Origin of the sequence: Pseudocalidococcus azoricus BACA0444, from assembly GCF_031729055.1 — a bacterium.
GTDB lineage: Bacteria > Cyanobacteriota > Cyanobacteriia > Thermosynechococcales > Thermosynechococcaceae > Pseudocalidococcus > Pseudocalidococcus azoricus.
Genome location: NZ_JAVMIP010000023.1, coordinates 1 through 49,438 on the forward strand (window position 1 = coordinate 1; position 49,438 = coordinate 49,438).

Genomic DNA, 49,438 nt, shown 5'->3' on the forward strand with positions numbered 1-49,438 from the left:
AAATTATTTTACCCACTGTTGCTACTGTGCCAACTAGTCATGAAAAATGCTGTAATAGACCTAGCGACAACCATCATTGCGTATAAATTTACTCATCTGACTCGGCAGGAGGTGGAAGAGATGCTTGGATTTACAGCTAGTGAGTTGAAAAACAGTCGTTTCTATCAAGAGGTAAAAGCAGAGGGACTGCAAGAAGGACGACAAGAAGGGCGGCAACAAGGGCGACAAGAAGGGCGGCAACAAGGAGAGCAACTTTTGGTTTTGCGGCTATTATCTCAACGTTTTGGCGCACTTCCCCCAGGCCTAGAGGCTGAGATTAAATCCTTATCCTTGGATCGCTTAGAGGAATTAGCTCTGGGGATTTTCGAGTTTAACACGGTGAAAGATGTTGAGGCCTGGTTACACCGTCACTGAGTTTTGAGGCTGATTATTGACTCTAACAGCTTGAGTTTTTGATCAGGCTAAAATAACTAATCCTGTAACTTAATCCCGATGACTTGAGTATGTTGTCCCCTGGCCTGGGTTACACCTATCGTGCGTTGGGAGGCCTCAATCATCGGGCGGCGCAAACTGACGACAATAAATTGGGCCGTTAAGCTCTGCTGTTTAATCATGTTTGAGAGGCGTTCGACATTGGCTCCATCTAGAAACATATCTACTTCATCAAAGGCATAAAAGGGCGAGGGGCGATAGCGTTGCAGGGCAAAGATAAAACTGAGGGCGGTTAAGGATTTTTCTCCTCCAGACATAGATGCCAGCCTTTGGACGGGTTTCCCTTTGGGATGGGCAACTAAATTCAGGCCACCAGCAAACGGGTCTTGGGCGTTTTCTAACTGTAGATAACCATCTCCATCCGAGAGCGTGGCGAAAATGGCCTGGAAGTTAGTATTAACGGCATCAAATGCTTCTTGGAAAGCCTGGTGGCGGAGGGTGGTAAAGTTTTCAATTCGTAGGAGGACTTCGGTGCGTTCAGAATCTAAAACGGCTAATTTTTGACTCAGTTCATCCAGCCGGGTCTGGGTATGTTCGTATTCCTCAATCGCCCGCATATTGACTGGCTCCATCGCCCGTAAGCGTTTTTCCAGGTTTAAAATTTGCTCTTGCAGTTGGGGCAGGGTTAAATCGGCCGGGATTTCAGGTAGTTCCGGGGGCAAGTTAGGCGGAGTTTGTTCGGTGAGAGTCTTGAGTTCAGCAGCTTTTTGGGCCTGGGTTTCGCTGAGATTTTGTAGTTGCCATTGAGTGGTTTGTTGTTGCGTCTGGGCCTGGCGGAGTTGATATTCCTGTTGATCTCGCTGTTGTTTAATTTCCCCCATCTGGGTTTCCAGGCCCCGAATCTGTTGTTCTAAATCACTCACTTGAGCCAAACCTCGACTAATTTCAGTTTCAAACTGGGTCGCTTGGTGCAGGGCCTGGGTTTGTTGTTGTTGGAGGGTGGCAATGCGGGCTTGATGCTGTTGAATTTGGGTTTCTTGGCGTTGATAGTGATAAATTAAATCCTGCTTTTGCCGCTCCAGGCCCCGTAAGGTTGCATCTAGAGTTTGCCAGGCCCGTTCTTTTTGTTGGACTTGGTCTTGCAGAGTTTGCCATTCATTGTGGGTTTGGGATTCTTCCAGCTTTGCTAAAGTTTCTCGGAGTTGGGTTAAACGACCTTCTTGTTGCGGTAAATCGGTCGTAAGTTGTTGATATTTGGCTAAGGTGGCGGTAAGTTCGGTTTGATTTTGACTCAGTTGAGTTTGAATCTGCTGTTGTTGCCGGGTCAGGGCCTGGGCGGAGGTTTTCAGTTGATTTTGTTGTTGATCTAAATCTCGCAGTTGTTCCCGTTTTTCCGTTAGGTCTTGGGTTGCTTGTTGTAATTTTACCTGTTGACTACTGAGATCTGTTTCAAGGCGACTGAGAAGGCGATCTATTTCGGCTAGACGATGCCGTAACTCCCGGACTTCATTGGATTCCTGGGCCTCACTCTTGCCAAAATGCAAGCTGGACTGTTGCCGACTGCCCCCGGACATGGCCCCACTGGTTTCTAAGAGTTCGCCATCCAAGGTGACAATTCGATGTTGGCCAATATATCTACGGGCGGAACTTAAATCCTCAAACACCAAGGTCTGACCAAACACATAGGCGAAAATTGGTAAGAGGCGGCGTTCAAACTCAATTAGATTCAAAGCATAATCCACCAGGCCAGGTAAGTTCAAATTGGGTAGATTCCGTGGGGATTGCATTTTAGTCAGGGGTAAAAAAGTCGCCCGCCCGCCCCGTTCCCGTTTGAGAATTTCAATCCCCGCCGCGGCCACCGCATCATCTTCAACGACAATTTGCCCTAACCGTCCCCCGGCCGCAATTTCTAAAGCCAGTTGATAGGCCGTTTCCACCCGACCCAGTTGTGCTACCGTCCCAATAACTCCGGGGAGTTGTGCTTGCAGAATTAAGCGGGTGGCCTGGGTACCTTGGGTTTCTTGGATCGCCAGTTGTTGGGCTTCGAGTTTGTCCAGTTGTCGTTGCTTTTCCCGTTGTTCCCGTTGCAGTCGCTCCCGAGTTTGTTGATTCAGTTGCAGTTGTTCTTGAGTTTGGGCAATCTGTTGGGCCAGGCGTTGAATTTCTGTTTGTTCCGGGGCAAGTAGGGTTTCGGCGGTGGCCATTTCATCTTGGACAATCGCCAACTCTGATTCAATTTCTGCTAAGGCCTGGGTTTGTTCGGAAATTTGCCGTTCCAGTTGGCTCTGGCGTTCTTGGAGGCGGGATTGTTCGAGGCGTTGGGGTTCTAGGATTGTTGCCAGTTGATTAATTTCGGTGCGAAGTTGGGTGTGCTCTTGCATCCAGGCCTGGGCGGCGGCATTCAAATCTTTGGCTTGGTTCCGACTGGCTTCTAATTCTTGCAAGGCAATTTGACAAGCTTTCTGTTGGGGTTGAATTTGTTCGGCTTCTAACTGTTTTTGCTGTTTTTTCAGCGTTTCTAATTGCGTTTGTTCCGTTTGTAAGTTAATTTGTAAATTGCGTAATTCCTCGGCCTGATGGAGTTGGGTTTGCTTGAGTTCCGTTTGCTGCCGTGACAGTTGCCGTTGTTCTGCTTGTTTTTGGGCCAGTTGGGTTTGGAGTTTAATTAATTCATCTTCCCCGAGAGCTTTAACTTGGCGATTTAGGGTTTCTAGGTTTTTTGTATCCGTATTAATTTGAGTTGTTAATTGGGTTAATTGGCTTTGTAACTGGGCCTGGGATTTTTCCCCCACTTGAATTTGGGTTTGCAATTGTTTGATTTGTTGTTGAACCGTCTGCCAGGCCAGGACCCGACTCCATTCCTGCTTGGTTTCTAACTCCTGGCGGAGGACTTTATATTTTTCTGCTTGCACCCGATCCCGTTGTAATCTATCCCGCTGTTGAATTAACTCCTGCTCCACAATCCGAAACCGTTCTTCCCGTTCTTTAACGGTGTCTAACTTCTCGCGGGCCTGGTTAATTTTCCGGTCAAAATCGGCCACTCCCGCCAACTCATCAATGATTTCTCGCCGCTGCTTACTATTCATCGAAATAATACCCGTCACATCCCCTTGGAGCACCACGTTATAGCCCTGAGGATAAATCCGTAATTGTTGGAGTTGGTTGTGGAGTTCGTTCAGGGTACAGGCCTGGTCATTGAGTAAATAGGTCGAGGTATAGGTTCCCTGTTTTGTAACGCGTAATTTTCGGGTGACTTGCCATTCCAGAATTTGCGGGGATTCAGTGGGTTCTGTGGGTTGTACCGGACTATCTGCGGTCGAGAGCGTGGCCTGGGGGATTTCGTGGGGTTCGAGGGCAAAGGTAACAACAACTCGGGTTTCTACAACACTATGGCCGCGCCGGGTTTGACTGTGATTCACCAGATCCGGCAACCGTTCAGCCCGCATTCCCTTAGATCCAGACAGGCCGAGGGCAAACAACAGGGCATCTAATAAATTTGACTTTCCCGAACCATTGGGGCCAGAAACCACCGTAAAACCAGGCAGTAAAGGGATTGCCGTTGTCCCCCCAAAGGATTTGAAATTAGTCAGTTCCAGTTGCTTGACGTACACGGCTATCTATGGGTTCTCAACTCAGATTATGGATACTCTAGCATTGACATCCCCAGCCTTAGACCGCGACCACAAAATCCACTGTCATAGGGGAGAAAAACCTCAATTCAATATCTCAACCCAAGTGCCCCTAAAGGTATATCACCACAGCTCACTTGCCCATCACTGACCGTTGGGGATTACCCCCAGGCCTGGAGCTGCACCCCTGTTGATTGGGTATGGAAGCCCCTAAATCACCGTATTGTCAGGGATTACCGCATTTTTAAGAACTACTACGATTCCACTGCGAATATAAAACCCCACTTCTTCTCGATTGGACTCTTCAACCCGGTCTTTATTGATAATTTTCACATTCCGGCCAATACAGGCGTTTTTATCCACAATGGCTCGCCGGATAATACTATTGGCCCCAATCCCAATTGGCACTTTATTTTGGTCATAGCTGACGTTTCGCTCTGATAGGGGTTGATAAAAGTCCGATCCCATAATCAAGGCATGGTCAATCACACAACCGGACTCCACCCGCGAGCGTACCCCTAAAACCGAGTGATGCACCTGACATTCTTTGAGGATGCAGCCCTCACTGATGATGGATTCAGTAATGTTGCAGGAGAGGAGTTTCGAGGGGGGTAAATAACGAGGCCGAGTGTAGATCGGGGCGTTTTCGTCATAGAAACTAAACGGGGGCTGGGGCTGGCGAGTCAGGGCCAAATTAGCATCATAGAAGGATTCAATGGTTCCAATATCTTCCCAGTAACCATCAAAGAGATAGGTTTGCACATTCCGATGCCGGGCCGCTGCTGGAATAATTTCTTTGCCAAAGTCTGTAGCATCGGGCATTTCTTTGAGGACATCAACTAAGACCTGCCGATTAAAGACATAGATCCCCATGGAGGCCATATAGGGCTTGCGTTGGGCCACATCCGGGCTTAAGCCAAACCGGGTCGTATCCACCGCCATGGACTTTAGGACATCCCCCTTGGGTTTTTCGGTAAAATCAACCACCTGCCCAGATTCCTTAACCTTAATTAAGCCAAACCCTTGGGCCGCCTGCTCATCCACAGGTAAAACGGAAAGAGTAATATCCGCATTGGTATCAATATGGCGTTGGACAAACTGACGATAATCCATCCGATACAGATGATCCCCTGAGAGAATCAAATATTGATCCACATCCCAATCTGAGAGGAGCCACAGGTATTGGCGGACAGCATCTGCTGTGCCTTGGAACCAATTCGGATTTTCCGGAGTTTGTTGGGCCGCTAAAACTTCAACAAAACCACCCGTAAGACTGGGAAACGTATAGGTGCGGGCGATATGGCGATTTAAGGAGGCGGAATTAAACTGAGTTAGGACATAGATGCTCGTCAATTCAGAATTGATGCAATTACTGACTGGAATATCAATGAGGCGATATTTGCCGGCTAAGGGCACTGCTGGTTTGGCCCGCCGTTTTGTCAGGGGGTATAAGCGTGTCCCTGCGCCACCACCGAGAATAATCGCCAAGACTCTCTTCATTGCAGTCTCCCGTGATTTGTGTCGAGCCGATTAATGGTTTTGATTAATTCAGCCCACGTCCAGTTTAAGCTGGCCTAGGCCCCGCGCTCTAGTCTATTCACAACCCCATCCCGGATCATCTTGCTCCTGCCTCACCCGAAGTGGTTGACTTGATGGGTTTGATGGATATTGGCTCGAGTATGGATAATTTCAGGCTTCAGATTCAATAGCTGTTCTCATAGTTTTAAGCCGTAAGGGATATGCTCTGCCAATGATTTTATAAATTACTTTAGCTATGGGCGAGGCTTCCATCCAACTAAAGCCGATAAGCGTCGATAAATAAAGATTCTCATTAAGACTGACCGATAAGCTACCTCCAAAGTTAACCACAAATGCCATTGGCTTCGATAAGAGAGGATTGGATATTTACAGATACCACCGGGGTTAAATCCCCTGTCAAAGGTGTTTCATCTGCCAGCCTCAGAACTGGTATGGACAGTCAGATGTCAGCTTTTATTTATAGTATTACGCAGACTGTTCTGAGAGAGTAGAAATGCCAAAAACACTGCTCATAAAGCATTTTCTGACTTATACCCATCTCACCCTAAATGAGTAACGCTATAGTTGTCAGTGTTTGAAGCTTCATTCAGACATGGGACGATCACCAGTGAAAGTATTTTTTAAGTGAATAACTCAGGCCGGCCAGCTTGGGTCTTTTTGAGGCACAGTCAAACCAGAGGATGTTGATCACACCACTACCGACCAATGTCACCAGGCCAACAATGAACCTTATCTGTTTGATGATTGGCTATGAGTCTCGGCGATTCAGGGGATTTAAGATTTCTCCCAGGCCCTCGCCAAGTAAGGATAAACCCATCACTAACAGGGTCACGGCCAGGCCTGGAAATAAGGTTGTCCACCAAATGCCGACCGATAATCCATCCAAAGCCTGGCGTAAATCTTGCCCCCATTCTGGCACTTGCGGCGGTAAACCTAGTCCGAGAAATCCCAGGCCTGCCAGAGTTAAAATCGCATCGGCGGCATTGAGGGTAAACAACACCGGAATACTGGGCAACACATTCAGAAATAAATAACGACTCAGGATGCGGCTGGTGGTGGCTCCCATGGCCTGGGCGGCTTCAATAAAAACTTCAGTTTTGAGGCTAATAGTTTGGTTCCGCACGACCCGATAATACTGCGGAATATAGGCGACACTTAAGGCTACGGCTGCATTGACGACTCCTTTACCGACCACAAAGGCCACTGTCACGGCTAATAACAGGCCAGGGAGGGTATAAATCGTATCCATGACAAACAACAATGCCGTATCGAGTCGTCCGCCCAAATAGCCACCCACCAGGCCCAAAGGAACCCCAATTAGCAAACTAAACAGGGTGGCCACAACCACAACTTGCAAGGCAACTTGAGTGCCAAACAGCGTTCGAGAAAAAACATCATACCCCTGGCGATTTGTCCCCCACCAATGCTCACTCGAAGGTGGTTGATGGACGGGGAAATCTAAAAATTCTTGGGGGTTCGCCATCCATCCCCAGGCCTGGAACAGGGGCGCAAACAGAGCAATGAGGATATATAAAACCGTAATGACCAGGCCCAGCCGCAATAAAACCTGACTTAAATTCCAAGATTGATGTAATTTCAAAACCTAGGCCTTTTGCGCGTCGGATGTAACTGATAAATGCTTAACAAATAGTACACGATGCTCCCCTTCCCCGTCATAGTCCACATGATAAGGCACGCCATCTTCCTGAGTTTCACTGGGTTCAGTCACAAATCCCATGCGCAAATGGTAGGCAATTGAGCTTTTATTAACTGGGGCAGTAACACACTTGACGCGAAGACGACCATAGGCTTGAGCCGTCTCAAAAAACTGTCTATACAAAGCACTGCCAATACCCTTTTTTCTATAGTCTGGATGAATCCCGACGAAATGAATGTACGCCTCTTCTGAATAAGACTGTGATAAAAATCCAATGAGAAAACCGATGATTTCAGAGTCTAATTCAGCGATAAAACTTGTTTCACAAAAGTGAGTCAAAAAAAGCCTGGGCAGCATATCAGTCATGGGCCGCCCTCCCCACCATAAATCAAGGACACCAATGATCAAGCTATAGTCATTGGGGCTAGCCTGACGAATTCTGATGGAGTTCCCTTTCATTAATAAGACGTTTCAGTACTGTTTGATTGTTAGGTTTTCTCATTGGCAGTCACAGTGATCACTACATTTCCTTTCTTATGTCCTTGTTCAACATATCTATGAGCCGCAGCAGTCTGTTCCAATGGATAAGTTCGATCAATGACTGATTTGAGTTTTCCGGTTTCAATTAACTCCTTGAGAAAGATCAGGTTTTCTTGAGACTCGATAGCCATCCCCCCCACTACTTTTTTGCTGCTGGTGAGTGAAGTCCAGAGTCCGCGCAGAAGAGAGATGGGATCAAAATGCACCGCCCTGAGATAAATTCCGTTGGGTTTAAGGGAACTGAGAGAGCCAGAAAATGGACTTTTCCCCACCGTATCAAAGACAATATCGTAGGTATTTTTGCTTTGAGTAAAGTCTTCTTTCGTATAGTCAATCACTTGATCCGCACCTAGGGATTTAACTAATTCTAGATTTGCGGTACTACAGACTCCGGTCACGTTTGCCCCAAAGGCTTTCCCAAGCTGCACGGCCGCTGTCCCCAAAGCTCCCGAAGCCCCATAGATCAAAATCTTTTGCCCACTCTGGATATTTCCCTTATCTCTCAAGAAAATCAAGGAAGCGGTGGCTCCAAACGGAATTGAGGCGGCTTCGGCATCGGTCATGTTGTTCGGTTTGAGCGCAATCGCATCTGTTTCATTCATACAGAGATATTCAGCATTTGCCCCAAAAGTTGTTCCAGCACCCGCAAAAACCCGATCACCCTTTTTAAATTGCGTCACCTTTTGTCCAATCGCGGCAATCTCCCCAGCCAGATCTGACCCCAAGATCACAGTATTTTTGGGTTTTCTCAAGCCATAGAAAAAACGAACAGGGAACGGATCAGCCTTGCGGATGCGCACGTCAGCAGATGTTACGGTTGTGGCAGATATTTTGATCAAGACTTGATTTTCCCCAGGCCGAGGCGTTTCTATTTCCTTGAGCTGCATGACATCTGGTGTTCCGTATTCTGTGCAGACAATTGCTTTCATCAATCCTCCTTAAGGATCGCCTGAGTGTTGGTTGTTTTTTAAATCTAGTGAATTATAAGAATCCAACATGGCTTTAACCACCTGAGCTGCCTTTGTATCTAAGCAATTCCAATCCACTTCTCCATGATCGTCAAATAAACTCCGATCCACCGCAACTTCCCCCAGTTGAAAATCTTGAATGGTTAAGCGATCTAAAACTGGGGTATAGGATTCAAAACAAATTTGATAACACAGTTCCCACAGATTAATCGCAATCGGGCGCGTATCCGGAGTTGCCTCTTTGGGCGTGAGATAAAGCCAATAGAGAATTTGCGGTTCAGTCTCGGTATTCTCTGAATTGTCTGGGAGATTATCCGGCCACACTTCCACGGTTTCATAGCTGCTTTTCCAGGCCGACTCGGTTAATTGTTGCCGCAGTTGATCCACCAAACGAATCAGGGCCGGTTGCACCAGTTGGGCTGCTAAATACCAGGGATGGTCGGTAATAGAGTCCGCCGCCGTCATAAATGCCATCCAAAGCTAGTCCTAACAGATTACACCAGGCCTGGGGATGATTGAGCTTTAATAAAGTAAAGCGACCTAATGACTTTTAATAGAGTTTTCTGCATCCTGATTGGTCATTCTCTGGTGAAAAGCTCAAACAATAATGAACAAACTCATTCTTCTGGATGTCTGGCCAATGGGGCGGGCTGTTTAGTTGCAGTGCTAATTTTCCCGTTTTCATTTATGCCTGCTGCCTGGTTAGCCTTTGCTATGGGGCCAATGGGTTGTGCCTTGCCCAATAATTGCTCCCAAGGAGAAAAATTTCTTAAAGGGGTTGTTTCACTCGTTATTTTTGTTGGGGGCGGTTTTGGTGTGCCACTGGCAACTGGAGCTTTAGCTAATCGGGGCATAAGAACTATCCAAATGAATAATGCCGTGAATCGTGCAAAGCCCAGTGAAGACAACATATCCAAAAATCAATAACTTATGCCTGATAGGAAAATTGCCATGAGCATGATTCAAGTCCAAATTCCTGACTTATTACAGAAATGGTTGTCTGCGCTGGCCAAGCAAGATGGGATTACGATTGATCAGTTTATTGTTACGGCAATTGCGGGGAAATTATCGGCGTTGATGACCGAAAATTATCTTAAGGAACGGGCTAAACGCGGGAATCGAGAAAAGTACGGGGCAGTATTGGCCAAAGTCCCAGATGCTCAACCCACAGCCCAGGATAGATCACCAACATCTTAAGGTTTGGGTTTCCAGGTTTCCCCATAAAACGGAATGACAGTTTGCCAATCGGGGCGCTCTCCCGCAACATATCGGGCCTGGGCAAGGGCAGCAATTCCTTGGGTAACGGCAAGACTATTCGGTAGAGGAACCCGCTTGGGCTTCAGGGGAGATTGGCTGAGTAATTCCTCCCAGGCCCCGGTCGTGATTAACATATCTTCTTGCACGGTTTTGATCTCTGAACGGTTGGGATCAACCTGAAAAATTGCGCCATAAACATGATCCCGTTGGGCCGGAAAATCAATGGCTAAGGTTAATGGTTCGGTCAAGCTTTGTCCAATACTCCAGGCCCCGGCCGCTAGGGTAGAAATCCCGAATAAAGGTAACTGCAACTGTTGGGCTAAGGTTCTCGCCGTGACAACTCCTAAGCGCGTCCCCGTAAAACTACCCGGCCCCCGACAAACTGCGATAAAGTCTAGCTCCCCCCAGGCCTGGTTAGGAAAAAACTCTGCTAAACAGGAATGCAAATACACAGCCATCTCCCGGCCCAAGTCCCAACTTTGCCACTGCGGCCCCCCTTGAGTGCCAATCAGTCCCAAACCCAACTCCGGCCCGGCCGTAGATAAAATTAAGCCCTGTCCAGTTTTATTCATCAAAATTGTCAGCTTAAAACGCCGCTTTCCCAGGCCCTGCGATTCTAACTTCCATCTTCTCAGAGCTTAACAACTCCCGGATCGGCCGAGGGACAAGCTGCCTCAGATCAATATCACTTTACCTATTTATAGCTAGACAACAAGAACTCAGAAGATGGTTTCCAGTCAAAGCTTCACAGACTTCTAGAGACTGAGGATAATCTGTGTCATGCCATAGACCACAATTCAAGATTTAATAGATTTCTGGCCATCAACCGGGGAAACAACAGTTGTATGATTGGGAAAAATCACCTTAGTGAATCTTGCGGAGACTGACATGGCTACTAAAACGACCAAAACCGCTAAACCGACCTATACATTTCGCGCCAGTTGGGCAGTGTTGTTATTGATTATTAACTTTGTTGTGGCTGGCTACTATTTTGGGGTGATCAAATAATTCTCCTGACTCCCAAGATGTCTCCAGGCCAAGCAGCAGTTTTTACCCCCAAATCCATTGCTACGACACATGAAGAATAGGGGATTGGCCGGCCTGGGGATATCTAGGGCCACAGGTCTAGGGAAGGCAGTCTGATCAAAAAGTAAATCCTTGAGCACCGATCAGAGCCAGCTAATCACCTGTTTGTCAGGTATCAGTCATTATTAATCAGGTGAATTTACAGCAGGGATTTGGCCGGGTCACTTGCCCACATATAGGTTCTCTTAGCTGGGGCCTGGAAAGAGGGCTTCATCTCCAGTCGGTCTCGTCTGTTCTTGGCCGTACATTTGCTCAAACCTGTTAGCCCCCCCTCAACTATCCCCCAAGGAAGACCCTCTGCATCCCCTTAGCGGCAACGAGATTTAGCCCCCCAGGAATAGACAAAGGTTTCTATACTGGCCATGTGCATAGGATGATTTTGGATTTTGAAGCTAGCTAAACCCCATTACTCTCTCTAAACGTCTTCTGGAGGCCGTTCCATGCCCGATCCCCAGTACCCGCCCCTCCCCTCGCCCCCGCCCCGAATGCCCGCCCCACCCCCTCCTGCCCGGCCGCCAATGCCAGCAATGCCCAATCAAACCTTACCCTTACCCGCCCCACCCCCACGGATGCCCGCTGCTGCCACTCCCCAGGCCAGAGTCCAAGGCCCAGGCGCAATCCCAGCCAATGCGGCCCGGCGGATCAATGGCCCCACGATGGAGCAACTGGTGCGGGAAGCCTATGAAAATGGCTATTCAGATGTGCATTTGGGGGTCGGCGAGTCACCACGGTTTCGGGAGCGGGGCCGGATGATCACCACCAATCACCCCGTTACGGATAAGGAGATATTTAACTACTGGCTGAACGAGATTCTCACCCCGCCGCAAATTGAGCAGTTTTGGAGTCGCCTGGAATACGATGGGGCTTACCAATATGAAGGCATGGCTCGGGTGCGGATTAATGTTTTCATTGCCCTGAAAGGCCCGGCGATGGTTTTACGACTGATTCCTCTGAAAATTTTGACCATGGAACAGTTGGGGTTGCCGACGGTTTTCCAAGATCTCTGCCACTATCACAAGGGCTTGATTTTAGTCACGGGGCCGACGGGGTCTGGGAAATCCACAACGTTGGCAGCCATGGTGGACTACATCAACTCGGAAATGCCGAAGCATATTATCTCCATTGAAGACCCGATTGAGTTTGTCCACCAAAGTAAACGCTCTTTGATTCGTCAGCGGGAAGTGGGGATTCATACCCTGGAGTTTGACAATGCCCTCAAGGCCTCGTTACGGGAAGACCCCGATATTATCCTGATTGGGGAAATGCGGGATCGGGAAACGGTGAATACGGCCCTCAAGGCTGCCCAAACGGGTCACTTGGTTTTTGGCACATTGCACACCAACAGCGCCGTGAAAACCATTGAACGGATTCTTAACCTTTACAAACCTGAAGAACAGGGGCCAATGCGGATGCAGGTTGCCGAATCTTTGGTGGGGGTGATTGCTCAAGGCCTGGTGCGAACGACCGATGGAAAGCGGGCGGCGATCCATGAAATTATGATCAACACCGATGCCATCAAGGACTATATTCTGCGGGGAGACGTAGAAGAAATTGAGGCGATTATTCCCCAGTGCGCCTATGACGGGATGTGTACCTTTAATATGTGTCTTTACGATCTCTATGAAGCGGGTCGAATTGATGAGGAAACAGCCCTAGAAAATTCCCCGAAACCCAACGAAATGTCCCAAATTCTGCGGGGTCGAATCTGATCGATGGGGGGGGGGCACCAACAAACACAATCCTGGTTATTCAAGGGCGTTGCGCTATTCACCCCAGCCTTTGATCTGGTCTATGGCCTGGATGTGAGTAAGCAGGGGCGTTGGCATCACCATCTCTGCTCAGTGCTCCAAGGGCGACTAGATTTACCGGAGCCACCCCTGTTTCTCTGTCCAGCCTATACAGCTACGGTTGATTTCTGGGTGGATTTACCGACTCAACAATTATCCGTCGTTGCTGAGGCGCATCCCCTGGTTTGGTCCCAGCGATTCCTCTTGGATGTGTTGTTTGAGCATCCAGCGATGATCCAACTGCCATGGCAGCAGTTAACCAGTTCTAGCCTCAGTCATGATCTGCGTTCGATTGAGAGCTATCGGCCCCGCTTTCCACAGCTTTGGCAGCATCATAATTTAGTCCATGGCCTGGAGTCCCCTACCCCTACGGTGAGTTCACCACCAATCTTGGTTGAGAATCCCGTCAGTTATACGTTGCGTCTCTATGTATCTGGCCATTCTCTCGCTACGGCCCAAACCCTGAAAACACTCCACGGCCTCTTGCCCCAGTGTCTGGCGGCTCCCTACACCTTAAAAATTGTCGATGTGACTCGCCAACCTGAGCTAGCAGAACGGGATCAAGTCACCGCAACCCCAACCCTAGTTCGTGTCTCGCCGCCCCCTTTACGCCGCTTAGTTGGCAAGTTAGATGACTTAGCGACATTGCAATGGTTACTTGAGGATCCGCCCCCGCTCTATTAACAGTTATAGGGTTACGCAGACTGTGCTGAGAGTGTAGAACTCTTAAAAAGATTACCCATAACCCATTTTCTGACTTGTCCCCGTCTCACCTTAAAAGAGCAGTCAAAAGTTTAGCCCTAAACCCCACTAGGGGAAGCAGATTTACTGACCTGGGGAGTATATAGGTTAGGAAAACGTTTTTGGAAGCGATCAATTTTCGGGATTTCCACGGCAACAACATAGAAGTTGGTCGGATGGTGGGCGACAAAGTCTTGATGATAGTCTTCGGCTGGATAGAAGTCCTTTAAGGGCTGGACATCGGTGACAACAGGTTGATAGAACACCTTGGCTTGATTCAGTTGCTCAATGTAGGCCTGGGCAATTTTTTGCTGTTCTGCATTGGTAAAGAAAACTGCCGAGCGGTACTGGGTCCCAACATCAAAACCCTGTTGATTGAGTTGAGTTGGATCATGGGCAACCGTGAAAAATATCTTCAGTAATTCTCCATAGGAGACTTGGGAGGGGTCATAGGTGATTTGGATGGATTCAGCGTGTCCTGTTCCCCCACGGCTGACCTGTTGATAAGTGGCAGTTTCAGCACTCCCACCGGCGTAACCCGAAATAACATTGGAAACCCCCTTAACGTGCTCAAATAAAGCTTCCATCCCCCAAAAACAACCCCCGGCAAACACGGCTGTCTGCTGACTGGGCATCGCCGTAGGGGAAAGCATAGAGGCATCAATGACGGGATCGGGGACTGTGGAGCGGATGTCAGCTAGTTTAGGAGGGGAAAGGCGGACAATGACAAATCCGACTAAGACCACAGCCGTCACGGTTAAAGTCGCAATGAGTCCACGGTAGATGGGGGTCGGGAGGGAGCGAAGTTTGAGAGTTAACATAAAATTCGGCCAGGCCTAGCACTAGCAACATCATAACGATTCATCAATGGTCGAGGAGAAGCGAGGGCCTCAAAGCTCCTTTGGCTTGAGAGGAAATTTAGCACCTTGTAATTGGGCCCCATCTAAGTTGGCGCGGGAGATGTCGGCTCCAGTTAAATTGGCCTGGGTAAAGTTGACATCAATTAAGTTTGCGCCCGAGAGATTAGCTTGGTTGAGATTGGCCCCAGTAAAGTTGGCATTGACACCATTGACTAAAACCATGCGGGCATTTTGGAGTTGGGCTGCGGTTAAGTTGGCATTCACAAGGGTGGCTAAATAGAGGTTGGCTCGCTGAAGATTGGCATTTTCGAGATTGGCTGCAAAAAAGTTAACCCCTGCCAAATAGGCATTTTCGAGATTAGCCTGGCTCAGGTTAGCCCGAAATAAATTAACCCCCATCAGATTGGCCCCTTTCAGATTGGCCTGGGAAAGATCAGCACGATCCAAATTGCTATGGCGCAGGTCAGCCCCACTGAGATCACAACGGGGACATTGACGGGTGGCCAAGAGTTGGCGGACATGGGCCGGATTCTCCCCCCAGGCCGGACTGAGGCTCCCGATCAACCAAAATCCCAGGCCCAAAAAGCTTGTCCTAAGCACCCTCGGCTCCTAAAAATGGGACATCCACCACTTGCCCGATGGCAGACCCAGCCTCAACCCGTAACCCCACTCCCCCGGCTTTAGTTTTGATGTAGCCCAGGCCAAAGGCGTTTGACTGTTGATCAAGGGGCTGATCTAAAGAGGTACAACTGGTTAAAACCCCCACCTTGGTTCCTTCTAGCTGCAATGGGGTTCCCGGTTCCACATAATCCGTCAAGGCCAGGCCCCACAATTGTTGCTTTACCCCTTGGTAGGTATTCAGGCGGGCAATGGTTTCCTGGCCAATGTAGCAGCCCTTATCAAAGGAAATGATGGAGTCTAAACGAGCCTCCAAGGGATTATAGTCCTCCGTCAATTCCGCATCCACCGCCGGCCGGCCCTGTAAAATCCGCAGATGTTCCCAATCTGTTTCGGAGAGTTCCATTAATTCAGGTTGGGCCAGCTTGATTTCTGCCATGACAGGGAGACGATATTCAATGGGTAGCGTTAGGGTCAGGCCTGGGAGAGCTAAACCAGAGCCAAAACTAATCTCAACCGGACAGTCAGCAATATAGTATTGATGATGATCTCCTAGCTGTTGTAAGTCAGATAAATCCAGGCCTAGGTTCTTAAAAATTTGCTCACAGGTTGGGCCGAGGAATCGCCAGCAGGAAGTTGTTTGGGTTACGTCTTGGAGTTCAACCTGATCCCCAAAGAAAATATACTTGTCTAGCCATTTTTGTAAAGGTTCCCGCCGTTGGGGTGAAACCAAGAGCAAAATATCATCATGCCGTACCCAGGCCGTGACCAAATCTAATGTTCGGGCCGTTGAGGTCAAAATGACGGTATCACATCCCTGGCCTGGTTTGAGTAGATTCAGGTTATTGGAACTTTGATTATGGAGAAAACGCAACCGATCTGCACCGCGCAGCAAAATTCGCCCCCAATGGGAACAGTCATAGCAAGCTGGTGCTGGGGAATCGGTATTCATCAATCATTAATTACAGTAGGATTGTTGATCTCAGTCAATTACATATTGTAGGCGATGGCAGTCTTAATTAAGAACGGAATATAGGCAGTATGGCTCAATTTCAGGAAAATCAAATTTTTAGTGCTCCAAGCAGAGCTTAACGGGAAGCTTGCGGAACGATTGAAGTCAAGTCAATGGGATAAATCAGAGGATAATTAGTTACTTTATAGGATTAGCTTAGCTCCCTATGCTCCCGAACAAAACTCGATGGCAATTTGAATCGTTTATCAGTCACTTTATCCTTCATTTTTCACGGCTTAACCTGTAGGGTGTATTCCAATGCAATGAACGCTTGTGATCGAGTTTCCAGTTGATTCACTGTCGGCCCTGAAATCGGTTTCTCTGCTCCTAACCGGCGATTTAATTTTCGCAAATTTAATTGATATTGTCCAACTAACCAAAGGCCTTCACAATCCGTGCTAGGGCAGTTTCAACATTTTCCCGACTATTAAAGGCCGAAATGCGGAAATAGCCTTCACCCGCCGCCCCAAAACCAGAGCCCGGTGTCCCAACCACATGGCAGGTCGTTAACAATTTATCAAAAAACTCCCAACTCGATAGATCATTCGGGGTTTTTAGCCAGACATAGGGCGCATTTTCACCGCCATAGACCGCAAATCCTGCCAGGCTAAGTTTTTCTCGAATCAGACTGGCATTTTCCATATAGAAATTCACCAGGCCCCGTGTCTGTTCCTGTCCTTCTGGGGAATAAACCGCCTCGGCCCCCCGCTGGATGATGTAGGACACCCCATTAAATTTTGTCGCCTGCCGCCGTGACCAGAGACTCCAGAGTTGAATCTTTTCCCCAGTGGAGGCTTTAACTTCTAGGGTTTTGGGGACAACGCTAAGGGCGCAACGGGTGCCGGTAAAGCCTGCATTTTTAGAAAATGAGCGAAACTCAATGGCACAGGTGCGGGCCCCCGGAATTTCATAGATCGAGTGGGGAATGGTTGGGTCGGTGATAAATGCCTCGTAAGCCGCATCAAAAAAGATAATCGATCCATGGGAGTTCGCATAATCAACCCAGGCCTGGAGATGTTCTTTGGTGGCCACGGCCCCAGTGGGATTATTGGGAAAACAGAGATAGATTAAATCCACCTTTTGACTGGGAATTGTGGCGGTAAAGTCGTTCGCGGCGGTAATCGGTAAATAGACTAGGCCCCCATACTCCCCTTTTTCATTGGCGGCTCCCGTATGCCCGGCCATGACATTGGTATCCACATAGACGGGATAAACCGGATCTGTGACCGCAATGGTGTTGGTGTTGCCAAAAATATCGAGAATATTGCCCGTATCACATTTAGAACCATCAGAAATAAAAATCTCACTGGCATCAATATCACAGCCGCGGGCCTGGAAATCATGGGTGGCAATTTTTTCTCTTAGCCAGCCATATCCCTGTTCTGGGCCATAACCGCGAAAACTCTCCCGCTGTCCCATTTTCTCTGTAGCTTTGATGATCGCATCTCGACAGGCTTGGGGTAAGGGTTCAGTCACATCGCCAATTCCCAAACGGATGATCGGTGCATCGGGATTGGCCTGGCTAAAGGTATTGACACGGCGAGCAATTTCTGGGAACAAATAGCCAGCTTTAAGTTTGAGATAATTTTCGTTGATGGCAACCATTGAGCCTTGTTACTCTGGAAAAATTGATGTGTTTAATCAGTTTAACCTGTCATCCAGGCCTGGGGAAAACAAATCTTGGCCATTTGTTCCCGGCTAAGTTTTGTTTTCGATGTTGGTTAAAATCCAAAAAATGACTAGCAGAGTCTCAGAAAACGTCCACGAGTTATTGTCATCTTTGTCATAAGTAATGGGCAAGAAAATTGGCCAAATTGGCGAACAGGTCTTATCCCAGTGGCTAATAGCCCAGGCCTGGCAAATCCTGGCTCAAAATTGGCATTGTTCCTGGGGGGAATTGGATCTCATTGCTCAAACACCAGCGGGAGTAGTCGCATTTATTGAAGTCAAAACACGCCAGAGCCAAAGCCTTGATCAGGGTGGACTCATGGCCATTACGCCTGCCAAGCAACGTAAAATTATTCATACCGCCCAACTATTTTTAGAACAGTATCCCGACTATGCTGCCTTACCCTGTCGTTTTGATGTGGCATTAGTTCAATATCAATCCATAACAAACACTCAAAATTTTCATCTGCCATTACCCACGCCCGGCCTGGAATTCCTCGGACAACGAGGGCCCTATCGCTTTTTTCTCTTAGATTACTTAACGGATGCCTTCACCCCTTAAAATGGATGCACCCTTTCTTGTGGCTCGGATATGAATGGTCAACCCCATGCCGAATTATTAGATTTAGATCAAGTTCAAGGGATACTGAATCGTTCGCGGGCCTCTATTTATCGCTACATTAATACCGATAGCCAGTTGTTAAATTGCCCGTTTGATCCCCAACGGCTTAACCCAGAAATCCGCCGCAGTCGTCGCCAACCCTTATTATTCCATCCCAATGAAGTCGCTCGTTTTGCTAAAGACGTTCTCAAGTACAAAACCGTCAATGTGGAATTTAAGGCTGTGCCTCCAGATCAGACTCAGGAACTCTTGACGGCAATCTTGGCAGAACTCCAAGCTATTCGTCAACTATTAGAAACCCAATCCCCACCTTAAAAGATTTTTAGACCCTGATTCTGTTCTAAACCTCCCAGCAAGAGTCACCAGTTGCCCCCACAGAGAGCAAATAGACACAAATAACCTACACAAAACTGATAAGCTGTTTAGATGTTTGATTGGCCAGTTAAGTTTTCAGCCCCGATATCCTCCCCCCCAGGCCTCCTAGGCAAAATATCCATCATTTCAAAATAGTTGCCCCACCAAAACCGTAAAGACCGATGTAGTCTGCTGTCTTTTTGACGAATTTCCCGCTTTTGACTAGGGTAGGGGGGTGTGATGTGGGGATGGTGTGGCGGAGTCCCTTGCGGATGTCTAATTCTTCTCAACCGGGTGAAAATAATTCCCCGAACCTCAGGCGGCGATCCAGACTTGTGGCCTGGCGGCGGCCAATTTTTGTGGGCCTAGGGTTAACGGTAGCCACACTGGGGGGATTGGGTTGGCGGGCCTGGATTTATATCAATACTGAACTCTCGCCCCAAATTGCACATCGGGTAGCATCCATTTTGCAGCGGCCGGTAGAACTCGGGGCTGTGGAGCGGGTGAGTTTAACCAGTATTCGTTTTGGCCCCTCAGCAATTCCGGCCCAAGCTGGCACAGAGGCGGAAACAAAGGGCGGCGATCGAGATAATGCCACGGTGGCAGGGATTGAAGTTGGTTTTAATATCTGGGAAGTTTTTATCAGCCGCAACCTAAACCTTGACTTGACTCTGGAACGGCCTCTCCTACAAGTGTTCCAAGAAGCCGATGGCCGTTGGATTGATACCGAAATTGCCCCCATTGAAACCCCCAAGCTCTTTCGGACTCAAACCATTACAGTCCGGGTAACAGATGCCCAGGCCATTGTGATTCCCTATCAACAAGCTCCCATTCACATCAGCCAAATTGGCGGGGCCATCCACGCTACCCAACTGGAGGCAGATCCCAAAATTAACCTGTCCCTGAACGGTAATTTAGCTAACCAAGGACAATGGCGACTCCGGGGCAACTGGGATCACGCTAATCAGCAGGGGGAGGCAAATCTCCAGGCCACAGATATTGTGCTGACGGACTTTAATTCCTTTCTGCCCCCCAGGTTTCGGATTCAACAGGGACAGTTAAGTGCCAATCTCGCCACTAGTCTTCCTCTGCCGGAAAATGCTTGGCCGAAGGTGAATGGCTGGATGCGGGTGAAGGGCTTGGCCGTCAAGGGAAAAAATCTCCCTCAAGACCTCAAAAACCTGGATGGAGATCTGCAGTTCCAAGGGCAAACCCTGACTGTTAAGAGCCTCAGTGGTAGAGTCGGGCGGATCAATTGGCAAGCTCAGGGAACAGTCAACCCCCAGGCCGGTTTGAATCTCCAGGCCCAGGTGGCCCCCTTAGATTTAGGGCAAACGGCCCAAGATTGGCAGTTCAAGTTACCAGTGGCAGTGCGTGGCCGGGTGGCGATTCCCAAAATTCAGATTAGGGGTTCTCTAAATAATCCCCAAATTCGCGGTGAACTTCGCAACCAAGGCCCAATTCAGGTTGATCAAGTCGGGATCCGACAAATCCAGGCCCCCTTTCAGGCTAATTTGCAGCAATTTCAAGTCCGTAATTTGCAGATTATCCCCCAAGCTGGCGGTGAATTACGGGGCGATGCCACGCTCCAAGCCAATGGCCAACTCCAAGCTAGTCTTCGTCTCAATCAAGTTCCCGCTGATGACCTGTTCCAGGCCTATGGTGGGCCATCCCAAATTGAACTGGGGTCAGTGTCGGCCCGATTAACGGCAACTGGAACCTTGGCGAATTTCAACTCCCTCCAGGCCAAGCTCGATTTCCAAGCTCCCGAAGCCACCTATCCCACCTATGGCACCGCCTTTATTACCCCCCAAGGTGCGGTCATGCCAATTTTGGCCACTCAACTCCTGGGCGGAGTTGTCACAGGTCGGGGCCAGATTCGAGATAATCGCTGGCAGTTAGCCCTCAATAGCCAGGGCATTCCCATCCGGCCCTTTTTCCCAGATTTTGCTGGCACTCTTCGGGGTGAGGTGGAATTGGCCGGGCAGTTGGATGCGCTCACCCCCCAAAAGACCCAAGTCATCGCTGCCCTAGAGGTTCTCGATAGTCCCTTGGGAAACCGAGCTACGGCCAACTTGGCCTGGGATGGGCAACGGATTCGGGTCAACCAGGCCACCGCCGCTGGCATCAATGCCCAAGGAATGATCAACGCGCAAATTCAACCCCAACTTAAACTCACGGGCCTGGATCTGCAAATTGCCGGACGAAACCTGGGCCTGGGCGAACTAGCCAACTTGGGCCTGGTACAGCAGCAACTTCAGGGACTCCCTCTAGCCTTTTCCTTAGCAGGCCAGGCCAACATTCAAGGACGACTCACCGGCACCTTAGAGAACCTCCAACTCCAGGCCAACCTGGGTACCCATAACCTAGCTGTAAATCAAATTAAACTGGCTCCCCAACTCTCTGGACACCTGGTCTATCAGACCCAATCGGGCCTGCGCTTTACCTTGGCGGGGGGCACGGATCGGCTTGATCTAAATCTGGCCCCCAATTTTTGGCCCAATAGCTTCCTAATTCAACGGGGCCAGGCCAGGGCTACGGGACAACGCCAAGGGCAGACTCTCAAGGTCAACCTAGCCGAATTTCCCCTCGAACTCCTGAACATTCATCTCCTCCCACACCCCCGGCCCAGCTTGATTTCGGGGCGGGTCGCCGGAAAATTTGCCCTTAATCTGCACGATTACAGCCTAGTCGGACAAGTGAATGTCGCCCGGCCTGGCCTGGCCAACTGGCGGGGGGATCAACTCACCGCGAATCTGAATTACAGCAATGGCACGGCCCGGCTTCAACAGGGGCAACTGCGGAAAGGCAATAGTCTCTACACGCTCCAGGCCCAAATCAGCCAACTTTGGCAGCAACCAGAACTGAGGGGGCAACTCAGCGTCACCAATGGAGAACTCGCCGACTTAGTCGATCTCAACAACCTCCTGGGCCTGGGCCATCTCACGCCTCCCACTTTTGCCACTGCTGTCGCTGTTCAACCTGCCCCTGTAGGCGATATCCAGGCCCCCCTCTTAGTCCAAATCCGCCGCCTGACGGAAATCCAAACCCTCCAGGCCCAAGCCGCGGCCACTCCGCCGCCCCCCCTGCCGCAACTCAGTGAACTCAAAGGCCAATTTAATGCCCAACTAAACCTGACGGCCTCGGCTGCCAAGGGGGTAAATTTGGGATTTGCTGTGGAAGGAAATGATTGGCAATGGGGGCAATATCCGATTAATCGCTTTACTACCAGTGGGCGGTTAGTGAATCAAGATATTCTCCTCGAGAACCTAGAACTCCAATCCCAGGGGGGCATCATCACCGCGCGCGGACAACTGGGGGTCAACAGCAACTCCGCCAGCTTGCGGATTCAAAACTTTCCCATCACGACCCTCCGCAGCCTCGTCGCCTTTCCCAATCTCGATCTCACAGGCAATCTCAATGCCACCGCCACCCTCGCAGGTTCCCATCGGCAGCCCCAAGTGCGCGGCCAACTCACCCTCGACCAGGCCCAACTAAATGAGACCCCGATTACCGCTGCGGCCATGACCTTCAACTACAGCCAAGGCCGGGCCAACTTCAACGGACAAGCCCAAATTGATAGCCCCGAACCAATGATTATCAGCGGCAGTATTCCCTATCGGCTGCCATTTGTCACCGCTAATCCGGGGGGGGATGAGGAGATTAATGTCACCGTCAAGGTCAAAGATGCCGGCCTGGGATTCATCAACGCGCTGACGGATCAGGTGAACTGGGGTGGCGGTCGCGGTGAAGTTAATGTACTTGTCCGGGGCACCCTGGCCCAACCCATTGTCCGGGGACAAATCAATCTCGAGGATGCCACCTTCACCAGCCCTGCCCTCAAAGGGCCCTTAACCAACGTGACCGGGGAAATTCGCTTCAATGATGACCGTCTCCGGGTTGTGGGCTTACAAGGCCTGTTCAACGCTGGGCAAATTCAACTCTCTGGTTCTCTCCCCCTCGTCAGACCCTTCGCCGGTACAGACACCGATCGAGCCAATCCCCTCACCCTAGAACTCCGCAAAATTCAAGTCCGGGCCGCTGATATTTTTGCCGGGGAAGTGAGTGGCGATTTAATTGTCACAGATACTCTGCGCAGTCCCGATATTGGTGGCGTTCTCCAGCTAAGTCAGGGGCAATTCTATTTAACGGATGCCCTAGCCAGCGGGAATGGAGCCACCAACTTACAAGCTAATTTACCGCCGGGGTTTGACCCAGTTGTTTTTAATGATCTCCAACTCCAACTCGGGGAGAATTTTCAGATCCTGCGTTCCCCAGTCCTCAACTTTATTGGCCAGGGGGAATTAACCTTAAGTGGCCCGATCAACAACCTGCAACCCCAGGGCCAAATTCAACTGGTGCAAGGACGTTTGAACTTATTTACCAGCCTCTTTCGCCTGACCCCCGGCCAACCCAACCTCGTGACCTTTAATCCAGGGGATGGCCTAGACCCCTCCTTAGATTTGAACCTGCAAACCACTGTTCAAGAAGTTTCTAATCCCGGCACTCTTAATTTTGGCCAACTTGGCGGCAACAATGTCACTACCCTTGGAAGTTTAACGCCGGTGCGGATTCGGGCCCAAATTTCCGGGCGAGCGAGTCAACTGGCCACTAACTTCCGGGGGGTTGTCCAACTCTCCAGTACCCCAGGCCGCTCGGATACGGAAATTCTCTCTCTCTTGGGGGGTGGGTTTAATCCCAATAACCAGGCCGCCAATCAACTCGCCTTGGTTAATATTGCTAGTGCAGCGGTTTTAAATAATATCCAGGCCAATATTGATGACTTTTTAAGTAACCGGACTACGTTTCGCCTCTTTCCGGCCCTTGTTCCCCCTTCTAATAACCGCGACAGTCGCAATAACTCAGCCGTTTTAGCCTTAGGGGCCGAGGTGGGCTATCAAGTCACGGATAATGTCACGATCTCGGCGGTGCAACTCCTGACTGTTCCCCAGGATCCGACTCGGCTCAATGTTGGCTATCAGCTCACGGATCGGATTCGCTTGAGCACCCAAATTGGCCTGGATGGGAACTCGGTTGGCCTGATTGAGTTTCGGACTCGCTTCTAGGGCTGAGGTGAAGGGCTAGGTAGGGGTATGGGCTGGACGGCTGGGGTCGTTGGTGGGGCCTGAGGCACCGGGGTGACGGCTGGTTCTGCGGGCGGAGGCTCTGGGGGCGTAGTGGGCGCAGGCTTGGGCTTGGGGAGGTCTGGGGCTAAGCTGGGGGTTGGACTCGGAACTGGACTGGCCAGAGGGGTGGGGGATGGCTTGGGTGTTCCTCCTCCTAGGCGTAAGAGTTCAGGAATGGTGACAAAGCTGTAGCCCTTAGCCTTGAGTTTAGTAATCATGGCCGGCAAGGCTTTAATCGTGGCCTGGCGATCCCCACCCCCATCGTGGAGCAAAATGATCCCGCCGGGTTTGGCCTGGGCCAGGACGCGCTTAATAATATCCTCGGAAGTACCTTTGGGCGCAGAATCATGGGGATCCACAGACCACATCAAGGTGGTGTAGTTTTTTTTTGTTGCATAGGCAACCAGGCCATTATTTAAGATGCCACCGGGGGGGCGAAACAGGCGGGTTTGGACTTTTGTAGTTTTAGCAATTAAAAAAGAGGTATTTTCAATCTCCTTAATCGCAATCTCTTCAGTGACAGGCTTGTAGGTGTGATTCCAAGTGTGATTCCCAACCGCGTGACCAGCCTTCACCACTTGCTTAGCGACCTCAGGATAGCGTTGGAGGTGGGCCCCAATCCAGAAAAATGTGGCTTTGACCTCATGCTGGGCCAAAATGGCTAAAACTTCCGTGGTACTCGTGCCCCAGGGGCCATCATCAAAGGTCAAGGCAATCACTTTTTGTCCCGCTGGTACCTTAACCTGAGCCACAGTTTTGCCCCGGAACTGGGTTGGTCCCAGAAAGGAGAGGGTGGCGGTGGGGGGCTGACCCGCTTGGACTAGGCCGGAGAGGGGAGGGGGGGATTGGACTGTGGAGAACATTGGCCAGCCCAGGCCCAGGCTACTGCCCAAAACTAGACAGAAACCGAGAACGCCAATGAGCCAAAACCGCAAATGTCGGGGCATAAAGACACAATCCTGGTCAATGCAAGGTGATGATTATTTTTGTGATGTTAACCCAATCATTTGTAAAACCCAATCCGCCCATCTAGCCTGAGTTGCGCAGGACTCGCCGCGACCCCCTTGATCTTGTCCCTTTACCAGCACGTTTGAAGGTTAATAACGTTAAAGATTAGCGTTTGGCATTATGGCTTAGTTGATATATCCCGCTTTGCTTCTTGTTATGCTGATCTCAGCCCCACGACCAGTCCTTATTTCTTCCGGTTCTGGCCCCTCCACGCACTTAATGATTATTTAATTGTTTTTCAACACATTAACAATTTCTTTAGGATTACAGAATGGAGACTAGCCAAGTTGATTGCAGCCAGTTTTTACACGTTGCTATTAACGTTACGGATTTAGCAAAGGCAAGTGAATTTTATGGGGGAATCTTACAACTGCCTCTTGCCCCCCGCAACCTGAATTTTCCTGGCCTCTGGTATCAAATTGGCCCAAATCAGATTCATTTAATTGTCAGTGAGACCGTAGCACAGTATCACCCAGATCATCGCTGGGGGCGGAATCCCCATTTAGCCCTGGGGGTCAAGGATTTAGAAGCCATCAAAGAGAGGTTACGGGCGGCTGGGTATGGGTTCCAGACCAGTCATTCCGGGCGGGCGGCCATTTTTGTTCAAGATGCTGATCAAAACATTATTGAACTTACGCAGATGGGGTAGGCGCAACGATGATGGATCAAACCGAGCTAGAGGTACGCATCACTGAGTTAGAGGCCCAAGTTGCGCGTCACCAAAGCCAAATTCAGGAACTCCAAAACCTCATAAATCTTCGTAAAACTGCTGCTAATCCGGCCAAACCTGCAACACCTGAGCCTGAGACAACGCTACCAATTTCCCCCCCAACACGAATCAGCACCCGGCCCCCCAAAAGCCCCTTACCTAAACCGGTCTCTAAATCGGGAGGAGACTGGCTGCAAAACTGGGAATTTTGGTTGAATCGGTTTGGAATTGGTCTGTTACTGTTGGGGATCGTTTTTCTATTCAAATATGCCCTGGATCAAGGCTGGCTGACGGAATATTTGCTAGTGGGGATTGGCTTTCTGATTGGGGCAGGACTTTTGGGACTGGGTTGGCGACTACGACCCCAGCGGCGCGCCTTGAGTCAAATTCTGGCTGGGGGTGGATTGGCCACGTTTTACATCACCAGTTTTGCGGCATTTCAGGTCCTCAAGGTGTTTTCCTATCCCGTAGCCTTTGGAATCATGTTGGCAGTGACAGTTGCAGCTTTTTGGCTCTCTCTGGGGGAACAACAGGCAGTTTTTTCCGTACTCGGAGCCACTGGGGGCCTGGCCACACCCTTTCTGCTCTACCAGGACAGTGGCAGTGTTATCGGCCTCAGCATTTATACGGTGCTAATTTTGGCGGGAAGTTTAGCTGTTTATCATCGCCAGGCCTGGAAGTCACTCTACAGTACGACCTTTTTCCTCGGTAGCCTGGTGTTTTTGATCGCCATTTTTGGGGCCTCTCGAGTCGGAGATGACGGGAATCTGGATTTGGAAAAGGCCGTTGTTCAGTTGGGAGTTTTGGCACTGACCTTGGGCTATGGCGTAGTGCCTCTCGCCGTCTCAAATTTGCCCAAACCCGGCCCCTTTCTGGAAATTATTGCCGTAATTAATCCCTTTATTGGCCTGGGGTTAACCGCTGGGCTGTGGAATTGGTCGGAGGGGATCGCTGGCTGGGTTGCCTTAGGGTTGGCAATAATCTATGGCCTGGCGGGGCGATGGGGCCGATTGGGCTTGGCCTGGCGCGGTACCCTCTGGCTGACGGCGGCTTTGTTGACCGTAACGGCAATTTTGCTTCATCTTGTTGTCCGGGAAATTGTCTTCATTCCCCTCACGGGTGAGGCAATGCTCCTCCTCTGGTTGGGGCGGAAATATCAATCATTGCCACTGACAATTCTGGGGCATATTTTCTGGGGAATTTTAGGAGCGGCTTTGTTGGGGCGATTGTTGATCTTGCCAGCCCAGGCCCCACCATTCTTCAATCAGCACGCTCTGGTGGATCAAATCATCCTGGCTGCTGCATTGGGAGTCGCTTGGCAGTTACCAAAATCTGGACGTTGGCCCTATGGGGTCGTGACCTATGGTGGACTCTTAATCTTGATTCAGCGAGAGTTATCCGGCATTGCTCCAGGCCTGGTCACGGTTTGTTGGGGACTCTGTGGGATTGGCTTACTCGTTTTGGGCCTGCGCCGAGATAGTCATCTAGCCCGAATTATTGCCCTGCTCACCCTTGGCTTAACAATCCTGAAGCTATTTTTCTTTGATTTAATTGGCGTTGAAGCCATTTGGCGGGTGCTGCTCTTTATGGGCTTTGGGGTTATGTTTTTGCTCTTAAGTTATTATTTTCGCAGTCTTTGGCGACCAATACCTCCCTCAGGGGATCAGTGAGAAGACCCATAGGACGATGATCTGGCATTGGGCTGATTGAGCGGGGATCATGGTTTAAATTCCTGGCTCACCACACCTTATCGCGTTATGCAGGCTGTTCTGAGCAATTAAAAATATCAAAAAATATATCGATCAGACATTACCAATTTTTTCCCATCTCGCCCTAAATGAGTGAATCTATAATTTATTGAATTAATATTTAATCTCCGTAGGATGGCTGGGGGGGATGCCTTCAATGGTGATCAACCCCTCTAAAACTGCCTTAACCACCGGCACTGCCACCGTTGACCCGTAAGCATCATCTCCTTTGGGATCATCCACAACCGTGAGGACAACATAGCGGGGGGCATTGAGGGGGAAAACCCCGATGAAGCTGGTGATCCGCTGGTTCGTATAAGTCCCATTGATTGCTTTTTGGGCTGTGCCTGTCTTTCCGCCAATCCGATAGCCCGGAATCTTCACCCCTTTTCCTGTGCCACTGTTCACTACTTCCCCCAACATGGCCAAAACAGATTGGGCCGTACTAGGGGCAAAAACTTGTCGAGGGGGGGGGATATTCGGCTTTTGTACCCGTTGGCGATCCTGGCGGTAAATCCCCGAAATCACATGGGGCGTGACTAAGTTTCCCCCGTTGGCAATGGCGGCGGTGAGTTGGGCTAACTTCAGAGGGGTGAGGGAAAATCCTTGGCCAAAGGCAGTGGTGGCGGGTTCAATGGGGTAGCTGACAAACTGTTCTCGAGGTTTAAGCTGGCCGGGGGTTTCAAAGGGTAAATCGGTTCCCATTTTTGCTTCCAGGCCCAGGCGTTTCAAATAATCATAGTAATCACTGGCCCGAATCCGATTCATCATGTGTACCATCGCCACATTACTGGAGTAGCCGAGGATCTGGGTAATCGCTAAAGCCCCCCGCCCACCATTGGTCGTAAAGTCATTGTTTTGAATTGGCCAGCCGCCCACCTGAATCCGCCCTTCATCGGGGAGTACGGTTGTGGGGGTAATGGCTTTAAGTTGTAAAGCAATCGCAACATTAATCGGCTTAAAGGTAGAACCCGGCTCATAGAGGTCTGCAACTGCCCAGTTCCGAAAAAAGGCGGGATTGGCCTGGTAATACTTGGTGGGATTAAAAGCCGGTTCCGAGGCTAACGCTAACAAGCTCCCATCCTGGACGGACATAACAATCACGGTTCCCCGCTGGGCATTAAACTTCCGCATTTGTTGGCGCAGGGCATTGCGGGCCACCCGTTGCAACCGTGAGTCTATGGTTAAACCTAAATGCTGCTCTTGGTTTAGGGTTTGGGGATCGTTGGGGGCTAAATCAGGGAGCCATAGGCCTGAACCGTCCATCGAAAGCAGACGTTGGCTGGGAGGTGGTTGCAAGAGCTTATTTTGACTAAATTCAATTCCCGCTTGTCCCTGATGTTCCCGATCCACATAGCCAATCACACCAGACAGTAGCTCCTGCTGTGGATAATGCCGCTCCCAAGTCCGATTGAGATCCAGGCCATCTAAACCTAGATCCCGAATTTGGCGGGCTACGGTTTCCGAAAGCTCATAGGCAACCGGAATACCACTATCATCGGATTGAAGGGTTTTGGTTAAGGCCTGAGGTTGAACGTTCAGGATTGGGGCCAGGCCATCCACAACTTCTGCTAGGGGAATTTTGAATAAAAATGGGTGAGCAAAGAGAGTAAAGGTCTGCTGATCCATCGCCACAATATTGCCGTTGCGATCTTGAATTGGCAAACGGGCATGGGTTGGGGGCGATTGAGTTCGTTGGCGTTTCCAGGCCACATTACGCAAGTTATCCCCTTCCAAGACCTGTAAATAAACTAACCGGGCCATCACCCCCAAACCAGCCAAAAATAGGGCCATGACCACTAGGGTTAACCGCCAACGGGAAGGGGTAGGGGTTGAGGACAAAGAATTAGCCATAGGTTCAATCCTAAGCCCTGGGACGATGACTCAGGCCAAGCATTGGGTTAATAGCTCACCGTCCGCTGAGACGGGGCTGAGGCCGGGAGAATCGCTTGGATTGGGGTTGGGAGATCAGCCTCGGTTGGGCGGGGGATAAATAAAACTTGTTTGGGAGACTGGGGCACAAATCCGGCCGGTTGACGTTCAATCTGTTCTGCAACTTGGTAGCGTTGGGCCTGGTGGGCAATTTGGAGTTGGCGTTCTTGTTGCTCAAGCTCAGTCAGATTTTTGTAGGCCTGTCCCCATTGATGTTGATGAAAAGCAGCCAGGCCATAGATGGGTAACAAACTGGCCAAAATTAAGACCGCAGCCCCCCCTGTCCCCCACTGCAGAACCAACAAGGACTTTAACCACAAGGGCCAGGCCGGGTTGGGAAAGGTCCGAATTTCAGTAAGGTGTTGCTGCCGCTGGATAGGTCTCGGGCTGGAAAGGGGTTTTAACTGGAATGGGCGAGATCGGGAAGGGGGTTGGGGGGGGGTAGCAAGGGCAGCAGACATAGATTCGACAAACTCCTCAATAAACTCCAGTCAAAAACTAGAGGTCAAAAACCAAATTCTTAAGTGTCATCCAGACTACCCCAGAGCAACAGCCACCTTTAGCCATAATGGCTACCAAGTTTTTCTGGCTAACTGATGTTTAGTCTATGGATGGGAACACTCCCGCAGCTTAGGGATAGGATTCAAGATCGGTCGGGGTGGGCAAAACCAGCCCTGAACCCCCGCCCCCTAAACACATTGGCCAAAGCTAAATAGTTCGGCTAAATGCCAAGATAACCACTAAATTAGTTGCGAGGCCACTCTTCATGCACAAAAGAGGCAACCTTTTTGGCTGGGACTTTTTTCTTAATCGCCAAGACCTCAGCAACAGCGAAAAGTTCCCACTGCAAACTATAGCGTTACCCATTTAGGACTCTTATTGAGGTAAGTCAGGAAATACTTGATGGGCCGTCTTTTTAAGATTTATACTCTCTCAGAACAGTCTGCGTAACTCTATACTCAAGGATGCTAAAACTAGCCCAGTGAACTTCTGGGGATGCCCATATTTATTGGCGACCACAACATCATCCAACCAGCCCTGTTTAACCCGCGCTAATCCGGCCCTCCAGAGGGAAGCGTCAATCATGACACAAAGCCAGCCCTAGAACGCGGCCCACCCTCAGCAAACCAATCCATCTCAAGGTATCGGCCTGGGGATCAGCAGCACCCTGATATTACGGCTGGGGGAAAGACAACATCTCGACCCAGAGTCTCCTAATCTAAAAAGCCCATCAGTTGGGGAGAGTCATCAATAATATTGGAGGCAATGGGCCGCACCCCCGCAGAGGTGTAGGTTTCTGAAATGTGGAGACCACTGGTGGTAATCGGGCGCATTCCCAGCCAATTCACCACTTCCAGAATTTGGAAATCATCCATAGCAATTGGACGGATACCCATAATGTTGATGGACTCAGCCACCCGCAAATTACTGGAGCCAATCGGCCGCAACCCTGAGGAGTTAATCGTATCTACCACTTGCAGCTCACTACTAAAAATTGGGCGTGTCCCAGAAGACTGCATCGTATCTACCACTTGAAGGGGGCTGCTTTGAATCGGACGTAACCCTGCCACATTGACGGTTTGCCACACCGCAAAATCAGCAGATTCGGGAGCCGCGGCTAATGTCCCAGATTCGGTTGTGGTCAGAGAAACAAGTTGTCCAGAGGCTTCTGGCTTGGCGGTCGTTGCCCGACTTGTCCGAGTTGTTTTCCGCACTGGGGTTTCGTCTTGGGGATTATCTTGGGGTGTTTCTGGGGTACTCATGGGGTTGCTCTCCAGAGGGATGCAGATCAGTAACTTAAGCGTAATAAGGTCATTATAAGGGTTGTGGTTCCCTCTCCCAGGCCCATTGATCCCGCCCAGAATCAGGTCAGCGATGAGAGTTTGTTATCAAGGGTATGGAAAAGTCTATAGAGCTTTTTCTGGGATAGTGCTTAGAAAACCTTGCAGTTAGTCACATCTCTTAACGCTTAAGTAACATTCTTTGAAGTTTGCGCTTGGGAACAAAGACAGGTTATGGCGCTGGGGTACACTAAGTTTCGGTTACTGGGCTTTGTCAGAGGTGGCCTCGATCACAAGTCTGGCCGGGGGCAATCCCAACCGTTGATAATAAACTACCGATCTTGATCGTTTAGGAGCAGTTGCATCCATGGCTCATACCGTGAAGATTTATGACACCTGCATTGGCTGTACCCAGTGTGTACGGGCCTGTCCCACCGATGTTTTGGAAATGGTTCCGTGGGATGGTTGCAAAGCAGGACAAATTGCCTCTTCCCCTCGGACAGAAGACTGTGTTGGCTGCAAACGTTGTGAAACCGCTTGTCCGACTGATTTCTTAAGTATCCGGGTTTACTTAGGTGCAGAAACCACTCGCAGTATGGGCCTGGCCTACTAGGATTTTGATTACCATTTGATTGCCAATAGATGTACATGGGGTAGAGGGTCAGCGGATGTTGTTTCTCTACCTTTTGTGCTGGCTGTTGCTAGTTTGCAATTTAAAGCCTAGGGTCGGCGCAACGAAGCTCTAGCATACCTCAGGTCACAGTAAATTATGCTGACGGGCCAAGAAATAGGCACTAATGGTTTTAGCATCGGCAATTTCCCCACCATAAATGGCAGTTTCCAAGGCCACCGGGGACATCAACACCACTTCAATGTCTTCGTCTTCATCCTGAGGGGGGGGAGTGGTTAGTTTTTCCAGGTTTTGGGCCAAGAACGCGTAAATAATTTCATCGGAATATCCGGGAGCGACATAAAACTGTCCTAGGGTTGTCCAGGCCAAGGCTCTGTACCCGGTTTCTTCCTCTAGCTCCCGTTTAATGGTCACATCCGCAGGTTCATTGGGTTCAAGGGTTCCGGCTGGAAATTCCAACAGCCGGCCTTGGGCTGCAAAGCGATACTGCCGGACAAGGACAAACTCTCCTGTATTCGTCACCGGAACGGCCACTGCTCCCCCTGGATGGGCGATATAACCCAGGTCTGCCACAACCCCATTGGGTAAACGATAGCGATTCACGGCAAAGGAAAACTTACGCGAGCGGCAGAAAAACTGGGGTTGGATGATTTCAGCGGGTTCGGGGATGGGTGGGGTCATAAACGGCTCATGTCACCAGCAAAGGGGCATTGATTTCCCAAGCTTTTCTAGGAAATAAGCCCACTATAGGGGAAAGAGAGTCTTGCAAAGGATTAAGAACGTGTTAAGAAACTCTACAATGGCTTCTAGATATTAGAGATTAAACCGTAGATTCTAAGTTAGGGGTGTAGCTGATGGTTACAGACTGAAATGAACTAATCTGTTTAGAATCTTTTGTCCCAGACCAAACACATCCCGCCAGTCGCCAAGGCTTAATTCCTTTGGTTTCTGCAAATGTGGTGTGGATCACAGCATGGCCAATTTCCGTGGGGGATACTCATAGTGGTTTGTTAGGGAAATGCGCTGAGATTTATGATTCATCCCTTTGGTAGTTGTTCCCATGTCCCTAGATACTTCCCTTGATTCAACTGCGGCCCTGATTAAAGCCTTTCAAGAAAATGGTTGCCCAAAGACACGCAATTCCCTCGTTCAACTCAACATGGGCCTGGTACGGAAAGAAGCTCACCGTTGGGTTCATTATTCCCAAGAAACCTTTGAAGACCTAGTCCAAGTTGGCACACTCGGCTTAATTCGGGCTGTAGAACGATTTGACCCCAATCATGGCTCTGCTTTTAGCACCTTTGCTATGGTTTATATTCGAGGTGAAATCCAACATTACCTCCGGGATAAAAGTGCTCATATTCGCGTCCCCCGCCGCTGGCAAACCCTCTATCGCCAAGGCAGTCGGCTGACTTCGGAATTACGGCAATACCTCGATCGGCAGCCCACTAATCAAGAAATTGCCACCGGCCTGCAGATTGGTGTGGAAGAGTGGGAACAAATTAAGTTTGCCTATGTGAACTGCTTGCCCTTGAGCTTGGATGCTCCTGTGAGTGAGGCCACCGAGGATAGTACCTCCTTGGGGGAAACCTTACCGGATCAGCATTACCGGAGTTTTCAACTGGCCCAAGAAGACCGAATCCGTCTCCAGCAATGCTTACAAAAGTTGGAAGCCCGTACCTGCGAGATTTTAGAATTTGTTTTTCTCCATGACCTCAGCCAAAAGGAAACCGCAGAATTATTGGGGATCAGTGCGGTCACGGTGTCGCGGCAAGTGAAAAAGGGCCTGGAGCATTTACGGCGGTTGATGGTTCATGAGCATGAGGCGGGTAACTAGGGGGTGCGAATTATTTTCTTCGGAACACCAGATTTTTCTGTACCGACTTTAGCTGCCCTTTTGACTTCAGAACATCAGGTGCTTGGGGTAGTGACACAACCGGATAAACGACGGGGGCGGGGCAGTGATTTAATCCCTTCACCCATCAAACAGTTGGCCTTAGACGCAAACCTCCCAATTTGGCAGCCCACCCGCATTAAGCAAGATAAAAAGGTGATTGAGGCACTCCAGGCCTGTGGGGCTGATGTCTTTGTCGTGGTGGCCTATGGTCAGATTTTGTCCCAGGAGATCCTCAATATTCCCAAGTTGGGCTGTATCAACAACCATGCCTCCTTGTTACCGTGCTATCGGGGGGCTGCACCAATTCAATGGGCGTTATATCACGGGGAGCCAGAAACCGGAATTACGACCATGCTGATGGATGCGGGGATGGATACGGGGGCAATGCTGTTAACGGTTAAAACGCCGATCAGGTTGGAGGATAATGCGGCAACGTTGGGGGCACGCCTGGCCGGCCTGGGGGCAAATTTACTTTTAGAAACCCTCGCCCAGTTCCCTCGCCTCACGCCAATTCCTCAGGATCCGACCCAGGCCACCTATGCCCCCCTGATTAAAAAGCCCGATTATGAACTGGCCTGGAGCCGATCTGCCTTAGACCTTCACAATCAAGTGCGTGGCTTTTATCCCTACTGTCAGACACAACTCCTTGGCCAAACCCTGAAGATTACTAAAACTCTCCCTTTAACTACGGATGTAATCACGGAATTACTAGAAAAACTCCAGGCCTGGGTGAATCAATCTGAATCTGATCCGCAAGGGATAGGAAATACAGTGGCAATTCTCAAGGGGCTGGGGCCGGTGGTGCAAACGGGGCAGGGACAATTACTGATCCAAGAAGTTCAGCCGGCCGGAAAAAAACGCCAATCAGGGTGGGATTTTGCCAATGGACTGCGCTTAACAGTTGGCCAGGCCTGGAGTTAACTATGACTGAGGAGTTCCAGAGTCAGGCTGATGATTTTTGGAGGTGAATTTCAACTTGCCCTGGTCACAGTCCACGACAATTTGCTCCCCAGGCCCGTAGGTTTCCGCCAAGATTTCCACGGCAATGGAGTTTTCCACTTCCCGTTGGATGGCACGCTTGAGGGGCCTGGCTCCATAGATCGGATCAAAGCCCGCATCCACCAGATGATCCAAGGCTGCATCCGTAAAAGAGAGGGTGATTTTCTGTTCAGCCAGGAGTTTATGCACCCGTTTCAGTTGAATTTGGATAATCTGTCGTAATTGTTGGCGATTCAGGGGATGGAAGAGGATCAAATCATCCACCCGATTGAGAAATTCTGGCCGGAAATGGCTTTGTAACACCTTCATCACCCGGCCCCGCATTTCTTCATAGCGAGTATCATCCCCGCCAATATCCAAAATGTGATCGCTGCCAATGTTACTGGTCATGACAATCACAGTATTGCAGAAGTCAATCGTTCTCCCTTGGGAATCTGTAATGCGGCCATCATCCAAAACTTGCAGCAGGACATTAAAAACCTCAGGATGGGCTTTTTCTACTTCATCAAACAACACCACGGAATAAGGCCGCCGCCGCACAGCCTCGGTTAACTGCCCACCAGAGTCAAACCCAACATAGCCTGGAGGCGCACCAATCATTCGGGAGACGGCGTGTTTTTCCATGTACTCGGACATATCCAACCGCACCAAGGCCCCGTCATCATCAAAGAGACAATCGGCTAAGGCGCGGGCGAGTTCCGTTTTTCCGACCCCAGTGGGCCCCATGAATAAAAACGAACCAATCGGCCGCCCCGGATCTTTCATCCCTGCTCTGGCCCGTCTAATGGCAGCAGCTACGGCGGCGACCGCTTCCTCTTGGCCAATCACCCGCTGATGGAGAACTGATTCTAAATGCAGGAGTTTTTGACGTTCTGTTTCCAAGAGCTTTTGGAGGGGGATACCTGTCCACTTGGCCACAATCGCAGCAATATCTGCATCAGTGACTTGATCTCGCAAAAAAGTACTGCTCTCGGCCTGGATGGCCTCTAACTGGGCCTCGACTTCCGCTAAATCCCGTTGTACTTGAGCCAGTTTCCCATGTTGAAGTTGGGCCACCCTATTTAAGTCATATTTGCGCTCGGCCTGTTCAATTTGGAGCTTAATTTGATCCTGTTCTTCTTTAAGGGTATTGAGTTGCTCCAGTAATTGCTTTTCCCCCTGCCATTGGGCTTCCATTGCTTCTTTTTTCGGGGTGAGTTCAGCAATTTCCGCCGTAATTTTTTGCAGCCGTTCCCGTTCTGGGGCATAGGTTCCGGTGCGACTGCGAGGTTCTTCCTGCTCCAGAGAAAGCTTTTCGATTTCTAACTGCATCAGTCGCCGTTCAATGGTTTCCAACTCCCCCGGTTTGGAAGTAATTTCCATCTTTAGCTTGGCAGCGGCTTCATCCACTAAATCAATGGCTTTATCTGGCAAAAATCGATCCGCAATATATCGATCCGAGAGCGTAGCAGCAGCAACTAAAGCTGAGTCGGTAATTTGGACATTGTGGTGAATTTCATAACGCTGCTTAATACCGCGCAAAATGGAAATCGTATTTTCAACCGTAGGCTGCCCAATATAAACCTGTTGAAATCGCCGCTCGAGGGCTGGGTCTTTTTCAATGGATTTGCGGTATTCATCCAGAGTCGAGGCTCCAATACAGCGCAACTCCCCGCGGGCTAACATGGGTTTGAGTAAATTCCCGGCATCCATGTTGGAGTTTTGATTCGCCCCCGCTCCGACTACGGTATGCAACTCATCAATAAAGAGGACAATTTGCCCATCCGAATGGGTGACTTCATGGAGCACAGCCTTGAGACGATCTTCAAAATCCCCCCGAAACTTAGCCCCGGCCACCAAACTGCCCATATCGAGGGAAATAAGTTGCCGATTTTTGAGAGATTCCGGGACATCACCGTTAATGATTCGCTGGGCTAATCCTTCGGCAATGGCGGTTTTACCCACACCCGGCTCGCCAATTAAAACCGGATTATTTTTCATCCGCCGTGAAAGAACTTGAATCACCCGCCGAATTTCTTCATCCCGGCCAATGACTGGATCCAATTTGCCTTGGCGGGCCTGTTCCGTTAAATCGCGCCCATATTTACTCAGGGCTTCGTAGCGGTTTTCTGGGTTTTGATCGGAAACTTTTTGATTCCCGCGCACAGAGGTAATGGCCTGCTCCAGTTGGTCTCGCTCAATGTTGGCCATCCGAAATAAGCTTTTGCCAATCCGCCGGTCTTCACTCAGGCCCAGGAGAATGTGCTCCACGGAAATAAAGGCATCATCCCGCGCATCCCGCTCCCGTTCCGCTAAATCCAATAGGGCATCTAAGTGACGACCTAAATAAAGCTCTGTGCCATTGGGAACCCGCGGCTGTTGTTTGGCAAAGTCCACTAATCGCTGCAAAATTGCCGTTTCATCGGCCCCGGCTTTGGTCAAAATTGTATTCGCTAACCCGGCCTGTTCAACCAGGGCAATGGCTAGATGTTCAACTTCTAAGTATTGATTGCGAAATTGCTTGGCGACATCCTGAGATTTGACAATGGCTTCCCAGGCCTTATCGGTAAACTTGGCTGGGTCAGTGGGTTGCATGGGCCGTGGTTTGGGGTTAATTAACTCATCTAGCAGGGTTGATCCTAACGCAATTGCGTCCCCCCAGGCCAAAGCAACGAGACCAAGAACCACATCTGGAGCAGTCAGGAACAAATTTTCCCAGCATTCATCTATCGGGTTGGGGTGGTAGCCATTGAGAACCGCTAGTTATCCTAAAGACTGCCGGATGGAGAAGATTCGTGAAGCAACTTTATGCCCTTGGATGTTCCCTAACTTGCTTGTGCCTTTGGGGATTGAGCAGTTGTGCCTCAGAAAGTTCTCCTCCCCCTCTAACCCAGGCCAGCAATCCACGCTCCGAAACAGTGTTGTTGAGTCCGAGAGAGGTTCCGGTTGTTGCCAATGTTGAACTTGTGACAGTCGTTGAAGGCTTGGAACATCCCTGGGGCCTGGCCTGGTTACCCAATGGTGATGCTTTAATTACCGAGCGTTCCGGGCGATTACGCTTAGTTAAACAAGGTCAATTAGTCCCTCAGCCAGTGGCCGGCCTGCCGGAAATTTTTGCCCAAGGTCAGGGGGGCCTGTTAGATGTGGCGGTGCATCCTGAATTCGCCCAGAATCGCCTAATCTATCTCACCTATGCCAGTGGTCAAAGGGAAGGGAATCAAACTCAAGTCTTACGGGCTGTTTTAGATGGTGACAAACTTGAAAACCTCCAAGTAATTTTCCAGGCCAAACCAGCCAAACCCGGCACACAACATTTCGGCTCCCGCTTACTCTGGCTAACCGATGGGACTCTACTGGTGGCGATTGGAGATGGGGGAAATCCACCCCTGAGCTTAGATGGGGAGTTAATTCGGAATCAAGCCCAGAAATTAAACAGCGATCTAGGTAAAATTCACCGCATTAACGCTGATGGTTCGATTCCCCCCGATAACCCCTTCCAAAATAATCCCCAGGCCCAGCCTAGTTTATGGAGCATTGGCCATCGCAATATTCAGGGGTTAGCCAAGGATCCGCTCTCAGGGTCAATTTGGTCAACGGAACATGGCTCCCGGGGTGGGGATGAACTCAATTTGATTCAACCTGGCAAAAACTATGGTTGGCCCCTTGTGACCTGGAGCGAAGAATATACGGGCGGCGAAATTTCACCCTTACGAACTAAACCCGGCCTGATAGATCCCAAACTCGTCTGGACTCCGGCGATTGCCCCTTCTGGATTAGTGATTTATCGGGGGACTGAAGTACCGGCCTGGGCGGGGGGCATTTTTGCTGGGGGGCTAGTTTCCCAAGATGTCCGCAAAATCGAGGTGGATCAACAGGGGCAGGTGATACGTCAAGGGCGGATTCCGATTGGGGCCAGGGTGCGGGATGTGCGACAGGGGCCGGATCAATTCCTCTATGTGTTGACGGATGAATCTCGGACAGGGCGGTTAATTCGGCTCCAACCCCGTCAACCCTAAAATCAATCCGTCTGGCCCCTGTCACCCTGGCATAATAGGGTTGATTTCATAATGACTTTCTTAATTAAAGGTAGATGGCTATGTCTAGAGTGAGAGCTTGGATGATGGTGATGATTGGCCTGGTAGCAGCCCTCTTAGTCAGTTGTGGCGGCCCGGCAACCACCGTGAAAATCCCCACCACCTACAGCGATACTCAGCTTGATTTGATCAGCAACTACTTAACCACGATTGAAGACAACTCGGTACGCCTGGGCCAACTTGAGGCTGGGATTGTGGCAGGAGATTGGCAAACAGTGCGGACAGTCATGCGTGGCCCCCTGGGACAGATGATCCTAGATATGCGGAACCTGAATCGGAATTTACTCACCAAAGACCAACCCCCAGCCATTGAAACCACGCGGGCCATTGTTACGGATCTCTTAGCTCTCGACCAAGCTGCGATTGACGAGGATATTCCTGCGGCCCAAAAAGCCTTCAAAGCAGTCAAACAGGACTATGAAGACTATCTCAAGTTGGTTCCTCAGGTCTAAGGGGTGGTGCGGGTTGGGATTATTGGGGCGGGAATTGTTGGCTCTACCATGGCCTATGAGTTAAGCCGCATCCCAGGCCTGGAGATAATTATTCTTGAGAAAAATCCACCTAATCACTGGGAGGCAACAGGGGCAGCCTTGGGGGTATTACTGGGGGGATTGAGTCAAAAGCGGGGCGGCAAACATCTCCAACTCCGCCAGGCCAGCCTTAAACGCTGGGATACACTCATTTCGGAACTAGAGGCGATCACAGGTCAACCTCTCCCCTACAATCGCCACGGGATTCTGGAGCTTTGTTTTGACTGCCAGGCCTGGACTAAGTGGCAAGGGATTCAAGGGGATCGCCAAACTCAAGGGTTTCCCCTCGCATTATGGTCAGTGGCAGAAGTCCAAGCCCATTATCCAGAGGTGGCAACAGGGGGACTGGTGGGGGGGATTTTCTCAGCCCAGGATCGGCAAATAGCCCCAATTCCGGTCACTCAAGCCCTCCGTCAGGCGGCCCAACACCAGGGAGCAAAGTTCCATTTCCAGGCCCAACTGGAGCCGATGGTGACTTCATCTGGTCAGGTCAGGCAATTGAGTTGGCAACATCAGGCAGATCAACAGAGCCAAGAGATTGATGTATTGGTCATCGCGGCCGGCCTGGGTTCCAGCTCCTTAACAGCAGAACTTGCGGCAACGATCCCGTTACAACCCGTGCTTGGCCAGGCCATTCATTATCGTTGTCCAACTCCCCTCACCCAAAATTGGCCGGTGATCCAAGGTCACGACATTCATTTAGTGCCGATTTTGCATAGTTCTCCAGCTAGCCCGGAGTTTTGGGTCGGGGCAACAGTCGAGTTCCCAGTGGACAGCTTCGCTCCCGAACAGCCCGATCCAGTGAAATTATCACAGCTGCAAGCCCAGGCCCTGGATTTGTTTCCCTTTTTGGCTCAAGCAGAAGTAGTCACTACTTGGTCAGGTATCCGGCCGCGACCCGTCAATCGTCCCGCCCCAATTATTGAACCCCTAGCTAACTATGAAAATGTTTATCTAGCAACAGGTCATTACCGCAATGGAATTTTATTAGCACCCATTACCGCTCAACTTATTGCTACTGAAATAACCCAAATTCTTCAACCGTAAGGATGATTCTCAAGCGAAATGACTATACCCTAGAGTCCATGATGGCTTGATACTTCTATGAATTAATCAATTGTTTCAAGATGCAAGAGTATTGATCGTGACAGTAATTAGTATGGACGAAGAATTTTTTACGGATACGCATACTTCTATCAAACAGATTATTTTTGCCCAGCATGGCATGACTGATAACAATAAATCAACGGGACATTTGGCCCGTCGTGTTGCCCCTCCTCAGTCATTAATAATTGCGCCAAATCTTGGTTACTTATCTACCCTGTTTGCTATTACCCCGTTGATTGATCGAGTGGAGACAAATGCAAAGGGAGTTCTGGAACGTTTTCCCCATGTTCCTGTCAGACTGATAGCAGTTTCCTTAGGTGGCATAATCTGGACTGAAGTATTATCTCGACATCCAGAATGGTGGCCTCGCTTTGAGTCAATGATATTTTTAGGGGTTCCCGTTGGTGGGGCAGACCTAGCAAAAATTTTTGATCCCTTTGGTTGGGGGATTGGTATTGCCAAAGAACTCGGTAAGAATCGGCGGCCGCTTGCAGAAAAAATAACTGCTCAGATTCCAACTCTAGCCGTAATCGGCAATACAACTGGCGGCGGGGATGGCACGATTCCGATTGAATGTGCAAAGTTAAAGTATGCTCATTTTGTTTGCTTAGAAGGTGTTAGTCATCCTAATTTAAGAACTGATCCATCAGTTGCAAACTCTATCCGAGACTTTTGGGCCAAACCACGCCAAGTCTTACCTGCTCCACCCAAAACACTAATCACTGATCTGATTGACCATTTTCGAGCCGTACCTGGAATTACAGATGCGGATGCACGGGATTTTCCCAGAGCAACCACTGTGCATACATTTTCTGATGGCACAACAATCCGGACTTGGGTTAATGTCGTGGGTGTTTATCATGTGTTTATTGCTAATTCTGCTGGGGCCTGTGAATATTCAGGATTTGTAGGTTGGGTTCACACCAATGATTTGAAGCAGGCAATCACTAGCCTCATAGAAACTAGATGATGCATTAACCTTATCTACTACCCCCCAGCAAAATTAAACAGCTACTCCTACCTTGGCCTGGCGAGAAAACTCTAATCGCTCTGTATCCCCAACTGTGACTTGAATCGTATCGCCATCGTGGTAATCGCCCCGGAGAATTCCCTTAGCAATTTGAGTTTCCAACTGTTGTTGAATAGCACGTTTCAGAGGCCTTGCGCCATACACGGGGTCATAGCCAACTTCGGCTAGGAAATCAAGAGCCTCAGGGGTTAGGTTAAGAGACATTTTCCGATCTTGGAGGCGTTTTTCTAAACGGTTGACTTGAATTTTAATAATTTCCCGTAACTGCTCTTTCTTGAGGCTGTGGAAAATAATAAATTCATCGACCCGATTGAGAAATTCTGGCCGGAAATGGGCGCGCATGGAGTCAACCACCCGTTCCCGCATTTCCCCATAGCGCGTATCATCGCCAGCAACATCCAAAATAAATTGGGAGCCGATATTACTGGTCATGATCAAGATCGTGTTTTTGAAATCCACCGTCCGCCCCTGAGCATCCGTCACTCGCCCGTCATCGAGAATTTGCAGGAAGACATTAAAGACATCCGGGTGCGCTTTTTCAATTTCATCAAACAGAACTACGGCATAGGGACGGCGGCGAATGGCTTCCGTTAACTGTCCCCCTTCGTCATAGCCGACATAACCCGGCGGTGCGCCAATCAACCGGGAAACGGCGTGTTTTTCCATGTACTCAGACATATCAATCCGCACCATCGCTTCTTCTGTATCAAACAGATAGGCCGCTAGGGCTTTGGCCAGTTCAGTTTTGCCCACACCCGTTGGCCCGAGGAAAATAAAGCTGGCAATGGGACGATTCGGATCCGACAACCCGGCCCGAGAGCGTTGGATGGCATCGGCAACGGCTGTAACGGCTTCATCTTGACCCACGACCCGTTGGTGTAGTTCCGCTTCTAAGTTCAAGAGCTTTTGCATTTCCGATTCTACGAGTTTGCTGATCGGAATTCCTGTCCATTTGGAGATAATTTCAGCAATATCGGATTCCGTCACTTCATCGCGCAAAAGAGAATTTCCACCTGTTTGCGACTGAGTCAGTTTAGATTCCGTTTCATCTAATTTTTTGTGGAGTTCAGTCAATTTACCATATTTGAGTTCCGCTGCCTTTTGCAGTTCATAATTACGCTCGGCCTGTTGGATTTCGATGTTGAGTTTATCAATTTCCTCCTTAATGGATTGGAGTTGATCAATGACTTGCTTTTCCCCTTGCCATTGGGCACTTAACCTGGCCTGGTCTTCTTTCAGATTGGCGAGTTCTTTTTCCAACCGTTCTAAACGTTCTCGGGAAGCAGCCGAAGTTTCTTTTTGCAGGGATAACCGCTCCATTTCCATTTGGAGAATTTTGCGATCAATTTCATCCAACTCTTCCGGTTTGGAGGTGATTTCCATCTTCAACTTGGCGGCGGCTTCATCCACCAAATCAATCGCTTTATCGGGCAAAAATCGATCGGAAATATAGCGCGTGGAGAGAGTCGCAGCAGCCACTAAGGCACTATCAGAAATCGTCACCCCGTGGTGGACTTCATAGCGTTCTTTCAGGCCCCGCAAAATCGAAATCGTGTCTTCAATGCTGGGTTGATCGACATAAACCTGCTGAAACCGCCGTTCCAGGGCCGCATCTTTTTCAATATATTTACGGTATTCATCCAGGGTTGTTGCGCCAATACAACGCAATTCACCGCGGGCCAACATCGGTTTGAGCAGATTGCCAGCATCCATGGAGCCCTGAGTCGCCCCGGCCCCGACAACGGTATGGATCTCATCAATAAAGAGAATAATTTGTCCGTTGGACTCCGTGACTTCTTTCAGGACAGCCTTTAATCGCTCCTCAAATTCCCCCCGATACTTAGCCCCGGCAATCAGCGCGCCTAAATCTAAGGTGATCAACTGGCGATCTCGTAAAGATTCGGGGACATCACGGGCAATAATCCGCTGGGCCAGGCCCTCGGCAATGGCAGTTTTCCCCACCCCTGGTTCCCCAATTAAGACTGGATTATTTTTTGTCCGACGGGAAAGAATTTGAATCGTGCGGCGAATTTCATCATCTCGACCAATCACAGGGTCTAATTTGCCTTGGCGGGCCAAAAGAGTGAGATCGCGACCGTATTTTTCGAGAGAGGCATATTTCCCTTCTGGGTTTTGGTCGGTGACTTTTTGACTGCCCCGAATTTGCTGGATCGTGTCTTTGAGTTTTTTCTCATCCAGGCCAGCCTCTTGGAATAAAGCCTTGCCAAACCGCGTATCTTGGGCATAAGCGAGAACTAAATGCTCAATGGAAATAAATTCATCGCCAAATTGTTTCCGCAGATTATCTGCTTGATCCAATAATTTATCTAAACTGCTGCCGAGATAGACGGAACTGGCAGGGGTACTGAGCTTGGCCTGGCGATTGATAAATTCTTCGGTGCGGTCTCGTAAACGTTGAACATTGGCTCCAGCTTTAGAAAAAATGCTACTGGCCAGGCCATCTTCTTCTAACAGGGCGGCCATTAAATGTTCGGATTCGATTTGTTGTTGCTGGGCCTGTTTGACAATGTCAGGAGTCCGGGCTAATGCTTGCCAGGCCTTTTCGGTAAATTGATTGGGATTGTTGGGCTGCATAGGGAGTTAGCTCGCAAAGGGGTGAGGAGTTGGATATGAGGTTCCAATAGTTTTTCGGTCTAATGTCATTGTAAAAAAAGCGGGGCCTGGGACTTAATACGGTCTTTACCCAATTTCAGACGGGATTCCCCAAAACTCAGGCTTCCCAGTGGTGGGTATTTCCTGGGCTATTTTGACCAAGCTCCTGCCCAATCATGATTGATCCTGACAAAAAAGGGCTAGCCAGTACAAGACCGACTAACCCCAATTAAACTGTTTTAAAAAACTAGAAAGCTAGTAATTGACTAACCTTAGTAGCTCCGAGAATAGTTATTCCGGCGATTTCCACCACCGCCACCACCAAAGGAACCACCGCGCTCTTCCCGAGGCCGAGCTTTGTTAACTTTCAGACTACGGCCCATCCACTCAGCACCGTCTAAAGCAGAAATAGCAGCATCTTCTTCGGCATCGGCATTCATTTCCACAAAACCAAAACCACGCATCCGGCCAGTTTCCCGATCGGTCGGCAGTTGTACCCGTTTGACACCACCATATTCAGCAAAGACAGAGGTTAAGTCAGATTCTGTAACATCGTAGGAAAGATTTCCAACGTAAATAGACATAATTTTCTCCAAAATTTAGGAAGTTGATTGAGAGAATTTGAAATTTCGGAGAGAAGTCTGCCCGTGCAAACGCAAAAACCAGCGGTACTGAAAACAAACACTGCAACCGAATACTTTAATCTCGATTCATAGTCTAACACTATCCTCATATTGAGCAACCACTTTCCGATAAAAATGCTTGATTTATGTACATTTATGAAGTACCAGCTTGCTGGTTGTGTATTAAGGAGAAGTGGGGTGTTAAATCAGAAGAGTCGGATCGTGCTTAATTTGCCCCATAAACTGCCCCCTCTGTGGCCATGCTAAAGCTCATAAACAAAGCAGAGCTAGGATTCCTTGGATCGCCGGGAGTCCAATGACTTTACCCTCACCAAGAGTTCTTTGCGAGATGCCCTCCCGCTGTTGTTTGCCCTGATCCTCCAGGTTCCTCCACTCTACGGTGCGAGACTCTGGCGATGTGGCGGATTTCCTGTCCCGATTATAATAAAGCCGCCCTAAAGTGCGGGGCTTGCATCCCATTTCTTTGGTCAAGGTGAGCAAAATCAAGTAGGTACAAGCAAATTCAGATACCTAAAAAATATGCCAGAAAGCCTGAAAACCCGTTAGTTCATCCCACAAGTCACTTAACTTTTGTTTATAATAGACTTAGCAACAAAAAATATCGCATTTGCGTTGAACGTTAAATTGTCCTAGGGATCGTCTAAATTAGCCATAGGTTTTGTGGAAGTGCATTGTCAAGGATTGCCTGTGTTAAGTTCTCCCTCTCCGGCCACCTCTGAACCAATCCGCTCCCTAGATGGGGCTATTGAACGCTGCCAGGCCTTAGGAATGCGCTTAAGTCGGCAACGGCGGGCAATTTTAGAACTGCTCTGGGAGTGCCAAGAACATCTCTCGGCCCGGCAAATTTATGATCGCCTCAATCGGCAGGGGAAGGATATTGGCCACACCTCGGTTTATCAAAATCTAGAAGCACTCTCTGAACAGGGGATTATTGAATGTGTGGAGCGGGCTGATGGGCGATTGTACGGCAATATTAGTGATACCCACAGCCATGTCAATTGCTTAGATACGGACAAAATCCTCGATGTCCATGTGCAACTCCCACCAGAACTCCTCGCTACTATTGAGGCCAAAACGGGGGTTAAAATCACCAGTTACCGGATTGATTTTTACGGTTACGAGTTAGCCAGTTAGATCGCAGTTGTCTCTCTCAAGGCTTGATTAATTCAACGGCATCACGATCATCGGTAGATTGGAGCCAAACTTTGACCGCTTCCTCCCGTGCTGTGGGTAAGGTTTTGCCGATAAAGTCTGGATGGATGGGTAACTCCCGATGTCCCCGATCCACCAACACCAGCAACCAAGTTAACTGGGGTCGCCCATAATCATGAACTGCATTTAAGGCAGCCCGAATCGTCCGGCCACTAAAGATCACATCATCAACCAGGATGACTAATTTACCGGATAAATCTACAGGAATTTGGGTGCGTTGGGGGGTGCGAGGGCCAATTCGATCTAAATCATCTCGGTAAAAGGTAATATCCAGTTCTCCCACGGGCAGGGTTATGCTTTCTAATTGTGCGATTTGACGGGCTAACTGGTGGGCTAAGGGAATTCCGCGAGTATGAATCCCCAAGAGCACGACATCCCCCAAGCGTCCCTTGGCTTTCTCAATAATTTGGCAGGCCAAGCGGGTTAATGTGCGGCGGAGATCATCAGCACCAAGGATTTCAATCGTTTCGGTTGCCATTGTACGCAGGCCTGGAAAAGGGGTCTTATTTGTTTGAGGTGATCTTAGACCAGTTTGGTCAGTTCTGACTCTTTCTGATACAGGGTGATCTCACCAATATCCACGGCCGCAGAAAGGCTTAAAATCCAAGCTACTGCTGAGATAATATCTGCCAAGGGAATCGGGACTTGGGCCTGGAATCTTCCGGCGGCAATATCTTCTAGAACTTCTGGGGTGGCGATGTTGCCTGGATTAATAACTGTGATGCCAATTTTCTCGGAAGCTAAAGCAATTCGTAGGGCCTGGGCCGCTCCCCTTAGGCCAAACTTGGAGGCGGTGTTAGCAACTTCAATAGTGGCACAGTGATCCAGGCCCGATAAGGCACCGATAAAGATCGCCCTAGGGTTATGGGACTGCCTAAGATTGGGGATCAGCTGCTTCGTCAACTCAATGGGGGCAATGGTATTGACCGCAATAACGTAACGGGTTTCGGCATCAGGGCTATGGATGAAATCGTATTGATTCGTAAAGGCCTGTTGCTCCCAGGTTCCCCCCATAAATAACAGTGCATCAACGGGGGTATTGCCAATCTCCGCAACAACTGATGTGATCCCTGTAGCTGTGGAGATATCCCCTTGAATCCATCGGCCAACAGTGGACTGACTTCTGGAGATGCAAACAACATCATCCCCCCGCTGGACAAAATATTCTGCCACGGCTGCACCAATGCCCCGACTGGCTCCAATCACAAGAATTTTTCGCTTTACCGAAGATGCATCCATAGAGTCTTATATCCCTGACTAAACAAGTGTGCCAAAGATGTTGATTTCCCTCAATGAGTTGATTTCAAAACTCTCGCATTTGTTTATCTAAATTTACAATTGAAGATACCAAAGTCAGACTGGGTAACGATTTGTATGATTCCGTAATTGTACGGATGTTGTTTAGATTGTAGCCACCAATACTAGAAGTTAATGAGGGGATCGTTGATCGAGATCACAAGTTTTTCTGATACTGATCACCTTTGGATCATGATTTCGCTTTCCTCTGGCCGCCCTGTTGTGAGTAATGTTTATTTAATAATCATCAAGGTATTTTAAGAAGTATTTCTGCTTGGTAACTATTTTTTCGGTCTTGGCCAATGCTAGGAAGGTTCACTACTCATGAAAAAGTTAGCCCCTGTTACGGTGTACTACATTCGGAAGCTTCTCCGGAAAGAACAAGGCAGCTTGAAATGTATCGTTGTGGATGGGGCTTGTTTGGCAGCTAATCCGGAGGCTGACCTTAATGCAGTTCTAGAAAGCTTATACCTGGATGCAGAAGAGATTGCGGAGGAAGTACTCCATCTAGAAACACTGGTAATGTCCCATCAGATGATTGGCGAAAACGGGCCTGCTGGACAGTTACAAAAAGTTGAAGCAGAAATCTTTTGGGTTTTGGGACTTAAGAAAATTGCCCTGAGTTCTGAGCAATCCGGGCCTGGGACAAGGGTGGGTATAGGTATGACGGCCTTTAGCTATTAAGAGTCTTTGGGGGATAATGCAGAGGTTGTTTGGTTATTGGTTGACTCCATGGCCGTTTCACCCCCAACTGCTGAAGAACTCTATCACCAGGCCCAGACCGCCTTTGAACGGGGGCGTTATGGGGAATCTATTCAAACCTTGACCCAGGCCATTGCCTTAGTCGAAACCAATACAGCCCTAGAAGGAGAGATTAAAACCTGGCTGGTGACGGCCTATGAAGCTGCGGGTGAGAATCAACGGGCCCGAGAACTGTGTCAGCAACTTCAGCAACATCCCCATCGGGAAACCCGTAAACAAAACCGCAGACTGATGGGAATTTTATCGGCCCCCCGCCTGATACGACATTCGGAGTGGCTAACAGAAATCCCGGATTTAACCCAAGTGAGTGAAAAACGGGAAAAAACCTATGCCCGCTATGAATCTAGCTCAAAGGTAGCCCCACCGAAACCCGTTGATTTGAGTCCCGATCCCTATCAAGATGTTCAGCCAGATTTGGGATTTGTTTGGGTCGTGTTGGCGGGATTGATGTTAGGCATTGGGGCCTGGGCCTGGTGGGGGTAATTGGAGATGAGCAAACTTTAGAAGGAAACACAGGTTTGTTGATCAACTCGGATGACGGATTCTTGTTGAAACTTGATTTTGTAGGTGGTGCGGATAGCCTCAATGGCCTGGTGATTGAGATTATTGCCTGGGTGGAAGATCATCAGAATTTGAGCTTCTTCTTGAAGAATATTGCCCGTTGCGTCTTGATACTGTCCTGCGGCTGGAATCACAGTAAAGCCACTTTTGAAGCGGGGCGTGACTTCAGTTTCTAAAAAGCCTTTGAACTCGGCTGGGGTAATCAGACTCCCATTGGGGCGTGAGAGACCAAAAAATAGCTCGGTGCGTTGCCAGGCCAGACCGGGGTGTTGTTGAGGACATCCAAAACTGTTCTGATTTGTTTCTGATCGGGTTAGGGGAGTTTCCCAGGCCTGGGTGGGAGCAATAAAACTCGAAATAATCAAATAAATGGTGGTAATGCTCAGGTGTTTGTAATTCATAACCGGATGAATGCTTAAGGATAATGTCCTTGTAAATACTCCAGCCAAAAGTCTAGTAATCGCTCAATGCAAAATAAACATAACCCTAGGTCTGACTGACTAATCACCGCTGGACGACGGCAGGCCTGGTCTTGATGATGGGCTGATTCATTACCGAAAACCCGCAGAACGTGCATATAACTGGTGATCCACTCGGCAATCCCAATATCTTTCAAATAGCCAATTTTACGATATAAGCTGACTCTCAAAAGGTCAAATTCTAACTCTTGCAGCAGATTATCTATCATTAGTTCTGTCAATCGCCGGGCCGCAATTCCTAACTCAAAAGACTTACTGTTTTCATTCAGGACAAAGCGTTTGAGATTTAGCAGGGTCTCATGGGCTGAAGGATGGTTCAGGGACAATATTTGGTTAATTTTGGCGTGAATATCTTGGCGAATCCCGATCATCAGTTTCCCTTTCGGAATCATGATATTGACCCGATTTAAGGTTTTATTCATGGCCTCATCCAATCCGTGGGCTGCTCTGGCTCCATAGGCAACAAAGAGAATCCGCTCTAAATACAGCATTTTTCATGACTAGTTGGCACAGTAGCAACAGTGGGTAAA

45 protein-coding genes are annotated in these 49,438 nt (G+C 49.4%); 21 read left to right on the plus strand and 24 right to left on the minus strand.

All coding sequences use genetic code 11. From position 1 onward, the window contains the following. A partial coding sequence (locus tag RIF25_RS15205; protein ID WP_322879372.1) for a DUF4351 domain-containing protein occupies nucleotides 1–414 on the plus strand: 414 nt, incomplete at its 5' end. A gap of 56 nt (nucleotides 415–470) precedes the next feature. On the opposite strand, the gene smc is transcribed toward RIF25_RS15205, so the two are convergent. From smc to RIF25_RS15235, 6 genes are all read right to left on the minus strand, one after another. Then, entirely contained in the window at nucleotides 471–4,043 is a 3,573-nt protein-coding gene (gene smc, locus RIF25_RS15210; protein WP_322879373.1) for a chromosome segregation protein SMC, read from the minus strand. A 228-nt stretch (nucleotides 4,044–4,271) separates the two neighbouring features. After that, nucleotides 4,272–5,561, minus strand: coding sequence for a glucose-1-phosphate adenylyltransferase (locus RIF25_RS15215; protein WP_322879374.1), 1,290 nt, complete (start codon nucleotides 5,559–5,561; stop codon nucleotides 4,272–4,274). 787 nt (nucleotides 5,562–6,348) lie between these two features. Continuing rightward, entirely contained in the window at nucleotides 6,349–7,200 is an 852-nt protein-coding gene (locus tag RIF25_RS15220) for an ABC transporter permease (RefSeq protein ID WP_322879375.1), read from the minus strand. Between the two features lie 3 nt (nucleotides 7,201–7,203). Next, a complete protein-coding gene (locus RIF25_RS15225) occupies nucleotides 7,204–7,701 on the minus strand; it encodes a GNAT family N-acetyltransferase (protein ID WP_407682454.1) in 498 nt (165 codons plus the stop codon). Nucleotides 7,702–7,745: 44 nt separating this feature from the next. Then, nucleotides 7,746–8,726 (minus strand): NAD(P)-dependent alcohol dehydrogenase, encoded by a 981-nt coding sequence (locus tag RIF25_RS15230; protein WP_322879377.1) that lies wholly within the window; start codon nucleotides 8,724–8,726, stop codon nucleotides 7,746–7,748. A gap of 9 nt (nucleotides 8,727–8,735) precedes the next feature. Continuing rightward, the gene (locus tag RIF25_RS15235) at nucleotides 8,736–9,239 is read right to left on the minus strand and encodes a hypothetical protein (RefSeq protein WP_322879378.1); all 504 of its coding nucleotides are present in this window, start codon (nucleotides 9,237–9,239) and stop codon (nucleotides 8,736–8,738) included. Nucleotides 9,240–9,308: 69 nt separating this feature from the next. On the opposite strand from RIF25_RS15235, the gene RIF25_RS15240 reads away from it, so the two are divergent. Together RIF25_RS15240 and RIF25_RS15245 are read left to right on the plus strand one after the other, a co-directional pair. Next, nucleotides 9,309–9,692, plus strand: a complete 384-nt coding sequence (locus RIF25_RS15240) for a hypothetical protein (protein WP_322879379.1) — start codon at nucleotides 9,309–9,311, stop codon at nucleotides 9,690–9,692. Nucleotides 9,693–9,716: 24 nt separating this feature from the next. Then, nucleotides 9,717–9,962, plus strand: coding sequence for a hypothetical protein (locus RIF25_RS15245; RefSeq protein WP_322879380.1), 246 nt, complete (start codon nucleotides 9,717–9,719; stop codon nucleotides 9,960–9,962). Here RIF25_RS15245 and tsaB read toward each other — a convergent pair. Beyond that, on the minus strand, nucleotides 9,959–10,594 hold the full coding sequence (tsaB, locus tag RIF25_RS15250) for a tRNA (adenosine(37)-N6)-threonylcarbamoyltransferase complex dimerization subunit type 1 TsaB (protein ID WP_322879381.1): 636 nt from the start codon (nucleotides 10,592–10,594) through the stop codon (nucleotides 9,959–9,961). The two genes, RIF25_RS15245 and tsaB, sit on opposite strands and share 4 nt — an antisense overlap. A gap of 316 nt (nucleotides 10,595–10,910) precedes the next feature. Between tsaB and psaX the strand changes: the two genes are divergently transcribed. From psaX to RIF25_RS15265, 3 genes are all read left to right on the plus strand, one after another. Continuing rightward, nucleotides 10,911–11,030 (plus strand): photosystem I protein PsaX, encoded by a 120-nt coding sequence (gene psaX / locus RIF25_RS15255; RefSeq protein WP_015125712.1) that lies wholly within the window; start codon nucleotides 10,911–10,913, stop codon nucleotides 11,028–11,030. Nucleotides 11,031–11,548: 518 nt separating this feature from the next. Further along, the gene (locus tag RIF25_RS15260) at nucleotides 11,549–12,817 is read left to right on the plus strand and encodes a type IV pilus twitching motility protein PilT (protein ID WP_322879382.1); all 1,269 of its coding nucleotides are present in this window, start codon (nucleotides 11,549–11,551) and stop codon (nucleotides 12,815–12,817) included. Between the two features lie 3 nt (nucleotides 12,818–12,820). After that, the gene (locus tag RIF25_RS15265) at nucleotides 12,821–13,579 is read left to right on the plus strand and encodes a circadian clock KaiB family protein (protein ID WP_322879383.1); all 759 of its coding nucleotides are present in this window, start codon (nucleotides 12,821–12,823) and stop codon (nucleotides 13,577–13,579) included. A 116-nt stretch (nucleotides 13,580–13,695) separates the two neighbouring features. Here the strand turns inward: RIF25_RS15265 and msrA are convergent, their stop codons facing one another. The 4 genes from msrA to RIF25_RS15285 all read right to left on the minus strand — a co-directional run bounded on the left by msrA (nucleotide 13,696) and on the right by RIF25_RS15285 (nucleotide 17,731). Next, nucleotides 13,696–14,457: a peptide-methionine (S)-S-oxide reductase MsrA gene (msrA, locus tag RIF25_RS15270; protein WP_322879384.1), complete on the minus strand. Its 762-nt coding sequence runs from the start codon at nucleotides 14,455–14,457 to the stop codon at nucleotides 13,696–13,698. Between the two features lie 69 nt (nucleotides 14,458–14,526). Continuing rightward, complete coding sequence (locus tag RIF25_RS15275) at nucleotides 14,527–15,096, minus strand: pentapeptide repeat-containing protein (RefSeq protein ID WP_322879385.1); 570 nt, start codon at nucleotides 15,094–15,096, stop codon at nucleotides 14,527–14,529. After that, nucleotides 15,089–16,066: a CAF17-like 4Fe-4S cluster assembly/insertion protein YgfZ gene (gene ygfZ / locus RIF25_RS15280; protein ID WP_322879386.1), complete on the minus strand. Its 978-nt coding sequence runs from the start codon at nucleotides 16,064–16,066 to the stop codon at nucleotides 15,089–15,091. The genes RIF25_RS15275 and ygfZ overlap by 8 nt, the downstream gene beginning before the upstream one ends. A gap of 432 nt (nucleotides 16,067–16,498) precedes the next feature. Next, a complete protein-coding gene (locus tag RIF25_RS15285; protein ID WP_322879387.1) occupies nucleotides 16,499–17,731 on the minus strand; it encodes an LL-diaminopimelate aminotransferase in 1,233 nt (410 codons plus the stop codon). A 187-nt stretch (nucleotides 17,732–17,918) separates the two neighbouring features. Between RIF25_RS15285 and RIF25_RS15290 the strand changes: the two genes are divergently transcribed. The 3 genes from RIF25_RS15290 (at nucleotide 17,919) to RIF25_RS15300 (ending at nucleotide 23,836) form a co-directional block, all read left to right on the plus strand. Further along, nucleotides 17,919–18,356 carry a YraN family protein gene (locus tag RIF25_RS15290; protein ID WP_322879388.1) on the plus strand — a complete coding sequence of 146 codons (438 nt, stop codon included), beginning with the start codon at nucleotides 17,919–17,921 and terminating at the stop codon, nucleotides 18,354–18,356. Nucleotides 18,357–18,386: 30 nt separating this feature from the next. Further along, on the plus strand, nucleotides 18,387–18,731 hold the full coding sequence (locus tag RIF25_RS15295) for a hypothetical protein (protein ID WP_322879389.1): 345 nt from the start codon (nucleotides 18,387–18,389) through the stop codon (nucleotides 18,729–18,731). A gap of 311 nt (nucleotides 18,732–19,042) precedes the next feature. After that, the gene (locus RIF25_RS15300) at nucleotides 19,043–23,836 is read left to right on the plus strand and encodes a translocation/assembly module TamB domain-containing protein (RefSeq protein WP_322879390.1); all 4,794 of its coding nucleotides are present in this window, start codon (nucleotides 19,043–19,045) and stop codon (nucleotides 23,834–23,836) included. On the opposite strand, the gene RIF25_RS15305 is transcribed toward RIF25_RS15300, so the two are convergent. Then, a complete protein-coding gene (locus tag RIF25_RS15305; RefSeq protein ID WP_322879391.1) occupies nucleotides 23,833–24,843 on the minus strand; it encodes a polysaccharide deacetylase family protein in 1,011 nt (336 codons plus the stop codon). The genes RIF25_RS15300 and RIF25_RS15305 overlap by 4 nt on opposite strands. A gap of 332 nt (nucleotides 24,844–25,175) precedes the next feature. Here RIF25_RS15305 and RIF25_RS15310 point away from each other — a divergent pair, with 332 nt between their 5' ends. Both RIF25_RS15310 and RIF25_RS15315 read left to right on the plus strand, forming a co-directional pair. Continuing rightward, nucleotides 25,176–25,553: a VOC family protein gene (locus tag RIF25_RS15310; protein ID WP_322879392.1), complete on the plus strand. Its 378-nt coding sequence runs from the start codon at nucleotides 25,176–25,178 to the stop codon at nucleotides 25,551–25,553. Nucleotides 25,554–25,561: 8 nt separating this feature from the next. Further along, nucleotides 25,562–27,283 (plus strand): DUF2339 domain-containing protein, encoded by a 1,722-nt coding sequence (locus tag RIF25_RS15315; RefSeq protein ID WP_322879393.1) that lies wholly within the window; start codon nucleotides 25,562–25,564, stop codon nucleotides 27,281–27,283. A 192-nt stretch (nucleotides 27,284–27,475) separates the two neighbouring features. On the opposite strand, the gene RIF25_RS15320 is transcribed toward RIF25_RS15315, so the two are convergent. The 4 genes from RIF25_RS15320 to RIF25_RS15335 all read right to left on the minus strand — a co-directional run bounded on the left by RIF25_RS15320 (nucleotide 27,476) and on the right by RIF25_RS15335 (nucleotide 31,056). Continuing rightward, nucleotides 27,476–29,215, minus strand: a complete 1,740-nt coding sequence (locus tag RIF25_RS15320) for a peptidoglycan D,D-transpeptidase FtsI family protein (RefSeq protein WP_322879394.1) — start codon at nucleotides 29,213–29,215, stop codon at nucleotides 27,476–27,478. A gap of 47 nt (nucleotides 29,216–29,262) precedes the next feature. Further along, a complete protein-coding gene (locus RIF25_RS15325; protein ID WP_322879395.1) occupies nucleotides 29,263–29,754 on the minus strand; it encodes a hypothetical protein in 492 nt (163 codons plus the stop codon). Nucleotides 29,755–30,226: 472 nt separating this feature from the next. Next, nucleotides 30,227–30,379: a hypothetical protein gene (locus tag RIF25_RS15330; RefSeq protein WP_322879396.1), complete on the minus strand. Its 153-nt coding sequence runs from the start codon at nucleotides 30,377–30,379 to the stop codon at nucleotides 30,227–30,229. A 128-nt stretch (nucleotides 30,380–30,507) separates the two neighbouring features. Next, on the minus strand, nucleotides 30,508–31,056 hold the full coding sequence (locus RIF25_RS15335; protein ID WP_322879397.1) for a hypothetical protein: 549 nt from the start codon (nucleotides 31,054–31,056) through the stop codon (nucleotides 30,508–30,510). Nucleotides 31,057–31,441: 385 nt separating this feature from the next. Between RIF25_RS15335 and psaC the strand changes: the two genes are divergently transcribed. Further along, nucleotides 31,442–31,687, plus strand: coding sequence for a photosystem I iron-sulfur center protein PsaC (psaC, locus tag RIF25_RS15340; RefSeq protein ID WP_011056855.1), 246 nt, complete (start codon nucleotides 31,442–31,444; stop codon nucleotides 31,685–31,687). A gap of 144 nt (nucleotides 31,688–31,831) precedes the next feature. Here psaC and RIF25_RS15345 read toward each other — a convergent pair whose 3' ends face one another. Further along, nucleotides 31,832–32,386, minus strand: coding sequence for an NUDIX hydrolase (locus RIF25_RS15345; protein WP_322879398.1), 555 nt, complete (start codon nucleotides 32,384–32,386; stop codon nucleotides 31,832–31,834). Nucleotides 32,387–32,765: 379 nt separating this feature from the next. On the opposite strand from RIF25_RS15345, the gene RIF25_RS15350 reads away from it, so the two are divergent. After that, nucleotides 32,766–33,542, plus strand: coding sequence for an RNA polymerase sigma factor SigF (locus RIF25_RS15350; protein ID WP_322879399.1), 777 nt, complete (start codon nucleotides 32,766–32,768; stop codon nucleotides 33,540–33,542). 3 nt (nucleotides 33,543–33,545) lie between these two features. Beyond that, entirely contained in the window at nucleotides 33,546–34,523 is a 978-nt protein-coding gene (gene fmt / locus RIF25_RS15355) for a methionyl-tRNA formyltransferase (protein ID WP_322879400.1), read from the plus strand. Here fmt and clpB (RIF25_RS15360) read toward each other — a convergent pair whose 3' ends face one another. Next, nucleotides 34,524–37,175: an ATP-dependent chaperone ClpB gene (gene clpB / locus RIF25_RS15360; protein ID WP_322879413.1), complete on the minus strand. Its 2,652-nt coding sequence runs from the start codon at nucleotides 37,173–37,175 to the stop codon at nucleotides 34,524–34,526. Between the two features lie 200 nt (nucleotides 37,176–37,375). On the opposite strand from clpB (RIF25_RS15360), the gene RIF25_RS15365 reads away from it, so the two are divergent. The 4 genes from RIF25_RS15365 (at nucleotide 37,376) to RIF25_RS15380 (ending at nucleotide 41,281) form a co-directional block, all read left to right on the plus strand. Beyond that, nucleotides 37,376–38,596 (plus strand): PQQ-dependent sugar dehydrogenase, encoded by a 1,221-nt coding sequence (locus RIF25_RS15365; RefSeq protein ID WP_322879401.1) that lies wholly within the window; start codon nucleotides 37,376–37,378, stop codon nucleotides 38,594–38,596. An 80-nt stretch (nucleotides 38,597–38,676) separates the two neighbouring features. Then, entirely contained in the window at nucleotides 38,677–39,126 is a 450-nt protein-coding gene (gene psbQ / locus RIF25_RS15370) for a photosystem II protein PsbQ (RefSeq protein ID WP_322879402.1), read from the plus strand. Between the two features lie 6 nt (nucleotides 39,127–39,132). Further along, complete coding sequence (locus RIF25_RS15375) at nucleotides 39,133–40,251, plus strand: NAD(P)/FAD-dependent oxidoreductase (RefSeq protein WP_322879403.1); 1,119 nt, start codon at nucleotides 39,133–39,135, stop codon at nucleotides 40,249–40,251. A gap of 70 nt (nucleotides 40,252–40,321) precedes the next feature. Beyond that, on the plus strand, nucleotides 40,322–41,281 hold the full coding sequence (locus tag RIF25_RS15380; protein WP_322879404.1) for a lysophospholipase: 960 nt from the start codon (nucleotides 40,322–40,324) through the stop codon (nucleotides 41,279–41,281). Between the two features lie 33 nt (nucleotides 41,282–41,314). On the opposite strand, the gene clpB (RIF25_RS15385) is transcribed toward RIF25_RS15380, so the two are convergent. Both clpB (RIF25_RS15385) and RIF25_RS15390 read right to left on the minus strand, forming a co-directional pair. Next, nucleotides 41,315–43,936 carry an ATP-dependent chaperone ClpB gene (gene clpB, locus RIF25_RS15385; RefSeq protein WP_322879405.1) on the minus strand — a complete coding sequence of 874 codons (2,622 nt, stop codon included), beginning with the start codon at nucleotides 43,934–43,936 and terminating at the stop codon, nucleotides 41,315–41,317. A gap of 290 nt (nucleotides 43,937–44,226) precedes the next feature. After that, nucleotides 44,227–44,538: an RNA recognition motif domain-containing protein gene (locus tag RIF25_RS15390; RefSeq protein ID WP_015125687.1), complete on the minus strand. Its 312-nt coding sequence runs from the start codon at nucleotides 44,536–44,538 to the stop codon at nucleotides 44,227–44,229. A 747-nt stretch (nucleotides 44,539–45,285) separates the two neighbouring features. On the opposite strand from RIF25_RS15390, the gene RIF25_RS15395 reads away from it, so the two are divergent. Next, the gene (locus RIF25_RS15395; protein WP_322879406.1) at nucleotides 45,286–45,732 is read left to right on the plus strand and encodes a Fur family transcriptional regulator; all 447 of its coding nucleotides are present in this window, start codon (nucleotides 45,286–45,288) and stop codon (nucleotides 45,730–45,732) included. A gap of 16 nt (nucleotides 45,733–45,748) precedes the next feature. Here RIF25_RS15395 and pyrR read toward each other — a convergent pair whose 3' ends face one another. Continuing rightward, nucleotides 45,749–46,288 (minus strand): bifunctional pyr operon transcriptional regulator/uracil phosphoribosyltransferase PyrR, encoded by a 540-nt coding sequence (gene pyrR, locus RIF25_RS15400; RefSeq protein WP_322879407.1) that lies wholly within the window; start codon nucleotides 46,286–46,288, stop codon nucleotides 45,749–45,751. Nucleotides 46,289–46,332: 44 nt separating this feature from the next. After that, nucleotides 46,333–47,049 (minus strand): SDR family oxidoreductase, encoded by a 717-nt coding sequence (locus RIF25_RS15405; RefSeq protein WP_322879408.1) that lies wholly within the window; start codon nucleotides 47,047–47,049, stop codon nucleotides 46,333–46,335. Nucleotides 47,050–47,430: 381 nt separating this feature from the next. Between RIF25_RS15405 and RIF25_RS15410 the strand changes: the two genes are divergently transcribed. After that, nucleotides 47,431–47,790 carry a hypothetical protein gene (locus tag RIF25_RS15410; RefSeq protein WP_322879409.1) on the plus strand — a complete coding sequence of 120 codons (360 nt, stop codon included), beginning with the start codon at nucleotides 47,431–47,433 and terminating at the stop codon, nucleotides 47,788–47,790. 48 nt (nucleotides 47,791–47,838) lie between these two features. After that, nucleotides 47,839–48,351 carry a hypothetical protein gene (locus RIF25_RS15415; RefSeq protein ID WP_322879410.1) on the plus strand — a complete coding sequence of 171 codons (513 nt, stop codon included), beginning with the start codon at nucleotides 47,839–47,841 and terminating at the stop codon, nucleotides 48,349–48,351. Nucleotides 48,352–48,368: 17 nt separating this feature from the next. Here the strand turns inward: RIF25_RS15415 and RIF25_RS15420 are convergent, their stop codons facing one another. After that, the gene (locus RIF25_RS15420; protein ID WP_322879411.1) at nucleotides 48,369–48,830 is read right to left on the minus strand and encodes a DUF3574 domain-containing protein; all 462 of its coding nucleotides are present in this window, start codon (nucleotides 48,828–48,830) and stop codon (nucleotides 48,369–48,371) included. A gap of 14 nt (nucleotides 48,831–48,844) precedes the next feature. Continuing rightward, nucleotides 48,845–49,399 carry a DUF4145 domain-containing protein gene (locus tag RIF25_RS15425; RefSeq protein WP_322879412.1) on the minus strand — a complete coding sequence of 185 codons (555 nt, stop codon included), beginning with the start codon at nucleotides 49,397–49,399 and terminating at the stop codon, nucleotides 48,845–48,847. Nucleotides 49,400–49,438 lie beyond the last annotated feature (39 nt).

Coding starts and splice junctions, on each gene's coding strand:
- RIF25_RS15215 (WP_322879374.1), bottom strand. CDS start 5,561: ATGAAGAGAGTCTTGGCGATTATTCTCGGTGGTGGCGCAGGGACACGC.
- RIF25_RS15230 (WP_322879377.1), bottom strand. CDS start 8,726: ATGAAAGCAATTGTCTGCACAGAATACGGAACACCAGATGTCATGCAG.
- RIF25_RS15235 (WP_322879378.1), bottom strand. CDS start 9,239: ATGGCATTTATGACGGCGGCGGACTCTATTACCGACCATCCCTGGTAT.
- RIF25_RS15240 (WP_322879379.1), top strand. CDS start 9,309: ATGACTTTTAATAGAGTTTTCTGCATCCTGATTGGTCATTCTCTGGTG.
- RIF25_RS15245 (WP_322879380.1), top strand. CDS start 9,717: ATGAGCATGATTCAAGTCCAAATTCCTGACTTATTACAGAAATGGTTG.
- tsaB (WP_322879381.1), bottom strand. CDS start 10,594: ATGAATAAAACTGGACAGGGCTTAATTTTATCTACGGCCGGGCCGGAG.
- psaX (WP_015125712.1), top strand. CDS start 10,911: ATGGCTACTAAAACGACCAAAACCGCTAAACCGACCTATACATTTCGC.
- RIF25_RS15260 (WP_322879382.1), top strand. CDS start 11,549: ATGCCCGATCCCCAGTACCCGCCCCTCCCCTCGCCCCCGCCCCGAATG.
- RIF25_RS15265 (WP_322879383.1), top strand. CDS start 12,821: ATGGGGGGGGGGCACCAACAAACACAATCCTGGTTATTCAAGGGCGTT.
- msrA (WP_322879384.1), bottom strand. CDS start 14,457: ATGTTAACTCTCAAACTTCGCTCCCTCCCGACCCCCATCTACCGTGGA.
- ygfZ (WP_322879386.1), bottom strand. CDS start 16,066: ATGAATACCGATTCCCCAGCACCAGCTTGCTATGACTGTTCCCATTGG.
- RIF25_RS15285 (WP_322879387.1), bottom strand. CDS start 17,731: ATGGTTGCCATCAACGAAAATTATCTCAAACTTAAAGCTGGCTATTTG.
- RIF25_RS15290 (WP_322879388.1), top strand. CDS start 17,919: ATGGGCAAGAAAATTGGCCAAATTGGCGAACAGGTCTTATCCCAGTGG.
- RIF25_RS15295 (WP_322879389.1), top strand. CDS start 18,387: ATGAATGGTCAACCCCATGCCGAATTATTAGATTTAGATCAAGTTCAA.
- RIF25_RS15300 (WP_322879390.1), top strand. CDS start 19,043: ATGTCTAATTCTTCTCAACCGGGTGAAAATAATTCCCCGAACCTCAGG.
- RIF25_RS15305 (WP_322879391.1), bottom strand. CDS start 24,843: ATGCCCCGACATTTGCGGTTTTGGCTCATTGGCGTTCTCGGTTTCTGT.
- RIF25_RS15310 (WP_322879392.1), top strand. CDS start 25,176: ATGGAGACTAGCCAAGTTGATTGCAGCCAGTTTTTACACGTTGCTATT.
- RIF25_RS15315 (WP_322879393.1), top strand. CDS start 25,562: ATGATGGATCAAACCGAGCTAGAGGTACGCATCACTGAGTTAGAGGCC.
- RIF25_RS15320 (WP_322879394.1), bottom strand. CDS start 29,215: ATGGCTAATTCTTTGTCCTCAACCCCTACCCCTTCCCGTTGGCGGTTA.
- RIF25_RS15325 (WP_322879395.1), bottom strand. CDS start 29,754: ATGTCTGCTGCCCTTGCTACCCCCCCCCAACCCCCTTCCCGATCTCGC.
- RIF25_RS15330 (WP_322879396.1), bottom strand. CDS start 30,379: ATGATTGACGCTTCCCTCTGGAGGGCCGGATTAGCGCGGGTTAAACAG.
- RIF25_RS15335 (WP_322879397.1), bottom strand. CDS start 31,056: ATGAGTACCCCAGAAACACCCCAAGATAATCCCCAAGACGAAACCCCA.
- psaC (WP_011056855.1), top strand. CDS start 31,442: ATGGCTCATACCGTGAAGATTTATGACACCTGCATTGGCTGTACCCAG.
- RIF25_RS15345 (WP_322879398.1), bottom strand. CDS start 32,386: ATGACCCCACCCATCCCCGAACCCGCTGAAATCATCCAACCCCAGTTT.
- RIF25_RS15350 (WP_322879399.1), top strand. CDS start 32,766: ATGTCCCTAGATACTTCCCTTGATTCAACTGCGGCCCTGATTAAAGCC.
- clpB (WP_322879413.1), bottom strand. CDS start 37,175: ATGCAACCCACTGACCCAGCCAAGTTTACCGATAAGGCCTGGGAAGCC.
- psbQ (WP_322879402.1), top strand. CDS start 38,677: ATGTCTAGAGTGAGAGCTTGGATGATGGTGATGATTGGCCTGGTAGCA.
- clpB (WP_322879405.1), bottom strand. CDS start 43,936: ATGCAGCCCAACAATCCCAATCAATTTACCGAAAAGGCCTGGCAAGCA.
- RIF25_RS15390 (WP_015125687.1), bottom strand. CDS start 44,538: ATGTCTATTTACGTTGGAAATCTTTCCTACGATGTTACAGAATCTGAC.
- pyrR (WP_322879407.1), bottom strand. CDS start 46,288: ATGGCAACCGAAACGATTGAAATCCTTGGTGCTGATGATCTCCGCCGC.
- RIF25_RS15405 (WP_322879408.1), bottom strand. CDS start 47,049: ATGGATGCATCTTCGGTAAAGCGAAAAATTCTTGTGATTGGAGCCAGT.
- RIF25_RS15410 (WP_322879409.1), top strand. CDS start 47,431: ATGAAAAAGTTAGCCCCTGTTACGGTGTACTACATTCGGAAGCTTCTC.
- RIF25_RS15415 (WP_322879410.1), top strand. CDS start 47,839: ATGGCCGTTTCACCCCCAACTGCTGAAGAACTCTATCACCAGGCCCAG.
- RIF25_RS15420 (WP_322879411.1), bottom strand. CDS start 48,830: ATGAATTACAAACACCTGAGCATTACCACCATTTATTTGATTATTTCG.
- RIF25_RS15425 (WP_322879412.1), bottom strand. CDS start 49,399: ATGCTGTATTTAGAGCGGATTCTCTTTGTTGCCTATGGAGCCAGAGCA.